The following is a 56533-nucleotide window of genomic DNA, read 5'->3' on the forward strand; positions in this document are numbered from 1 at the left end:
GACGCTTTCACACCCGAGGAATGCGCCAACTATCTCAAAAATTCAGGCTATCGAACTTAATGCCATCACGCTTTAGCTGCGTAGCCCGGATGAGCGAAGCGCAATCCGGGAAGATCTCTGCGCGAGGAGACGACCCGGACTTCGCTGCGCTCCATCCGGGCTACCGATGATCGATCAGTGCCTGAAATGCCGCGTACCGGTGAACACCATGGCGATGCCGTGCTCGTCGGCGGCCTTGATCACCTCGTCGTCGCGCATCGAGCCGCCGGGCTGCACCACGGCGGTGGCGCCGGCCTCGATGCAGGCGAGCATGCCGTCGGCGAACGGGAAGAACGCGTCCGACGCCACGACCGAGCCCCTGGTGAGCGGCTCGGCAAGCTTCAGTTCATTCGCCGCATCCTGCGCCTTGCGCGCCGCGATCCGGGCTGAATCGACCCGGCTCATCTGGCCCGCGCCGATGCCGACGGTGGCAAGATCCTTGGCGTAGATGATGGTGTTGGATTTGACGTGTTTTGCGACCCGGAAAGCAAACTTCAGATCGCGCATTTCGGCATCAGTGGGCGCGCGCTTCGTGACAACCTTGAAGGTCATGTCATCAACTACGGCGTTGTCCCGGCTCTGCACGAGCAAGCCGCCGGCCACCGTCTTGGCGGTGAGGCCCGGCGCCCGCGGATCGGGCAGGCTCCCGGCGAGCAGCAGGCGGAGGTTCTTGCGCGCGCCGATGATGGAGATTGCCTCTTCGCTGGCGTCGGGCGCGATGATCACCTCGGTGAAGATTTTGGTGATCTCGCGCGCGGTGTCGGCGTCGAGCGCGCGGTTCATCGCGATGATGCCGCCGAACGCCGAGGTGGAGTCGCAGGCCAGCGCCTTGCGATAGGCCTCGACGAGGTTCGCGCCTTCGGCGACGCCGCACGGATTGGCGTGCTTGACGATGACGCAGGCCGCGGTGCGCCTGGCATCGAACTCGCCGATGCACTCATAGGCCGCATCGGTGTCGTTGATGTTGTTGTAGGACAGCTCCTTGCCCTGCAGCTGACGCGCAGTGGAGACGCCCGGACGCTTGTCCGGCGTCGCATAGAACGCCGCGATCTGATGCGGGTTCTCGCCATAGCGCAGCGACTGGATCAGCTTGCCGCCGAAGGCGCGGAAGTCGGGCGCATCGATCTCGAGCTGGCGGCTGAACCAGTTCGAGATCGCGGCGTCATAGGTCGCAGTGCGCGCATAGGCCTTTGCGGCCAGCCGTCGGCGCAGCTTCAGCGTGGTCGCGCGGTTGTTGGCGGCGAGCTCGTCGAGCACGGCCTTGTAGTCGTCGGCCTCGACCACGACGGCGACGTCGTCGTGGTTCTTCGCAGCGGCGCGGATCATCGCGGGACCGCCGATGTCGATATTCTCGATGCAGTCCTCGAAGCCGGCGCCCTTGTCGACGGTCGCCTCGAACGGATAGAGGTTGACGACGAGCAGATCGATCGGTGCGATGCCGTGCGCCTTCATCGCGTCCGCATGGTCCTTGTTGTCGCGGATCGCCAGCAGACCGCCATGCACCTTCGGATGCAGCGTCTTGACGCGGCCGTCCATCATCTCGGGAAAACCGGTGAGATCGGAAACGTCCTTCACCTTGAGACCGGCCGCGGCGATTGTCTTGGCGGTGCCGCCGGTCGAGACCAGCTCGACGTCATGGGCGGCAAGCGCTTTCGCGAACTCGATCAGGCCGGTCTTGTCGGAAACGGAAAGCAGGGCGCGGGTGACGCGGCGGGGACGGTCAGTCATGAGCAAGATCCTCTATCGCAAGGAGTGTCTATGCCCAGGCGCGCGGCGTTTCAGTCCCGCGCTTCCCGATGGTGCTCCATCCAAGGTCGCCAGTCGCGCGAGCGAGGGCTCGATAGCAGCTTTCGGCGGCCTTCACAACGACCGGATTGGGCTGGAATACGCGCGTCTACAGCGGAAGTTCCGGCTCCCGCCGCGCATTTCTCCGGGCATTGGTCACGGCCGGCGAGGCGGTGGAGCGGATGAAGCTCCAGCGGATCGAGGGGGCCTGCCGCGCATCCTGCCGGATCACGATCTGGGCGGTGCGGCGCGGGCCGTCATTGCCGGCCAGGAACACGCTGTCTTCGAGATCGACCTTGTCGTCGAGCGCCTCGAAGGTCCAGACGTCGCGGTTCGGCAGCACCAGCATGACGCCGCGCGCATCGGACAGCCGGCTCGCCTTCACCGCCGGATGCAGGTGAAAGCGCAGCGCGAAATCGGCATCAGCGCCCTTGAAGCGCCCGCCCTGCGGCGGCGACAGCGTGTCCTCGCCGTCGATGCGCGCGCCGTCATTGGCGATCATCAGCACACGGCGATGGATCGCGCCGAATTTGCCGAGATAGCCGTCATGCGAGGTCGTCAGCAGCGTGCCGTTCTGCACGATTTCGCGATAGCTCTCGACCTCGACGGGACCGCTGGTGACGGGCGAGCCGTGCAGGAGCCGCTTCATCGCCGACATCTCGACAAACTGGCATGAGGAGGCCTCGTGATAGGTCAGCGTCGAATGTGCCGCGGTGCCGCGCGCGAACGGCCGCCAATTGTCGCGGCCAGTCGTGGGCATGCCGCAATTGGTGACGATGCGGCTGATGCCCGAGGACAGTTCGAACGACAGGCAGCCGGCATGAGCGTCGTGGCTGACGCCGGCCGCGGGCGGCGGGCCGGTGTCGATGATCAGCGTGGTCTGGCCGGCATCGAGGCGCTGGAAGCCGGTGTGCGGCATGTTCGCCATCGGCGCGCCGTGGGTGTCGTCATAGGCGAGCAGCGTCGCGAGCAGGTCCGACGGCGTCGCGCTCATGCCGTTGAACAGCGCGAAATTGCCGTCGCCATGCCGGAAGAAGCGCAGCATCGGCATCATGCGGTCGATCGCGTTGAGCAGCGCCGGCGGCGGCGCGATGTTCCTTGCGGCGAAAGTCTGCCGCAGCGGCAACAGGTCGATCAGCAGCTCGATCAGCGCGCCCGGATTGCGTGAGATGTGTCCGCCGTCCGGCAGGATCTGGCGCTGCAATTCATCCGAGAGCTTTTTCGAAGCGCTGCGGATGTGCCGCGCCTGGTTGGCAAGGCACAGTGCCGCGTAGCTCAGCGCGATCAGCACCTGCAGCTTCGGCACCCCGTCCGGGATGTTGACCATGGTGTAGCGCAGGAACCGGATCTCGCGTGCGAGGGCGCGCAAGTAGCGGCGGTAGAACTTGTTGTCGGTGTCGCCCAGCACCAGCGGCGCCTGTGACAGCAGCGAGATCACGCGCCGTGCCAGCACATCGGCGCGCCGCGCGACGGCGCGGCGCTTGTTGGCGGGATTGGCGATCCAGTCCTCGACCAGCGCCCGCGCATTCGCCCGAGTCAGCGCGGTGTCGGCGGCGCGGAGGTGCCGCAGCCAGCCGAAGCCGAGCAGCGCGACTTCCCAATCCTCCGACGGCGGCTCGAGATCGAAGATCGAGCGGCCATGGCAATTGACGATCTTGCCGGCGAAGACGAAGCGGCCTGCATAGATCTCGGCGGCGCGGGTCGCATCCGCGGTGCGCAGATCATGCGGCGCGATGATCAGCCGGTCGGTGCGGCCGGGCCAGACCCGCGACAACGCAACGGAACCGCCGCTCGCGCGCGCGAGCATGTTCCGCGCGAAGCGGTTCATCACCAGCGTCGAGATACGTCTGCGTTGAGCGACCGACACGCCTTGCCTTGATGGGGGAGAGGATTAGCGACGAATCCTTCTTAATCCCAAAATCGGACGGCCGACACCATCTTCAGCGGGCACGAATCAGCCCCGCCGCAAAAACCAGTGCAAAATCAGGATTTAACAAGCCGGGCGGCGTAGAATCCGTCGAGCCCGCCGAGCTTTGGATCGGCGTTCGGCAGATGGCTCGGCAGGGTGCGCAGGTCGCCCTCGGCGGTGACGATCTCGCTGAGCCCCGACACCTCGGACGCTTCGATCGGCACCCGGCGCAGGCCGGTTTCCGCCGCCAGCAGCGCGGCGATCGCCTGTTCGCCCTCTTCGGGTTCCAGCGAACAGGTGCAGTAGACCAGCGTGCCGCCGGGCTTGAGCAATGAGACGGATTTCTTCAGCAGACGCTGCTGGAGCGCGGTCAGGGCGGCGATGTCGGATTCCTGCCGGAGCCAGGCGACGTCGGGGTGGCGGCGGATCGTGCCGGTTGAGGTGCAGGGCGCATCGATCAGGATACCGTCGAAGCTTTCGGCCGGGCCGGCCCATTCCACTGCGTCGGCGACGACTGTCTCGGCCTGGAGCGACAGCCGCGTCAGATTCTCGCGCAGACGCGCCACCCGGGCGGGCGAGCGGTCGACCGCCGTGACATGCGCGCCTGATAGCGCCAGTTGCGCGGTCTTGCCGCCGGGCGCGGCGCAGAGATCGGCAATGGATTTACCCTCGACATCGCCGAACAGCCGGGCCGGCAGCGCGGCGGCGGCGTCCTGCACCCACCATTGTCCTTCGGCAAAGCCCGGCAGCATCGTCACCGAGCCGTGCAACAGCATCCGTACCGTCCCCGTCGGCAGCGTCTCGCCATGCAGGCGGCTCGCCCATTGCGCGGCATCGGACTTCACGGTGAGATCGAGCGAGGGCTCGTGGCCAAGCGCCAGCACCATGTCCCTCGCAGTGGCCTCGCCGTAATGCGTGCTCCAGCGCGCGAGCAGCCACGGCGGCAGGTCCAGCGATTGCGTCGCGACTTCGTCCACCAGCGCCTGGCCCTCGCGCGCGCAGCGGCGCAGCACGGCGTTGACGAGGCCGGCATAGCGCGCCGCGCGACGGTCGGATTGCACGAGACGGACGGAAAGATCGACGGCGGCGTGATCGGGCACATCCATCCAGAGGATCTGCGCGGCGCCGATCAGGAGCGCGCTCTGCGCGCGCGGCGCCTCTGAGGGAATGCCCTTGTCGAGCAGACGGGACAGCACGTGGCCCAGCGTGCCGAGCCGGCGCAGCACCGTGGCGACCAGGCGCCGCATCAGCGCGCGGTCGCGGTCGGCGAGGGTCTTCAGTCCGGGATGGGCGCCGCTGCCGTCGAGCTGATCGTCAAGCGTGCGGTGCTTGTGCAGCACGCCGTCGACGATATCGGCGGCAATCCGACGTGCCGCAAGACCTGGCACTTCGGACGGTGGAGCGAAACGTTGAGATGGCATGCGGCTTAAGGTTCTTGGCGAGCGGCAGTTCCGCCGCGAGGGGCGCATGCCTTGAGAATTCGATCTCTCGCACGCGAATATGCCAAATGTAAGAATCGCTTCCGGCTTTTTCAGCCCTTCCGGGCCTGATTTCAGGAATGCGTTATTTGACGTCGCGCCGCGGTCCGTCCTGCGCTAGAACGCCGGATCATGAGTGAGCAGTCTCCCGTTCCCGATCGCAAGCAGCTATCGCCGGCGGCCCAGCGCGCGCTGGCGGAAGCCGAGGCGCGCCGGCAGGCCGCCGCCGCCCGGGCCAGGGACGATGCCGAGGAGAGGCCGAAGGAGCTGCAGGGCCCGAAGGGACCCGAGCCCACCCGCTACGGCGATTGGGAACGCAAGGGTATTGCCTCCGACTTCTGAGCCCTCCGCCGCTCTGACATGGCGATGCGGGCAGGGCCCGCGCGGCCGCTACAGGTAATGGTGCTCCCGCAGGTAGCGGATGATGCGCTCGCAGGCTGCCTCGGTCGACAGTTCCGACGTGTCGATGGTGATTTCCGGCTCTTGCGGCATCTCGTAGGGATGGTCGATGCCGGTGAACGCCGGCAATTCGCCGGCCCGTGCCTTGCGATAAAGCCCCTTAGGATCGCGGCGCTCGCATTCGGCGAGCGGGGTCGCAACATGAATTTCGATGAACTCGCCCGCCTCGACCCGGTGGCGTGCCATCTCGCGCTCGCTGCGGAACGGTGAGATCAGTGCGACCAGTGCGATCATGCCGGCGTCGACGAACAGCGCCGCGATCTCCGCAGCACGCCGGACATTCTCCATCCTTTCCGCGCTGGAAAAGCCGAGGTCGCGATTGATGCCGTGGCGGAGATTGTCGCCGTCGAGCAACGCAGCATGACGTCCGAGTTCGGCAAGCCGCCGGTCGACGCGATCGGCAATCGTGGACTTGCCGGCGCCGCTCAGTCCCGTGAACCAGAGTACGCAGGGCCGCTGCTGCTTCAGCCGCGCCCGCACGGATTTGTCGACGGCGAGGCGTTGCCAGTGAATGTTGGTTGCGCGGCGCAGCGAAAGATCGATCATTCCCGCCGCGGCCGTGCGGTGGCTGATCGGATCGACGAGAATGAAGCTGCCCAACTCGCGGTCATCGCGATAGGGCTCGAACACCAGCGGCCGGTCGAGATTGAGATGGACGTAACCGATCTCGTTGGCATCGAGCGTGGCGGCGTTCTCCTGCGCCATGGTGTCGATGTCGATGCGGTGCCTGAGCGTCGCGATCACCGCGCCGGTCGAGACCGTGCCGCATTTGAGGACGTAGCGCCGGCCCGCGGCCATAGCCTGGTCATCGAACCAGACGAGATGCGCCGCCAGCTGATCCGAGACCAGCGGTGCAGGTCCCGTCGTTAGCACGTCGCCGCGACTGACATCGATCTCGTCGGTCAAGGTGAGCGTCACCGATTCGCCCGCCGTCGCCCGCTCGCACTCGCCGCCGGGCGCCAGAATGCGCGCGACGCGGGTGCGGCGGCCCGACGGCTGCACGGTGACGGCCTCGCCGGTTGCGATCGTTCCACTGGCGATCCGTCCGCAAAAGCCGCGAAACTCCGCATGCGGCCGGTTGACCCATTGCACCGGCAGACGGAAGGCGCGTTGCGAGACGTCGCCGGCAACGTCCACGGATTCCAGATACGCCGTGACCGTCGGCCCGGTGTACCAGGGCATCCGCCTGCTCGCGGCGACGATGTTGTCGCCGTCGGGCGCCACCACCGGGATGCACTGGACCTGCGAGATTCCGAGCTGTCCGGCCATGGTCAGATATTCGGCGGTGATGGCCGCAAAGCGGTCCCCGTCGAATCCGATCAGATCCATCTTGTTCACGGCGAGCACGACGTGGCGGATGCCGAGCAGCGACAGGATGTGGCTGTGGCGCCGGGTCTGCGTGATCACGCCCTTGCGGGCGTCGACCAGCACCACGGCGAGATCGGCGTTGGAGGCGCCGGTCGCCATGTTGCGGGTATATTGCGCATGCCCGGGCGTGTCCGCAACGATGAAGCGGCGCAGCCCGGTGGCGAAGAACCGGTAGGCGACATCGATCGTGATACCCTGCTCGCGCTCGGCCTGCAATCCGTCGACCAGCAGCGCGAAATCGAGGTCGCCGGTGGTGCCGGCCGTCTTGCTCTCCGAGGCGAGCGCGGCGAGCTGATCGTCGAGCAATGTCTTGGAATCGTAGAGCAGCCGACCGACCAGCGTGCTCTTGCCGTCGTCGACGCTGCCGCAGGTGACGAAGCGCAGCGTCGGGCGATCGTCCTGCTCCAGTTGCGGCGCATCGGCGGCGGCGATCGTAGGTGCCTCGTGATAGGACATCAGAAATAGCCTTCCGCTTTCTTGCGTTCCATCGATGTTGGACTGTCCCGATCGATCATGCGGCCCTGCCGTTCGGAGCTGCGTGAGGCCATCATCTCCCGCACGATCTCGGGCAGGGTTGCGGCCGTCGAGGTCGTTGCGCCGGTGAGGGGATAGCAGCCCAGGGTGCGAAACCTGACGGAGCGCCAGCGCGGCTCTTCGCCCGCAAGCAGCGGCATTCGCTCGTCATCCACCATGATCAGCGCGCCGTCGCGTTCGACCACCGGACGCGGAGCTGCGAGATAGAGCGGGACGATCGGGATGTCCTCGAGCAGGATGTAGTCCCAGATGTCGAGCTCGGTCCAGTTCGAGAGCGGAAACACCCGCATGCTCTCGCCGGGCGCCAGCATCGTGTTGTACAGGCTCCACAGCTCCGGCCGCTGGTTCTTCGGGTCCCAGCGATGCGCCGCGCTCCGGTGCGAGAACACGCGCTCCTTGGCACGCGACTTCTCCTCGTCGCGCCGCGCGCCTCCGATCGCGGCGTCGAAACCGTGGAGATCCAGCGCCTGCCGCAACGCCTGCGTCTTCATGACGTCGGTGTAGCGGGCCGAGCCGTGGGTGAATGGGTCGATGCCCTGGTTCTTTCCTTCATTGTTGGTATGGACGATCAGGTCGAGGCCCAGTTCGCGCGTGCGGCGGTCGCGAAACGCGATCATCTCGCGGAACTTCCATGTCGTGTCGACGTGCAGCAGAGGAAACGGCGGCTTGCCGGAGTGAAAGGCCTTCATCACCAGGTGCAGCAGCACCGAGGAATCCTTGCCGATCGAATAGAGCATGACCGGCTTGCGGAACTCCGCCGCCATCTCTCGCAGGATGTGGATGCTTTCCGCCTCCAGGCGCCGAAGGTGGCCGGCGGCGCTGTGGCCCATGGCGGCGTCGCCGGGCGCGCGGCGCGTCGGCATCGCCACCGTCATGGGAGCGATCTGGCCGGTCATGCGGCGGTGCCCAGGCGGTCGCCGAACAGGCGCGCGGCAGTGGCTGCATCCAGCGAGAGATCGCTGATACAGGCCGCGACGGAGGCGCGGTATATGTCGTCGATGCCGTAGCGTTCGATGACCTCGAGCTGCGCCTCGCTCAGCGACGCCGTCTTGCGGCTGCGGTAACGGTAGGCGGTGTCAGAGCCGTGAAGGCCGACCACGGTGTAGATCTTGGGCTCGCTGAGGAAGGTGACGCCGGACCCCTTGGATTCGATCTGTCCGCGCTCCTTCCAGTCGGTGACGGCGTCCTCGGTGAAGCGTGCGCCGAGGCCGAGCCGGTCGAACAGCTTTCGCACCGATCCTGTCGCGTCCTTGCTGGCTTCATAGACGTAGTGCGTGACCGGCACGCCGTGCCGCCTTGCATGGTCCTCAACGCGACGCGCGTTCAGCGTGGAGATCACGTAGTTCTGGATCAGGCGATCCTCGGGAACACGGTCCGACCATTTCTCGAGCCACGATGCGAGCGAGCTCGCGGGATCGCGGTCGAGCATGATCATGTGAAGCTTCTCGGCCGGCCACCCCGCCTCGATCAGCGGCTCGAGCGGCAGGAACAGGCTCTCGGCCAGCACGTAGGGCCCGCCCATTTCCTTGCTGAAGATGTGCGGTTGCTCCGATGCTTGCGGTACGGCCCACGGCTCGCCGGCATGTCCGACCAGGCGATGGCGCAGGACGGCCTTCACCGGCTGGAAGTAGGAAGGCATTCCGGCGACGCCGAACAGATTGGTCAGCGCGGTCGAGCCCACGCGGCAGCGGCCCCACGCGCAGTACAGCGTCGGGAAATCCTGGGGAGCCCAGTTCCGGAATGCTTCGCCGAGGCAGTCCCTCACCTCCCACATCAATTCGTCCAGCGCGGCCGGTCTCGTCTGATACTTGCCGTCCATCGCCAGCACCATCGTGTCGAGCGAAGGGTGGTCGCGGCGGACCAGATCGGCGAGGCGGTCGGTTTCGTCGACCGAGGTCTTGAGGCTGCTCATCTGCTGACCTTTCGGGTTGAGGATGGAATCGATCACGATCTGTGCGCGGCGCAAGTTGATGTCGACGGCGGCGGCATAGAAGTGGGTGCCCTTGGTGGGACCACCCACCGCGTAGACGTTCGGATGAGCTGTGCCATGGCGGTCGTGGACACGGCTGTCGTCGTAGCCGCAGCGAATCCCGCCGAGTGTGTCGAAGGCGATGAGCCCCTGTCGCTGCATGTCCTGATAGAGCGGGCTGGTGTCCAGCCGGTAGGACGGTCCTGTCGCATCGATGACGAAATCGACGTCGCGACGATCGCCGCCGCCAAAGGTCGCGCGAAATCTGTCGCCGATGCCGGTCACTTCTCGCAGCCGGGCGCGGGCCGAGAGCCTGCCCGATCGCATCAGGTCGCGGATACGGATCGCGTTCTCCAGCGGCATTGCCGAACGATTGCGAAGCCAGCCGGAATTGTAGACGTTCATGAAGCGCATCCTCTCGGCATCGCTCATCCGGCTCCAGCCGTCGCACATCACATCGATGACGCTGACGTGATAGGAGTAGACGTTGGGCTCGCCGGTCTCGGCTCGCCTGATATTGCGCTCGAGATCGGTCAGCGCATCGCCGTCGATGTTGTGGCAAGACAGATCGCAGCGAATCCCCGTGGTCTCCAGCAGCAGTTCGGAAAGGCGGGCGGCAAAGGCATCCGCTTCGATCCGCTCGCAGCCGGTCACATAGCGATGCAGGGCGTCGCGGAAGTCGTTCGCGATTGCGGGAATCGTCACCGGCTGCACCGTGGGAAACAAGCCGCTCCTGGAGAAGCAGGTCATTTTGACCGCTCGGTGGGTCTTGGCCAGCGCCGCCGCGGCGTCGACGGCGCTGAGCCCGCTTCCGAGGATGCCGATCTCGACGCCATCGCGATCGGCGAAGGTGAATTGGGCGTAGGGATCGCGAATGTAGTTCGGGTTTGCGGCCAGGCCGTAGGGGTCATCGGGCGCGGTATGGCCGGTACAGAGGATCAGGACGGACGAGATATGCGTGACGTTGCGGTCGGTCGTCAGCAGGATATCGCGATCCGGCGAGAATCGCATGCGGACAATCTCGGCTTGTTCGATGTGCACAGGCACGCCGGCGCTGCGGCATTGCGCGATCGCGGCCGTTCGTACGGCGTCGAGGTAATCCCTATAGATCATCCGCGGCAGATGCTTGTTGCCGTGGCAGGAGAGACCGCGGGCCCGAATCCAGCGTAGAAACTCCTCAGCGTCGCCCGGGCGGATCGACATCGTCGAAGCTTTCATGTTGAGCAGATGGCGGTTGCTCTGTGTGCGGTAGGCAATCCCGCCGTCGAAGCCCGACTTGTCGAAGAGCTGAATTCCGCCGATCGCGCCGTTGTCTCGCTGTGAAGCGGCCAGCTCCGCCAGATGGCGCAGGATCGTGATGCCGGTGGCGCCGCCACCGACAATGCTGATGATCATCGCTCAACTCCCTGTTTACCTGTTTGACCCAGGCGCGAGCGCAGGCTCGGCGTGGGGGCCTCCCAAAGCCGTTGGTAAATTCGAAGCGTCAGAAAGATTTGCGGCCGGCCTCGGGTCGGCCGCAGGACGTGCGGCGCCTCAGGCGGCCCGCACCGTGTCGAGAAATTTCGCGACCTCGTTCTTGAGGCGGCCACTCTCGGTCGAGAGTGAGCGCGCGGATGCGAGAACCTGTGTCGAAGCCGAGCCGGTGGCGCTGGCGCCATGACTGACCTGGGCGATCTTGTCTGCGACTTCGACCGTACCCTTGGCGGCTTCGCTGACGTTGCGTGCGATCTCGGCGGTCGCGGCCCCCTGCTCCTCGATGGTGGCCGCAATGGTGGTCGAGATGTCCGAGATCCTGGAGATGGTTGCGCCGATCTCCTTGATGGCGCCGACGGAATCTTCCGTGGCCGTCTGCATGCCGGCGATCTGCGTGCTGATCTCGTCAGTCGCCCGCGCGGTCTGGGCGGCCAGCGCCTTGACCTCGCTCGCCACCACGGCAAACCCGCGGCCGGATTCGCCGGCGCGCGCAGCTTCGATGGTGGCGTTGAGCGCCAGCAGATTGGTCTGCTCCGCGATCGCGGTGATCAATTTGACGACGTCGCCGATCCGGCCCGCGGCCTTGAGCAATTCATTGATCCGGGCGTCGGTGCGCTCGGCCTGCTTCACCGCGTCGCCTGCGATGCGGCTGGAATCATGGACCTGGCGGCCGATCTCGACGACCGATGCGCTCATCTCCTCGGCGGCGGATGCGATGGCTCCGACATTGGCGGAGGCTTCCTCGGATGCCGCGGCCACCATTCCGGAAAGCTGTTCGGTCTCTTCCGCTGTCCCCGACAACGTGCCGGCGGCGGATTCCAGCTGCTGCGAGGCGACCGAAACCGAGTTGATGATGCCGCCGACCGCATCCTCGAACGCGCCGGCGAGCCGGATCATCTCCTGCTTGCGTCCCGTGGCGGCGGCAGCCTCCTGATCCTTCTGCTCGACCTCCATCTGCTCGATGCGGATCAGATTGTCCCTGAAGGTGCGGGCCGCGCGGGCGTTGTCGCCGACCTCGTCGCCGCGGGCCGTGTAGGGAATCTCGACGGCCTTGTTCCCGCCGGCGAGTTGTAGCAGCACGTCGCCGATGCGACGGATCGGCCGGGCGATGCTCAGCACCGAGAACAGCGCCGAGCCGGCCAGGACCAGGATCACGAGGACGCCCACGGCCAGGCTGACCTGGGCCGCCTGCTCGAGCGCGGTCACGAGTTGGCTCTGCCGCAGAGCCATAAATTCATTGTTGGCGGAGACCAGCTTGTCGACGCGCGTGGTGATTTCCTTGGCGGCCGGAACGACCCGCTCGTCGAAAATGCGCCTCCTGGATTCCTCCGCCTTCATGACTGCGCCGGTTGCCGCCTTGTAGCGCCCGGCGAGCGCGGAGAGCGCGTCGATTCCGTCAGCGACATCCTTGTCGCCGGCGGACTGACGAATCTGCCTGAGAACGCGGATCATGGCGTCGGCCCGCCCGGCGATATGGTCCTTCTGCGCGACGTCGCCCGTCGCCGTGAAATGCCAGTCGGCCGCGCTGACCGCCTTGAACAAGGCGTCGGCTTCACGCAACGCGACCTCGATGTTGAGGCGGCTCTGCGATGCGACGAGTGCGGGCGAGGCCAGCAGTTTCTCGAGAGCCTTGTTCCAGGCCTCTTCGATCTGGTTTGCCGCGGCGAATTCGGTGACGGCGGTGCGACGAGCCTCGCCGAGATCGTTGCCGGCCTTCAGAGAGGCGTCGAGCAGGATCTTCACCTCGCGGCAGAGCTCTTTGGCTTCGGCGCGCCTGGACCGCTCCAATGCGGCGTCTATTTCGGTCGTGGCACCGGCGATGGAGCCGCGCAATGTTTCGAGATGTTTGGCGAGCCCGTCGGCTGAGGATGCGGATCCGATTTCCGCTATGGCGAGGCGTGCCCGGGTCACTGCGAGCTCGGCGCCCTGGGCATTGGCCTTGTTGGCAGTGTTGATGACCACCAGCCGGCTCAGCTCCGCGATCTGCTCGTTGCGAACCAGCTGGTTGGCGAGCATGCCGCCGACGAGAAGCACCCCCGCACTTGCGGTCAACCCCAGCTTTGTACCGATGCGAAACTTGAACGATGCCATGCCTACCGCTCCCCCACACGCAAACCGAGTACTCCGCCCTATTACTAAACGCCGCGTGAACATTAAACTCCGTACAACTACAGGAGGTATCGAATGGAGAGCGCTTGGAACAGCGTGCCGCGCATAGATGCGTTTTGCCGACGGGGAACGATCCGCGCGAGCGCCGCGATCAAGGGCCATGACCTCTCGGGCCCGGCGTCATCGTGCCTTGCCGGTTTCCCCGACTCAGTCCTAGCGTGAGTTGATGCGTTTCCAGGATCGCCCCAATGCCTTTCGGCCGCGGTTCGGCGGCTCGCCGTTCGGCCGCCGCTTCTCCGGCTTGTTGCCGTGGATGTTCGTGGTCGGGATCGCGCTGGCTGTCGTGCTCACCTTCCGCCACGGCACGAGCTGGCTTTCTCCGCACCTGGATGACGGCCGCGCGCGGGATGCCGAAATCGTTCTTCGGCAGGCCCGGCATAGCCGCGAGCCGGTCGACGTCATTCGCACCATCGACGGCGACACCTTTCTCGCACGCGTCCGTCAGCAGGGTGGCCGCGATCTCGTCGTGCGCGTGCGGCTACGCGGCATCGATGCGCCTGAACTGAAGGCGTCCTGCCAGGAGGAGCTGGACAAGGCCGAAGCCGCGGCTCGCGCGCTACGCGATCTGCTCGGCCAGGGCGGCGTGACGATCACCAATATTGGCCCCGACAAATACGGCCGCGTTCTCGCCAAGGTTGCGACCAAACGCACCGCCGACGTCTCGGCGGCGCTGCTCGCGGGCGGCTACGCGCGAAGCTACAATGGTGGCCATCGCGACGGCTGGTGCGGGCGCGGCTGGCGTTTCTGGTAACAAGAAAGCCGCGTCTGAAGACGCGGCTCCCGCCGTCCGGCCCTGATGGCGGCGATCAGCGTGTCACGACCACCGTCGTGCCCACGGAGACGCGGCCATAGAGATCGGTGATGTCGTCGTTGAGCATGCGGATGCAGCCATAGGAGACGAAGCCGCCGATCGAGCCGGGCACGTTGGTGCCGTGGATCGCGTATTCGCCGCCGGCCAGCGTCATCGCTGCAACGCCCATCGGATTGCGCGGCGAGCCGCCCGGAATGACGTCAGGGATGCTCGGCTTGTCGCGCTTCACCTCGGCGGGCGGCGACCAGGCCGGATTGCGGTACTTGCCGTCGATGCGGGTGGTGCCGGCCCACTGCTTGCCGGACTTGCCGACGCCGACCGGATAGCGCACGGCGTGGCCGTTATCGAGAATGAGATAAAGCCGCCGCTCGTTGGTTTTGACCACGATGGTGCCCGGCGAATAGTCGGCCAGGTGCGCCCCCACCATTTCCGGCCGCGCCTGCGCCGCCGTCGACATCAAGACCCCAGCCCCGATTGTGGCGGCGAGCGCCACAGCAATCCTCATCGACATCGATTTCCCCTTACCCCAAACGGACCGTCCAAAACTACGCAGAACCGGCAATCGCCGGCCTGCCGAGTCCTTGTCAGGGGACATTCTTAACCGCGCCCGTTAACCGGATGGTTTCCACGCGTGCGCGCCAAGGGCCTGCCAGCAGGGGGAACAAAGGAAATGTTCGAAATAAAGTAAATGACCAGAAAACAACACTCGGCGGGAAAGATGAGGGCGCATAAGCCGCGCGCCCTGACAAGTGCGTGAGGGTGTGAACGGCGGTTAGTTCAGGGGCGGTGCGAAACGCAGTCTCGTGTCCCGGACGCGGCGCGGCACGAGGTGACGCGACGCAGAGCCGGGACCCAGAAAGTCACGCATTCCGCCGCGAGATGGGCCCCGGCTCTGCGTCGCACCGCTGAAGAAGCGCTGCGCCGCGTCCGGGGCACGAGAGTCCTGTTACGCCGACTTCTTGTTCTGCCGGTTCTTGACGAGATCGTCGACCACGGCCGGATCGGCCAGCGTCGAGGTGTCCCCCAGGCTGCCCGGTTCGTCCTCGGCAATCTTGCGCAGGATGCGGCGCATGATCTTGCCGGAGCGGGTCTTGGGCAGGCCGGGGGCGAACTGGAGCTGGTCCGGGGATGCGATCGGGCCGATCTCCTTGCGCACCCAGGTGATGAGCTCCTTGCGCAAATCGTCGGTCGGCTCGACGCCGGCCATCAGGGTGACATAGGCGTAGATGCCCTGGCCCTTGATGTCGTGCGGGAAACCGACGACGGCGGCCTCCGACACCTTCTCATGCGCGACCAGCGCGCTCTCGACTTCCGCGGTGCCCATGCGGTGGCCGGAAACGTTGATGACATCGTCGACGCGACCGGTGATCCAGTAATAGCCGTCGGCATCGCGCCGGCAGCCGTCGCCCGTGAAATACTTGCCCTTGTAGGTCGAGAAATAGGTCTGCTCGAAGCGGGCATGGTCGCCATAGACCGTGCGCATCTGGCCCGGCCAGGACCGCGTGAGACAGAGATTGCCTGATGTCTCGCCGTCCAGCACCTTGCCGTCGGCATCGACGATCTCAGGCACCACGCCGAAGAACGGTTGCGTCGCCGATCCCGGTTTCAGCCTGGTCGCGCCCGGCAGCGGCGTGATCAAAATGCCGCCGGTCTCGGTCTGCCACCAGGTGTCGACGATCGGGCAGCGGTCGTCGCCGACGACGCGGTGATACCACTCCCAGGCCTCGGGATTGATCGGCTCGCCGACCGAGCCCAGCAGGCGAAGCGACGCGCGCGAGGTCTTCTTCACCGGTTCGTCGCCCGACTGCATCAGCGCGCGGATCGCGGTCGGCGCGGTGTAGAAGATGTTGACCTTGTGCTTGTCGATGACGTTCCAGAATCGCGAATTATCCGGGTAATTCGGCACACCCTCGAACATCAGCGTGGTCGCGCCGTTGGCGAGCGGCCCATAGAGGATGTAGCTGTGGCCGGTGACCCAGCCGACGTCGGCGGTGCACCAGTAGATGTCGCCGTCGTGATAGTCGAAGACGTATTGATGCGTCATCGCGGCGAACACGAGATAGCCGCCCGAAGTGTGCAGCACGCCCTTGGGCTGGCCCGTCGAGCCCGAGGTGTAGAGGATGAACAGCGGATCCTCGGCATGCATGTGCTCGACCGGGCATTCCGTCGTCACCATCGCCGCCGCCTCGTGGTACCAGAGGTCGCGCGTCGGGTTCATGTCGACCTTGCCGCCAGTGCGCTTGACCACGACGACCCAGTCGACGCCGTCGGCCTTGGCGAGCGCGGCGTCGACATTGGCCTTCAGCGGCACCTTCTTGCCGCCGCGCAGGCCCTCGTCGGCGGTGATGATCACCTTGGATTGGCAGTCGTTGATGCGCTGGGCGAGGCTGTCGGGCGAGAAGCCGGCGAACACCACCGAGTGGATTGCGCCGATCCGCGCGCAGGCCAGCATCGCGTAGGCCGCTTCCGGAATCATCGGCAGATAGATGGTGACGCGGTCGCCCTTCTCGACGTTCCGGGTGCGCAGGATGTTGGCCATCCGGCAGACCTCGTCGTGCAGCTCCTTGTAAGTGATGTGCCGGGATTGCGACGGATCGTCGCCTTCCCAGATGATCGCAGTCTGGTTGGCGCGCTTGTGAAGATGCCGATCGATGCAGTTATGGGCGACGTTGAGGATTCCGTCCTCGAACCATTTGATCGAGATGTTGCCGGGCGCGAAGGAGACGTTCTCGACCTTCATCGGCGCCTTCATCCAGTCGATGCGCTTGGCCTGCTCCGCCCAGAAAGCGTTGGGGTCTGCGATCGAGCGGGCGTACATGTCCTTGTACTTGGCCTGATCGACCCAGGCGCGCTTGGCCCATTCTGCGGGGACGTCGTAGATCTTCTCGGACATGCTTCCCTCCCGATACGGCAAGCCGGGCACAGGCGACTGGCGAGCCGATTTCATCGTTGAACCGATTATGCGTCGGGCTAACCGGACCCGACAAGGAGCACAAGCTGGACCTTCGGCGAGCGGCCGGCCATGCGGAGGATCAAGGCCATCCGGGGCGACTGTCGCAGCTCTGAAATAGGCCGCAGGCCAGCTTTCGGGTCTTTACCCAAATCTCCGGAATTGGCCCTCGCAGGGTGCCATGCGCCGCCCGGAGGTATTTAGGAACCGTCTCTTACTGATTCGGGACTCGCAATGCCGTTCGGAACACCCTAAATGGCCAACCCGGGTCCACAGAGACCCCAAGGAACAAAAATCAGAACAGCGGCATTGAACGGTAACAGACAGGGTCAAGGCTTAACACTATGATGGATCAGCGGAATCTCGGGACGATGCGGCCCGCTTCAGCCGATCCCGCGGCCATTGCGCTCGCCAAAGCCCTCGGACAATGGCCGGAACCGGCCGGTTCCAGCCGCCCCAGCCCGAAAAAAATCTTCGACACGGCGCCCGCGGCGACGGTCGAGGCGCTGGCCAGGGAGTTGGGCCTGCGGCTCGGCGACCAGAACGAGCTGACCATCCGCCGCATCAGGCGCGGCAAGGGCTATTCCTTCGTCCGCTCCAACGGCGCGCATATCCGCGACGCCCGCACCATCCGCCGCCTGCATTCCATGGCGGTGCCGCCGGCCTATCGCGAGGTGCGCTACTCGGCCGACCCGAGTTCGCATCTCCAGGCCGTGGGACGCGATGCCGCGGGCCGGCTGCAATACCGCTATCACGCCGATTGGGAGAAGGTCCGCGAGCACCGCAAGGCGCATCGCCTGGAGAAGCTCGTGGGCGCGCTGCCGAAGATCCGACGCAAGGTCTCGGCGTTCCTGTCGGGCGACGAGCCGACGCGCGAATTTGCGCTCTCGGCCGTGATCGAGCTGATAGCGCGCACCGCCATCCGTCCGGGCAATGAATCCTACGCCCGTCTCAACGGCACCCGCGGCGCCACCACGCTGCTCAAGTCCAACGTCACCCTGGAAGACGACTGCTTCGTGCTGACCTTCAAGGCGAAGGGCGGCAAGGCGGTACGGAAGGAGTGCGACGCGGCCAAGCTGGTGCGCGCCATTGGCATCCTGAACGGTGTTCCCGGCAAGCGTATGTTCCAATATCGCGATGCCAATGGCATCGTGCGCGCGGTCAGCACCACGCAGGTGAACGCCTTCCTGCGCGAGATCGCCGGCATCAAGATTTCGCTGAAGGATTTTCGCACGTTGATGGCCTCTGCCGTCGTCGTCGAATCGCTGTCGCGGATCACCCCGGCGACCAGCCAGCGCGGCCGCAAGAAGCAGGTGCTGGAGGCGATCCGCGCCGCGGCCGACAAGCTCTCCAACACGCCGGCGATCTGCCGCAAGAGCTACGTCCACGACACCATCGTCACCGCCTTCGAGGACGGCATCCTCGAACGCTTCGCCGCGACCTTGAAGGGCCAGCGCTCGCAGGCAAGGCGCGAACAGCTCTTGCAGCAGGTGGTGGCGACCGCGGCGGTTTGATCCTCCCGTCGCTACGTTTTGTCTGAAACACCGTTGTCCGGACCGGGATCGCCGCCAGCAGCGACGATCGTGAGCCGTTCCAGATAATGCGCCCATCCTTTCGCGTGCGCGGCGGCCTGTTCTTCGGTCGGCAGCCCACTATGCGTCATGCGCAGCAGCGTCCCGCCGTCGCGCTCGATCAGGTCGATCTCGATCAGGCTGGAGCCGGGCGGCACCTCCTGACCGCCCTCCCAGCCGAACGTGTAGGCCAGGCGATGCACCGGCACGACCTCGCGGAAGGCGCCACGGGCGACCCCGCCGCGCGGGCCGACGCCCTTGAGGAGATAGAGCCCGCCGGGATGCGGCTCCGTGGTTGCGTCCGAGCCCATCCAGCTCAGGATCTTTTCGGGGTCGGTCAAATAGGCGAAGACGGTGGCGCGCGGGGCTGCGATCTGGGTCTCGCGTCGCAGTACGAACGGTTCGGTCATCGGCGATCATCCCTGCGCTGACACTGGCACATGGCGGCGCCGAAGCGGGCCGTCAAGGATTGCCCGTGACAAAGATGGCCCATCGTCGTCATCATCGGGCCATGCAACTCTCTCCGACCCTCGCCTGGCTCGTCGATGCCGCCTCGGACAGCCCTGGAGCCGACCGCTTGCTCGCGGAACTCGGCGCCCATCTGGTCGCCGACGGCGTGCCGCTTGCGGCCGGCTGCCTGACGCTTGAGGTGCCGCATCCGCTGATCGCGAAGCGGACCTGGTTATGGCGCGCGGAGAACGGCCGGGTCATCGAAGCGCTGGGCTTTGCACCGGGCGGACTGGCCCCGGACCTGCCCAACGACGCCGGTCGGCGCTGGCTGCGCGACATCCCGGGCGGCGAGATGCACGAAGACGTCGTCGGACGGACCGATGGGCCGTTGCTCGGCTGGATCGGGCCGCGCCCGTTCACCGCAGGCGAGATCGAGCAATTGCGCCAGGCGGCGCGCTTCGTCGCGACGCCCCTTGCCGTGCTCGCCGCGCGGGCCACGTTGCGTGCGACGCTCGATGCCTATCTCGGCAAGCGCAGCGCGGAGCGTGTGCTGGCGGCACCTCTGCGGCGCGATCTTGGCGAGACGATCCAGGCCGCCCTCCTCTATGCGGACCTGCGCAACTTCACGCCCCTGTCGGAAACCAGTCCGCCCGCCGAAATTATCGGGGTGCTCGATGCCTGGTTCGATCGCATTGCCGGTGCCGTTCACGCCTTCGGCGGCGAGGTGCTGAAATTCATCGGCGACGGCGTGCTTGCGATCTTTCCGGTGGTCGAGGCGTCACCGCGCCGCGCCTGCGAGGCGGCTCTGCGCGCGGCGGGCGCAGCCGAAGCCGGGATGGCATATCTCAACGCGGAGCGCCGCGCGAAGGGGCTGCCGCCGCTCGCGTTCGGTGCCGCGCTTCATCTCGGCGAAATACTCTGGGGCAATATCGGCGCCGCCAACCGGCTCGATTTCACGGCGATCGGCCCCGCCGTCAATCTCGCCAGCCGGCTCGAGGGATTGTGCAAGCCGCTCGGACAGACCGTGCTGGTGTCGGGCGCGCTTGCCGCCGAGACGGATATGCGTCTTGTCGCGCTCGGACCGCATTCGCTGCGCGGCATTGCCGCGCCATGCGAGGTCTTTGCGTTGTCGCAGACGTGAGCGACTACAGCCCGCCCATCTTGCAGACGAGCTTCCACTCATCGGCCGTCACCGGCTGCACCGACAGGCGCGAATATTTCACCAGCGCCATGTCAGCGAGCTTCTTGTCCGCCTTGATCGCCGCCATCGTCACCGGTGTCTTCAGTGGCTTGTCGGCCTTGATGTCGACGCAGACGAATTTCTCGGTCTTGTCGGTCGGATCGGGATAGGCCTCCTTGACGACTTCCGCGATGCCGACGATCTCCTTGCCCTCGTTGGAATGATAGAAGAATGCCTTGTCGCCCTTCTTCATGGCGACGAGGTTCTGACGCGCGGTGTAATTGCGCACGCCGGTCCAGGCCTCGCCCTTGGCGCCCTTCGCCACCTGCTGGTCCCAGGACCACACCGACGGTTCGGATTTCACCAGCCAGTACGCCATGTTCATTCCTCTGCCTTGAAGGGGCGCGTCAACAGCCCCGAGATCGCGGCATCGATCGTGCTCCGGCCGCTCAGGATCGATGCGACCGCTTCCGATACCGGCATCTCGATGTTTTGCGAAGCTGCCAGCTCGATCAGTACCGGCGCGGTGAACTCGCCTTCGGCAAGCTTGCCCGCGGGCGGCTGCTCGCCGCGGCCCAGCGCAAGGCCGAGCGCGAAATTGCGTGATTGCGGGCTCGAGCAGGTCAGGATCAGATCACCGAGGCCGGAGAGGCCGGCGAGCGTCTCGCTGCGCGCACCGAGCGCGCGGCCGAGACGCGTCAGCTCGGCGAAGCCGCGCGTCGTGAGCGCAGCCTGGGCCGAGGCGCCGAGCTTGCGCCCGACCGCGACGCCGACCGCGATCGCCAGCACGTTCTTGGCCGCGCCGCCGATCTCGACGCCGCGGATATCCGTGGCGTGATAGGGCCGGAACGTTGGCGAGCCCAACGCCTGCACCAGCTCGCTGGCGAGCATCTCATCCTTTGCCGCCAGCGTCACTGCCGTCGGCAGGCCGCGCGCGACGTCGTCGGCAAAGCTCGGGCCGGACAGGATCGCCGGCTGCGCGCCCGGTGCGGCTTCGGCGATGATCTCGGTCATGAATTTATGGGTGCCGTGCTCGATGCCCTTGGCGCAGGCGACGATCGGTACGGACTTTGCCAGATGCGAGGCCAGCATGTTGACCGCGCCGCGCAGATGCTGCGCCGGCGTTGCGACCAGCACCATGTCCGCGCGCGCGGCCTCCGCAAGCTCGTGCGTCACGATGATGTCCGCAGCGATCTGGACGCCGGGAAGCCGCGGATTATCGCGGGTGGAGGCGATCCGCCTCGCATGCTCCGCATCGCGAGCCCAGAGCGTCACGTTCCGTCCGGCCCGCCTCGCCACCGTCGCCAGCGCCGTGCCCCAGGCGCCCGCGCCGATCACCGCGACGGATTGGAATGCGGGCATGGCTAAAATCCCGCCCGCGTCTTGCCGTAACCGGCAGGCGCCGTCGCGTTGACGTCGAGCAGCCAGCGCGCGCGGGGCTGGGCTTCCATCGTGTCGGTCATGCCGAGCGCGAGGCGTTCGGCGCCGGCCCAGGCGATCATCGCACCGTTGTCGGTGCAGAGCGCCGGCGGCGGCATGATCAGCGGCGTGTCCGCCTCGCGCGCGACGCCGTACAGGGCGCCGCGAATGGCATGATTGGCGGCGACGCCGCCGGCTGCCACCAGCGCATGCGGTACGCCGAACCGTTCGCGGAAAAGCTTCAGGCCGACGCTGAGACGGTCGGCCGTCGAGTCCAGCACCGCAGCCTGGAAGCTCGCGCAGAGATCGCTCACGTCCTGCGGCGTGATCTCGGTGAGCCGGCTCGCCTCGGTGCGGACCGCGGTCTTCAATCCCGATAGCGAGAAGTTGGCATCGGGGCGTCCCTGCATCGGCCGCGGGAACGCAAAGCGTGCGGCATCGCCGCTTGCGGCCGCGCGCTCGACCTGCGGTCCGCCCGGATAGGGCAGACCCAGCATCTTCGCGACCTTGTCGAAGGCCTCGCCGATCGCGTCGTCGACGGTGGTGCCGAGCCGCACATATTGGCCGACGCCGGTGACCGCGACGATCTGGGTATGGCCGCCCGAGGCAAGAAAGAGGCAGTAGGGAAATTCGACGGCGTCGGTGAGGCGCGGCGTCAGCGCATGCGCTTCGAGATGGTTCACCGCGACCAGCGGCGTGTCGTGCACCATCGCGATCGCCTTCGCGGTGGTGAGGCCGACGATGACGCCGCCGATCAGCCCCGGCCCCGCGGCGGCGGCAACCCCGTTGAGCTGGGCAAAGCCGATGCCGGCTTCAGTCATGGCGCGGTCGATGATGCCGTCGAGCAGGTCGACATGGGCACGCGCGGCGATCTCCGGCACCACGCCGCCGAACCGGGCGTGCTCCTCGACCTGCGACCGCACGATATTGGACAGGATCCTGCCGGCACCGTCAGGCGCGCGCTCGATCACGGCCGCGGCGGTCTCGTCGCAGGTGGTTTCGATGCCCAGCACCAGCATTGGCGAATCGTTGTCCAATTTGTGCCCTTCTCATCCCCCTTGCGCTCATCCGCAAAGCAGAGTTCTGGTATGCCCGGTTAGCATTCCGGGGTCGGCCTGCGCAATCGTCACGCGCGCTGTCGTCGCAATGCATCACCGCCACGTGGTTCGGGAACGCCAGCGATGTCCATTCTTGTCACACGGCCGCATCCCGACAATGAGGTGACGGCGGAAAATCTGCGTGCGCGGGGTCATGTGGTGCTGCTCGCGCCGGTGCTCAAGTTCGAGCCGGTCGCCTTTCACGACGAGGGTGAGGCGAACTACAGCGCCATCATCGTCACGTCGACCAATGCGATCCGTGCCGTCGCGCCGCAACTGCGGGACCTTGGTCTTCTGGAGCTGCCGCTGTTTGCGGTCGGCGAGTACACGGCCGCCGCGGCGCGTGCCGCCGGTTTCGCCGAGGTGATCGTCGCTGGCGGCGATGCCGCGGCGTTGCGCGACAAGGTCATGCAGAGCGCGCGTGACAAGGTGTTGAAGAAGAAGAGCACGCTGCTTTATCTTGCCGGCGCGGATCTGTCGCGCGATCTCGGCGCCGAGCTTGGCGCGGAGGGTTTTAGCGTGGTGACGCAGACCACCTATCGCATGGCTCCGGTCAAGATCCTGCCGCGCGACGTCTGCGGTGGCTTTGCCACACACGGCATCGAGGCGGTGCTGCATTACTCCAGGCGCAGTGCGCGGGCCTTCCTGGATGCGGCGCGGGACGAAGGTGTGGAAATCTCGGCGCTGGCGATTCCGCAATGCTGCCTGTCCGAGACGGTCGCCAGCGTGCTGCGCGATGCCGGCGCGTCGCAGGTTCTGGTGGCTGCGGCGCCGGACGAAAATGCCTTATTTGCTACCTTGGAGCGTGCTTTGCGCACCCGTTTGGCGTAAGAGGTCGGGCCGAATCCGACGCAATCGGGTCCATTCAAGGGCATGCAAGTGTGAGGAACCGTCACGATGGCCGACGACAAGCCTGAAGACGCAGGATTGGCTCCCGAGTCCGGCCGTGCCAAGCGCACCCCGCCCACCATTGACCTCGAGGCGACCGAAGTCTCGACCCAGCCGCAGGAGACGGCCGCCGAGGCTCAGCCGGCGCCCGAGCAGGCCGCGCATGAGCAGGCCAAGGTCGAGGAGGCCAAGGTTGAGGAAGCCAAGGTTGAGGAGGCCAAGGTTGAGCCTCAGCCTGCCGAGGAGCAGCCTTCCGCTGCGTCGCCGCCTGTGTCGCCCTGGGTTATCGCTCCGTTCTCTGGGGCTGTGGCAGCAGCGCTTGTGATCGGGATCGGCTGGATGCTGGGCTGGCCCTCGGTGCAGGCGCCGCCGGCCGCGCCGCAAGTGACGAGCGCGACCGTCGATGCGCTGGGCGGTCGTGTTGCCGCTGTCGAAGCGAGGACAGCCAGGCCCGCGGCCGATCCGGCCATGGCGGCGCGGATCGACGCGCTGGAAAAATCCGTCTCCACCTTGCGCGGCGACATCACCAATCTGCGCGCGCAGTCCGACAAGACCGCGAGCGCGGTGAACGACGCGAAATCCGCGCCGCGCGATGCCGCGTCCTCTTCCGATCTCGCCAACCGCGTCGCGCAGCTCGAGCGCGCCAGCAAGGCCGAGCGAGCCGAGCTCGCGCAGCAGGGCGAAAAGATCGCCGACGCCAAGACGATGGACGACAAGCCGCTGCGCCAGGTGGTGGTGGCGTCCCTGCTCGATGTCGCCGTTCGTCATGGCGATGCCTATCAGTCGCAGCTATCCGCGGCGCGCTCGCTCGCAACCAAGCCCGAATTGCTGAAGCCGCTCGACACCTTTGCATCGTCGGGCATCCCGACGCCGGTCGCGCTGAGCCGCGAGCTCCTCAACATCGTGCCGAAATTGTCGCCCCCGGCGGAAACCCCGGCCGCCAATGCCGGCATCGTCGAACGTCTTCAGGCGGGGGCGTCAAAGCTCGTTCGCGTCGAGCGCACCGACGGGGTTGGCAACGATCGCGGCGCCATCGTCGTACGGGTGACGGCCGCGGCGCTCCGCAACGATTTCGGCGAGGCGCGGCGCGAGTTGAAGACGCTGCCCGAGGCCGATCGTGCGCCGGCGCAAGCCTGGCTCGACAAGACCGATGCCCGCGACGCTGCGCTCGCTGCCTCACGCAAATTTGCCGACGACGCCATGGCGGATCTCGCCAAACCCGCTCAGTAAAGGTTCGCGCAATAATCAGCGCGTAATAGGGATCGTCATGCTTCGCATCGTCCTCTTTCTCGTCCTGATCGCGCTGGCGGCGGCCGGCGCGGCCTGGGTTGCCGATCAACCCGGCGATCTCGTCCTGACCGCGGGCGGATTTCGCGTCTCGACGACGCTTCCCAGGTTCGTGTTCCTGCTTGGCCTCTTTGCCGCGGTCGTCGTGCTGATCTGGAGCATCCTGACGATGATCTGGCGCGCGCCGGGACGTCTGCGCCGCCGTAGTCGTGAGAAACGCCACGCCCGCGGCCGCCACGCCATCACCCATGGCCTGCTCGCGATCGGTCATGGCGACACCGCGCTCGCGCGCCGTCACGCCGATACCGCGCGGCGGCTCGCCGCAAACGATCCGCTCGCGCTGCTCTTGCATGCGCAGTCGGCGCAGCTCGAAGGCAATCGCGACGAAGCGCAACGCGCTTTCCGCGCCATGGCCGAGCGCGAGGATACCCGGCTGCTCGGTCTTCGCGGGCTGTTCATCGAGGCGCAGCGCGCCGACGATGCGGTCGGCGCCGTGATGATCGCAGAGGAAGCGATCAAGCTGTCGCCGTCCTCGACCTGGGCCTCGCATGCGGTGCTCGGTTTCCGCTGCGCGCGCGGCGACTGGAGCGGCGCACTCGCGATCCTCGATTCGAATCTGTCCGCGGGCCTGATCGACAAGGCGGCCTATCGCCGGCAGCGCGGCGTGCTGCTCACGGCGCGCGCGCTGGAGCTGGAAACCATGGACCGCGACGTCGCGCGCGAGAGCGTGATGGAGGCGATCAGGCTCGCGCCGACATTGGTGCCGGCCGCGGTGCTCGCCGCAAAATTCGAGAGCGAGGCGCATCAGGTGCGCCGTGCCATGAAGCTGGTCGAGGCCGCATGGCTCGCCAATCCGCATCCGGATCTTGCCGACGCCTACGCGCATGTGAAGCTTGGCGATTCCGCGCGGCAGCGCTTGCAGCGGGTCGAGACGCTCGCGGCCAAGACGCCTGCCGACAAGGCCGGCCATGTCGAGGGCCAGCTCGCGATCGCGCGTGCCGCGATCGATGCCTCCGAATTCGCCCGCGCGCGCGCGGTGCTGGCGCCTTACGTCAACGATCCGACCCAGCGCGTCGCGCTGCTGATGGCCGAGCTCGAGCGCACCGAGCATGGCGACGGCGGCCGGGCTCGCGCCTGGACCTTGCGCGCGGTCCGCGCCCGTCACGATCCGGCCTGGACTGCGGACGGCTATGTCAGTGACCGCTGGCGTCCGGTCTCGCCAGTGACCGGCCGTCTCGACGCCTTCCAGTGGCAGACGCCCGTGGCGAGCCTTCCGTCCGACAGGGGGACCATGATCGAAGCTTCGGCTTTCGAGGAGGCCATGCTCGCCGCGCCGCCGCCGAAGCGGGTGACCGCGGCCTCGAGCGAGAGCTCGGTGGAACCGGTCGCGACGATACCTGCGCCGGTGCCGGCCGCCCAGGACAATTTGCCCCCTGAGGCCCAAGACACAGTCAAGGAAACAGCCAAAGAAACAGCCAAGGAAGCTGTCAAGGAAGAGCCAGCGGTCACGCCCGCCGAGCCGTCCAAACCGGCCCCCGAGCCCGCCGAATCATCGCCGTCGGCAGCAACGCCGGTGTTCCGTACCCGCGCCGACCTCGGCAAGGCCGCGGCAGCGCCCATCCCCGCCGTCATCCCGATCGTCCGGGCGCCCGACGATCCCGGGATCGATGACGAGGGCCCGAGCGATGAATTTACGGAACAAATCGGCACGCCCAGGGACCATGCAAAGGCCCAGGCCGGCGGCTGGCGCGGATTCTGGTCCCGCTGGGGCGCGTGAGAGACATTTCGAAGCCGGCGCCACCTTGCCAATTCGGGCCATGCCCGATATCAGGAGCGCGCGTATCGGGACCGGTATCGCCCGCGTCCCGGCCGGGTTCGCCGCAATAGCTCAGTTGGTAGAGCACGTCATTCGTAATGACGGGGTCGGGGGTTCGAATCCCTCTTGCGGCACCAGCGCCCAAAATTCACCCGATCGTCACAAGCCGGCGTTTGCGCACTGAAACCATCTGGCGTGCGCGTTGCGCTCGGCGACCGTGTCACTACGATGCGCCGCCGGGAAATGCGCATGGCGGGGCAAATGGTGGGTACGGAGACGACGGCCGGGACGACGGATCTGCGCGCCTGGCTGCGGATCTCCGGCCTCGTCATTCTCGCCGCATGCGTCACCGCCATCGTCGCCTCGCGGTCGATGGAAGCCTCGCAGCTGCACGGCCGGCTGTCCGTTCCTCCGCTCTATGACGACGTCTCCTATTTTCGCGACGCCGTGCGCTGGATGAACGCTGCAACAGACCAAAGCGTCTTTGCCAGCATCTGGAGCTTGCTGCATCACCACGCGCCGTTCTCGACGCTGGTGGCGGCTATCGGGCTTACGCTGTTTCCGGGAAGCTTCATCGGGCCCTATCTCGTCCACGCCGTGGTTGTCTTCGCATTCCTGCTCGGGGTCGTCGGGCTGGTCTGGCGCCGGTCCGTGCTCGAGATCGCGGCGTGCCTGATTGCCGTGCCTTGCGTGCCGGTGCTGTGGCACACGGTCACCGAAGCACGCCCTGATTTGCCTTCGGGTCTCGCCATCGGTCTTGCCGCCGGGGCCATCGTCCACCGCGACGTGCTTCTGCGCAGCGCTCGCGCGCTCGCCGGTCTCGGCGCTGTCTGCGCGCTGGCCGCCAGCATCAAGCCGACCTCATTCCCCGCCGCGCTTGCGCTGCTCGGCAGCGCATTTGCGATCCGGCTGCTGGTCGATTGCAGCGAGGCTGGCGGATTGCGGATCTCGATTCGCAAAGCGTTCAGCGCGTTCCTGTGGTTCGTGCTGCCGCTGATTGCGACCACGGCCGTACTGATCGGACCGGCTCTGATTGAGACCGTCACCTACATCTTCACTGTGTTCGTCGGCCAGCGCGATCTCTGGACCACGGGCGAGAGCTTCCGGGCGGGACTGCTGCGGTTCTCGATCGGTGGCGAAGGACAATTCGGCCTGCACTATTGGCTGGTCATTGGGCCGGCCTTGATGGGGCTGCGGCTCTTGCTCGCCGCGATCCATGGCAGAAACGCGTTGCTCGATGCCGTCGTGCTGCTGTCGGCTGTGCTGATCGCCTATGCCATTCCCTCCATCGCGGAGATCAAGACCTATTATTTCGGCGCGATGTTCTATGGCGTCTTCATCGTCGCGATGGCCCTCAATGGCTGCACCAGCCTGATGCTCGCTGAAGCGCTGCTCGCCCGATTTGGTCTCGGCAGCGATATCCGCCGCATCACGCTCACGGCCGCTCGGGTGCTGGCGCTGGCATTTGTGGTCCAGTTGTTCGTCAGGCACGTCATCACCGGCCAGATCAGCACGGCGACGCCACTGAGCGCGCAGCAGCAGGAGAGCATCCGCGGCGCGACCGAACGGCTCTGGTCGTTGTTGCGCGACATAAAGCCGGAGAAGCCCGGCCCGCTCTATGTCGCCTTCTCGAGTCCCTATCCGGTGACGTCGGCGACTATCCAGCTATACACCGAACAGGCTCGGATGAATCTCGTGATGCGCAACGAGCTCTTTCACCGGAGTGCGCAGGCAACGGGCGACGCGCTGTTGCGGTCGGACATCCTCGTGCTTTCGAGCTCGATCCCGCACACGCTGCTCGGGCCGCGCGTCGGCGACGAGCTGATCGCCCGGATGGACGCGGACAAGAGCCTTTGCCCGCTCGAGACCCAGACCTTTCCGGACGTGACGCTGCGGGTCTATCGGCGCAAGTGCTGATTGCGGTCTGGTGGGTTCGAGATTGCGCGGGAGCCTATGTGACGTCAGTCACCTCGCCGAGGAAGGGCCTCCCGTAGGGTCCCGGTCACGCAAACACGGGGAGATTTCACATGCGCAAGATCATTCTGGTTGCGGCCGTGGTCCTGACTTCCGCGTCTGCCCGGGCGGGCGACCGCAGCCTGTCGATGTCCGCGGCGACTGACCACACCTCCGCTTCCCAAATCACGACGACCGCAGCCACTCTGGTGAGCGAAGTCGCGCCGGCCGTCGAGGCTCCGAAATACCTTGATCGCCCGCCGGCAATCCCGGCTCCTCCCGCTCCCGCCGCTGCCCCCGCGCCTGCGGCAGCGACCGCTCCTGCCGGGACCGCGACAGCTTCAGCGCCGGCGGCAGCTCAGCCCGCGCCAAAGACAACGGCAAAGGCCCACAAGCCGAAGCACCAGCGCGCCTGGACCGAGCGCCGCATCATCAGCGAGCTGCATCGCCACGGCATTTATTGGTAAGCCGCCGCTTCCTTCCAAATGCAAATGGCCGGGCGAAAGCCCGGCCATTGGCGTATCGAAGCGGTGGTCGCTTACTGCGAAACCGTCTGCACTACACTCGCGATCGGACGGGCGCTCGAGGTCGGCACCTTCAAATCCTTCAGCAGCGCCTCGTCATATTCCGGCAAGGTCTGGAAGGTCGTCTTGGCCTTCATCTGCACGACCTTGTAGCCGCCCGCCTTGAGCCGCGCGAGTAGCGTCGGCATGGCTATGCCGGTGTTCTTCTGGAAATCGTGCATCAGGATGATGCCCTTGCCGAGCTTGTCGAGCCTGGTCATCACAGTCTCGATGATCTTCTCCGGCGTTGCGCCCTTCCGGAAGTCGAAGGAGTCGATTTCGGTCGAGAACATCGCGACGTTCCGCGTGCCGAAATAGGTCACCATCGCAGGATTATGCTGAAGCTGCGGGAAGCGGAAGAACGGCGCCGGGTTGGTGCCGAGCGCGAATCTCACCGCGCTGAAGCCCTTCTCGACTTCGTCCTTGACCTGCTGCTCCGTCATCTTCTTGCTGTTCAGGTTGACGTGCGACCAGGTGTGGGTGCCGACCGTGTGGCCCTGTGCCAGCACCTGTTTCAGGATTTCCGGATGGTAGGTCGCGTGCTTGCCGACCGAGAAGAACAGGCCCTTGGTGCATTCATCGGCGAGCGCCTTCAGCACCGCGGGCGTGTTGACCGGCCAGGGACCGTCGTCGAAGGTCAGCACGACCTCCTTGTCGGTGAGGAAGTCGAACTGCTTGAAATGCTCGAAGCCGAAGCCGGGTCCGCCTGTGGTGTCGATCTCGACCACGCGGGCGACGCCGAGCGCGTTCGGATTGGCGCAGGCCTGTTTCTGCTGCACCGGCAGGGGCGCAGGTGCGGGTGCCGCTGCCTGAGCAAGTGCTGCCGGCTTGCCGGCGATGGTCGCGGTGGTCGCGACGTCGTCCTTGGCGGCGAGCCTCGCCGGTGCCGGCAACGGATCGGCGGCACGGGCGGCAACTGTCTTGGGAGCGCCCTGGTCGGCGCGCGAGGAATAATAAAACCAACCGCCGGCGGCAATCACGACCGCCGCAATCACACTGGCCAGCATCAGGCCTAACGCATTACGCATCGCTACTCTTTCCAATTACGCAACCAAACCTGCGGAATTTCCCGCGCGACGAGCCATTAATGCGAAGGAACAGTTAACGTGACACCAACACGACAGCGGATGCGGAGGAATTTCAGCGAGGTGCGCCAAAGTGACCGAGGTCACAGAGAGTGGGCCTCCCGTGATCATCATCACGGTGGAAACTGTTTTGCTGGAGCATCGTAGTTCCCATCAACAACGGGCTCCGCTTGCAGCGGCGCCGATGGGAGCTTCAAATGACCAAATCTTTCTCGACCAAATCCTTGAGTATCAAAATCCGCGACAGCAGCCTGGCGCTCGGCTTTGCCGCCATCGTCTCGATCGCTTCAACGACCTCAAGCTTCGCCTTCTCGTCCGAAGCGCAGCAGCAGTGCACCGGCGATGCCTTCCGCCTGTGCTCGGCGGAAATTCCCAACATCCCGAAGATCACGGCGTGCATGAAGAAGCATCGTTTGGACCTGAGCGCCGGCTGCCGCGCGGTGATGGACAAGGACCTCGCCAAGGGCGCCTCACGCAAGGTCGCTGACGCCCAGGACAGTCAGTAAAAGACAAGCAGTGAGCGCAACATCGCGATCGTTGCGTCTTGCGTCGGTCAGCTCCCCCTCGCGATGTGCCCCGGCGTCAAGCCGGGGCCACGCGGCGGCGAAGATGCAGCCCGCCCATAAAGCCGTTGCGGCCAGGTGATCGTCGCACTAGCTTCGCCCGCACATTCGTCCGGGTAAGAGGCATTACGCGATGACTAGATTTCTTTTCGTTATTTCTTTGCTCCTGTGCGCATCGAGCGCCTCCGCGCAACAGCCCGGGCACGATGCCTGCGCGCGTGACGTCACGCGCTTCTGCCGCCCGGTGATGAACAATGGCGATCAGGCGGTGCTCGCCTGCCTCAAGCAGAACCGCACGCGGCTGAGCAAGGGCTGCGAAAAAGTGCTGACGGACCACGGCCAGTAAACACACCCCTCGTCATTCCGGGGCGCGCCGTAAGGCGCGAGCCTGGAATCCATTTCTCCACGTTTATGCTGCTCGATGGATTCCGGGTTCGCACTTCGCGCGCCCCGGAATGACGAGAGACCTACGTGCTGCTCCCCGCTGCGGTCGCCACCACCGGCAGCACCTCGGCATCTGCACGATCCGGCGTCTCCTCCTTCCAGCGCACCGAGCCGAACGGACGCTCCAGCATGCGGCGGATTCTCACCGGCTCGGGGCCGATGTGAAAGTCGATCGCCTGCTGATGCAGTGCGCGCTCGGATTGGGTCGAGCGGTTGCGCTGGCGCAGATAATCGAGCCAGGTCGGGCAATGGTAACGCTCGGTCCACAATTCCGGATCGGCGATGTCGCGCGCGATCGACCAGCCATAGGCGCCGTTGCGCTGGCGCGAGAGCTGCACGTCCTGCATCACATTGTGGAACGCGCGCGCGCTCTCCTGCGATACGCGGTACTCGATCTCGACCACCAGCGGCCCGCTGCGCGCCGTGAGCGACAGCTTGACCTCCGGATCGGCGAGCAGATCGGCATCCTCGTTGCGCGCACCGACGCGCGGCATCGCGAGCCAGATACCCAGCACCGGTGAGATCAGCATCAGGCCGGCGGCGACCAGCAGCGCGACCTCGACGCCGGCATAGTCGGTGAGGTGGCCCCAGCCCCAGGCGCCGATCGCGATACCGCCGGAAATCGAGGCCTGGAATGCCGCGAGCGAGCGGCCGGCGACCCAGCGCGGCGCCGATAGCTGCACGCCGATATTGAACAGCGCAACCGCGGCCATCCAGACCGCACCGGCGAGCACCAGCGCAGCCGCCGTCAGCACCGGCTCGGTGCTCACGGCAAGGGCGGCCATCGCGAACGCCATCGAGATGGTGCAGGCGCGGATCGCGGCCTCGCCGCTCATGCGCTTGCGCAATTCGTGGATGTTGAGCGCGCCGATCACGGCGCCCATGCCGAAGGCACCCAGCATGATGCCGTAAGTCTGTGCGCCGCCATGCAGCAGGTCGCGCGCGACGAGCGGCATCAGCGCCATGACGGCGCCGCCGATCAGGCCCATCACCAATGTGCGCAACAGCACGATCTTGATCGGCGGCGAATTGGTGATGTAGCGGAAGCCCGAGACCATGGCGCGGTTGAGCTTCTCCCGCGGCAGCCGCGAAGACTCGGTATTGCGTCGCCACAGCAGCAGCACCACCAGCAACGGCAGATAGAGGATCGCGTTGCAGGCGAAGGCGGCCACCGCACCGAGCGCCGCGACGATGACGCCGCCGACCGCGGGACCGAAGCTCCGCGCGATGTTGTAGCTGATGCCGTTCAGCGCGACGGCCGACGGCAGTGCATCGGGCGGAACCTGCTCGCTGACAGAGGACTGCCAGGCCGGGCCGAACAGCGCATTGCCGCTGCCGACGACGAAGCAGAAGGCGAGCAGCAATTCCGGGGTGATGAGGTTGAGCCAGGCCAGCACCGTCAGCGCGGTCGCACCGATCAGTGCGATCGCGAGCGAAATCAAGGTCACGATGCGGCGGTCATACATGTCGGCGATGGCGCCGGCCGGCATCGAGATCAGCATGATCGGCAGCATCAGCGCGGTCTGCACCAGCGCCACCTTGTCGGCCGAGGCCGCCATCTGCGTCATCGCCCAGGCCGCGCCCACGCCCTGGATCAGGAGGCCGAGATTGGAGAGCAGGCTGGCGAGCCAGATACGCCGAAACACGGTGTACCGCAGGGGTGCGGTGATGCCGTCGGCCGCAAATTTCTGACGGTTCGGCTGCTCGGTCATATCCCCTTCCATTTGGGCTGGCAGAAGTGGTCTTCGAGTGGTCTTTGGGTGCTCCCGGCAGATTCAGTGATGCCCGCGAAAGTCCTTCGCTGTCCAGTGGTTAGGCCGGTATAAGCGGTGCAAAGATAGTTTTGCCGGGGAGGAACAGATGAAGCTGTCGCGACGGACAATCCTGCAAGGTGCGGGCAGCTTGCCTTTCGCACTTGCGAGCTTGCGGGCGGATGCGTTGGCCCAGACCGCACCCACCGCTGCGCCGGGCGAGGTGCCTCCGATCCTGTTCGTGCACGGCAATGGCGACTACGACGCGCTCTGGATGACGACCTTGTGGCGGATGGAATCCAATGGAATCGCGCGCGACCGCATGGCGGCGATTAACTTCACCGATCCCAATGCGCGGAGCGACGACAAGGTCGAGCAGGCGAACCGCTCCTCAACCGAGGATCAGCGCCGCGAGCTCGCCGCGGCCATCGCTGAATTGAAGCGCCGTACCGGTGCGCCTCGCGTGGCGCTGGTCGGCAGCTCGCGCGGCGGCTATGCGATCCGCAACGTCATCAAAAACGGCGGCGTCGGCGATGTCAGCCATGCCGCCCTTTGCGGCACGCCCAATCACGGCGTGTTCGCGACCGACGACACGCTTGGCAGCGAGTTCAATGGCCGTGGCGCATTCTTGCGGGGCCTCAACGAAGGCGAGAGCGAGGTGACCCCGGGCACGGCCTTTCTCACCTTGCGCAGCGACGGCATGGACAAATACGCGCAAGCCGACGGCCGCTTCATCGGCAAGCCCGGCACGCCGACCGGCGTCACCGTTGACGGGCCGGAATTGAAGGGCGCCACCAATCTCGTGCTCGGCACGCTCGACCATCGCGAGGTGGCGTTTCACCCGCGCGCCTTCCGCGAGATCTACAAATTCATCGCGGGACGCGAGCCCGCGCGTATCGCGATTGTCCCTGAACAGAACGTCAGGCTGAGTGGTCTCGTCACGGGCACGCCCGGCGGTGTGTCGACCAATCGCCCGGTCGCGGGTGCCACCGTCGAAATCTTCCGCGTCGACCCCGAAACCGGGGAGCGCAAGGGCGGCGCGGTGCATAGCGCGAAGACCGGCGCCGACGGGCGCTGGGGCCCCGCGCAGGTCGAGCCTTCCTGGTCGCTCGAATTCGTCCTGGCATCGCCGGAGGCGCCGACTACCCATATCTACCGCTCGCCTTTCCCGCGTTCGTCCGGGATTGTGCACCTGCGCGCCGCCCGCCCGCTCGGACCGGCCGACAAGGACGCCGGCGCTGTCGTGATCATGTCGCGGCCGCGCGGCTATTTCGGCTTGCCGCGGGACGTGGTGCTGTTTGACGGCAGGGAGCCGGCCGACGTCAAGCCGGGCGTGCCCACGGATGCGGCAGCAACCCTGCGCCTTTCGGCCGCCGAGGTCGGACATGACGTCGTGGCCCAATTTGGCGAAGAACGGATTGTGGCACGCGCCTGGCCGGCCTCCGAGAACAGGATTGCGATTGCCGAGCTGACTTATTAGCTGTTGAGTTGCAAGCCTTGACTGCGAAGATATCTGCGGGAGAGAGCCATGAACATCGCCAGCCTGCGCCGGCCGATCGTCCCTCCGACCCCGCCGCGCGCCCCGGACGATATGTCGTTCCTCGGCCGACTTGCTGTGATCAAGCAGAACATGATCGCAACCTGGGGCCAGCGCGCCTACGAGGAAGACGTCATTGAGGGCCGCTTCTTCTTCCGCAACAGTTTCATCCTGAATCGCCCGGACGCGATCCGGCACGTCCTGCTCAGCAACTACGAGAACTATTCGCGCACGCCGGCCGGCATCCGTATGCTGCGCCCGGTTCTCGGTGACGGCCTTCTGATTGCGGAAGGTCATTCCTGGACGTTTCAGCGCCGCACCCTTGCGCCGGCCTTCACGCCGAAGGCGACTGCCAACCTCGTCCCGCACATGACCGCTGTGCTGGACGAGACCATCGCGAAGCTCGAGGAGCGCACCGGCGAGCCCGTTGATCTGCGCGAGCTCATGCAGCGCATGACGCTCGAGATCGCCGGACGCACCATGTTTTCCTTCGGCATGGACCGGCATGGCCCGACCTTGCGCAACTTCGTCATGGAATATGGGGCACGGCTGGGGCGGCCCTATTTCCTCGATATGGTGCTGCCGGTGTCATGGCCGAGCCCGGTGGACTTTGCCCGCGCGCGTTTCCGCAAGCGCTGGACCGAATTCGTCGCGATGCTGATTGCCGAGCGTCGCGCCGCGGGCAAGAAGGACGGTGCGCCGCCGCGCGATCTGTTCGATCTCATGGATGAGGCGCGCGATCCCGAGACCGGCAAGAGTTTTTCCGACGAACAGCTGGTCGACGAGGTCGCGACCATGATTCTCGCGGGGCACGAGACCACGGCGACCGCGTTGTTCTGGGCGCTCTATCTGCTCGCGCTGGATCCTGAGACGCAGGAGGAAGTGGCTTCCGAGGCCAGCGGTGAGCATCTCGACAGCATGGCCGACATCGATCGCCAGAAATTCACCCGCGCCGTGATCGAGGAAACCATGCGGCTCTATCCGTCGGCCTTCCTGATTGCACGAGCCGCCCGGGACAAGGACAATGCGGCCGGCGTTGCGATCGGCAAGGGCGACATCATCATGATCGCGCCGTGGCTGCTGCATCGGCACGAGAAGCTGTGGGATCAACCGAACGCGTTCATTCCAAAACGCTTCATGTCGACGGAGGCGCCGGATCGCTTCGCTTATCTGCCGTTCGGCGCGGGGCCGCGCGTCTGCATCGGGGCGCCGTTTGCACAAGCTGAATCCGTGCTGGCGCTGGCGCGGCTGATCGGCGCGTTTCGCGTCGAGCTTGCCGATACCAGTCCGGTCATCCCGCACGGCGTCGTGACGACCCAGCCCGGCCACTCGCCCATGTTCCGCATCACGCGTCGGTGACAGGCGGCGGCCTGGCCAATGGCGTTATCCATCCTAGACAGAGTTTCTCCATGAGCGATATCCAAGCCCAGCTTTCCGTCCTGAAGCAGACCGCCGATCCGGAGGTGGTTGACGCGATTCAGCATCTCATCGACCACGGTGAGGATCACGAGCTTAATCGTGTCAATGTTCTCGACTTCTCCAGGCAGCACAATCTCGACGAAGAGCGGGCGATCTCGGGTTTCCTGCATTCGGCTCGGCTAGGGCTGTTCGATCTGGGCTGGAACGTGCTGTGTCCGGGATGCGGCGGCGTGCTCGGCGCGCATTCGACGCTGAAGGCGCTCAAGCCCGACGACTATCACTGCGCGCTCTGCGCCTGCGGTTACAAGGCTTCCGTCGACGATCAGGTCGAGGTCTCCTTCACGGTGAACCCGCGCGTGCGGCGCATCGCGGCGCATGACCCCGACTCGCTTCCGGTGTGGGACTATTTCAAGCAGGTATTCTGGAGCTCCGGCGTCGACTTCAACAAGGACTCGTTTGTGACGCTCGCCAACGAGGTCACGCTGGATACGCTCGAGCTTCCGGCCGGCGAGAAGGCGACCATGTCGCTGCAATTGCCGAACGACTTCATCATCATCTTCGAGCCGGTGACGCACGCCGCCCAGTTCATCGACGTTCAGGGCGAGCCCACCAAAGAACGCCAGCAGCTCGCGATCATGTACAACAAGGTGCAGGCTCCGACCGGGACCGCGGTGATGCGGCCGGGTCCGTTGCGGCTGTCGCTGGAAAACCAGGCCGGCGTGCGGGTGCTGCCGTCGGTATTCATCGCGGCCGACGCGCTTCATCACCTGATCGGCAAGCGCAAGCCGTTCCTCACCGCCAAGCGGATGCTGTCGAACCAGACGTTTCGCGATGTCTTCAAGGCGGACAATCTCAGCCTCGACCAGCGGCTTCAGATCACCTCGCTGACCTTCCTGTTCACCGACCTGAAAGGTTCGACGGCACTCTATGAACGCGTCGGCGATCTTGCCGCCTTCGATCTCGTGCGCGCGCATTTCCATGCGCTGCTCGAGATCATCTCCTCTGAGAAGGGCGCCGTGGTGAAGACGATCGGCGACGCCGTAATGGCGACCTTCGTTCGTCCCGAGCACGCGATCGTCGCGGGCCTGCGGATGCGCGCAGCGATGGACGAGCTCAACAGGCAGCGCGGCACCGCCGATCTCATCGTCAAGATCGGCATCCACGAAGGTCCCTGCCTTGCGGTGATGCTCAACGAGCGTCAGGATTATTTCGGCCAGACCGTCAATATCGCCGCGCGCGTGCAGAGCCTGTCCACGGCGCAGGAAATCCACATCACCGGACCGGTGCTCGATGCGCCGGCGGTTGCCGAGGTGTTGCAGCAGCGCGAGATCAGGCCGATCCAGAAGCAGGCCGCGCTGCGCGGCATCGCCGACAAGATGGTGGTGTACGAGATCCCGTGAGGGACCGACGGCGCCTTGAGATTGCCGAAACGTAATGCCGCGCGCGGAACTGACGCACGTTGCGCCGGTTGAGTTTCCCGCACATATAAAGCTGGTAACCGCCGCGCCCCGCGGCGTCATCGATTTCGGTAGGACCTTATGCTCGACGGCCTGCGCCAATTCATCGCCGACATTGTTGCTCCCCAAGCCCCGGACCGCGCGTTTGGCGACAGCGATTACCGGCTGGCGGCGACCGCGCTGCTGGTTCACGTCGTCTCGCTGGACGGCCAGCCGACGGCGGCCGAGCAGCGCAAGCTGCACAGCCTGATCGAAAGCCATTTCGGCCTCGACCGCGGCACTGCCGATCGGTTGATCGCGGACGCGACCCAGGTCGAGGGCGAGGCGGTCGATCTCTATCACTTCACCAGCGTCATCATGCGCTCGCTCGACGAAGACGGACGCAAGCGCCTCGTCCAGATGATGTGGGAGCTGGTCTTTGCCGACGGCCAGGTCACCGAGTTCGAGGACAACGTGGTCTGGCGCGCCTCCGACCTGCTCGGGATTTCGCAGCGCGACCGGATCGACCTCAAGCATGCGGTCGCGGACCGCGCCGGTAGCCAGGTCAGGGACGGCGCCGTCGGCGGCTGATCTGTCCCGACGCTGCAACATTAGCGGTTGTGCGGACCACATGACGAAACTTTAATGTGGTCCCGGGCCGCCCCGGCTTCGGATTTCCCTGCAAATCCGGGGTTTTCCTGCTCCCCCTGTTGCCCGCTCAAGCAGCCATGCTGCCAGCGCCGCTTGCCTGCCGCGCATGGCCTATGCTCTCGTTCCGCCATTGCGGGGCCAAAAACTTCAATTCAAGAGACTTCGATCGTGACTGAGCGGGTAACGTTGATCACCGGCGCCTCGGCAGGCATCGGCACGGAGCTGGCGCGTGTGTTTGCTGCCAACGGACATCGTCTCGCGCTGACGGCGCGACGTGGGGACCGGCTGGAAGCGCTCGCGAACGAGCTTGCCGCCAGCGGCGGCAAGAGGCCGATCGTGATCGCCTGCGATCTCCAGGACATCGATGCCGGCGAGAAAATCGCCGCCGCGCTCGCAGCCGAAGGTGTCGAACTCGACAATCTCGTCAACAATGCCGGCTTTGGCGTGTTCGGTGATGCCATCGAGCGCGATCGCTGTGAGCAAGTCGGCATCGTCGATGTCAACGTCCGGGCGCTGACGGACCTGTCGCTGCGTTTTGCCGATCAGCTCGTCAGGAACAAGGGCGGGCTTCTCAACGTCGGTTCGGTCGCGGGGTATCTGCCCGGCCCCGGCATGGCCGTGTACTACGCGTCCAAGGCCTACGTGATTTCCCTCACCGAGGCCTTGCGGGCGGAGCTCGCACCGCGCGGTGTTCGCGTCACCGTGCTCTGCCCGGGTCCGGTGCCGACCGAATTCCAGGCGCGCGCCGGCGTCGGGTCCGGACATGACACGGCCCTTCTCAATGTCTCTGCCGCCGTGGTTGCGCAGCAGGCCTACCGTGGCCTGATGGCCAACAAACGGGCAGTTCTGCCCGGGCTCGGCATCAAGATCGTGCCGTTCGCCCTGCGTTTCTTTCCGCGCGGCTTCATCCTGGCCGCCACCAGCCGATTCCAGAGGCAGCGACGCTAGATTCTCGTTTTGACGCGTGTTCTTGACGCGAGCCGGTATCGACTTCGCTCGAATGTCCTGACGAAAGCCAAAGCCTCCGTAGTGGCCCGGAGCTTGCTTCAATATCGGCGCGTGTGTGCGCAAACTCACACGAAATTAACGATCGCTTAGCTACGCTGGCGGTCTGAACCGATAGCACTCGCAAAGGCCATGTCGTTCCGGACGGACAGGTTTGGTAGCGCAGAAGTGGTGCCCTTCCGAAACAGGGCGCTGAGCGGCGGCGCCTCCGAAACGAGGTTGCCGGTTCTGATCATCCTGCATCAGGAATCCTCGACGCCGGGCCGCGTCGGAAATGCGTTGCGTGCGCTCGGTCATCATCTCGACATCCGCCGCCCGCGCTTCGGCGATCCCCTGCCTGAGACACTCGATCAACACGCCGGCGCCGTCGTCTTCGGCGGTCCGATGAGCGCCAACGATTCCGATGAGTACATCCGCCGCGAGATCGACTGGATCGAAATTCCGCTCCGCGAGCAGCGGCCGTTCCTCGGCATCTGCTTAGGGGCGCAGATGCTCGCGATGCAGCTGGGGGCCCGCGTCGCGCCGCATGCGGAAGCGCTGACCCAGATCGGCTATTACCCGATCCGTCCAACGGCGGCGGGACATGCACTCTGCCCGAATTGGCCGGCGCAGGTCTATCACTGGCATCGCGAAGGCTTTGAGCTGCCGGTTGGCACCGAGCTGCTTGCGGAAGGTGATGATTTTCCGGTGCAGGCGTTCCGCACCGACAATGCCTTCGGCGTGCAGTTTCACCCTGACGTGACCTACGCGATGATGCATCGCTGGACCACGCGCGGCTATGACGGTTTCAGCGCGCCCGGCGCACGGCAGCGTCATCATCATTTTGCCGACCGGGCCGTCTACGACGTCGCGGAACGGGCATGGCTCGATCATTTCATCGATGGCTGGCTGGCGCGCCGGCCGATGCTGGCGCAAGCCGCCGAGTGATCGCGGCTTCGCGCAGGTCGTTCGCGCAGGTCCTTCACATAGGTCCCTGGCGCAGATCCTTGGCGCAAGTCCTTGCCTAATCCCTGGATATGCTAGGCTCCTTCCTAACGAGCGCGCGGGAACGCGTGCCGGCAGGCAATGGGAGAGCGCCATGGGTTACGAGCACATTCTCTATGACGTCAGCGACAAGATCGCGACCATCACGCTCAACCGTCCCGATCGCATGAATGCGTGGACGCCGATCATGGAACGCGACGTGCGCCATGCAATGGAGGCGTCAAGCGCGGACGACAATGTCCGCGTCATCGTGCTCACCGGCGCCGGCCGCGCCTTTTGCGCCGGCGCCGACATGGACGTGCTGAAAGGGCTCGATCCCAGCGACGTCAGGCGCGCATCGAACCTGCCGCCCTTCGACATGAACCGCCGCCCCGACTGGCAGACGCGCTACGGCTTCTATCCGTCGATCGGAAAGCCCGTCATCGCCATGCTCAACGGTGCAACCGCCGGCATCGGGCTCGTCCACGCGCTCTATTGCGACCTGCGCTTTGCCGCCGACAACACCGTGTTCACGACGGCTTTCGCGCGGCGCGGGCTGATCGCCGAGCACGGCATCAGCTGGATGCTGCCGCGCATTGTCGGCCATGCCAACGCGATGGATCTTCTGCTTTCGGCCCGTCGTGTTTCAAGCGACGAGGCGCTGCGGATCGGACTGGTCAACCGGCTCTGCCCGCCCGAAAAACTCCGCGAGGAGACCTATGCCTATGCGCGTGACCTCGCCGATTTCGTTTCGCCGAGCGCGATGGCCGTGATCAAGCGGCAGCTCTACGAAGTGCCTTTCCAGACACTGGCGGAGGCGACGATCGAGGCCAACCGGGAGATGATGGTGGTGTTGAACGGCAGCGATTTCCGGGAGGGGGTGGCGAGCTTCATGGAGAAGCGGCCGCCAAGGTTTACGGGGAGGTAGGGATTCTGGGATGGAGCCCGCCGTCGCCCTGCGGGCTATGGCGCGGCAGCCTTCGCTCACTTCGCTACGAAGCAGCCGGGCTGGCTTGCCTAGCCGAAGCTCGCGAAGCGAGCGAAGGCTGGTGGAGCCAGGCGGGATCGAACCGCCGACCTCGTCATTGCGAACGACGCGCTCTCCCAGCTGAGCTATGGCCCCTTTGCAGGCCGCTCTGGTAAACGCGGCCGACAACCGGGCGCCATTTAAGTCCCCGGAAAGGTCAAGTCAAGGACGGGTGTAACCCGGTTTTAGCCATCCCGGCATTGACTTCACTTGTTTGGGCCGGGGGGAACCGATATCTAGCAAAAGGCGTCAATCCCGACCGCAGCCAGAGTTTTCAAAAGCCAGAGTCTTCAAAAGCCATGCGTGCCGTTCTCGACATCGTCATCATCGTGCTCGACCTCTACGTCTGGCTGCTGATCGCCTCCGCGATCCTGTCCTGGCTGATCGCCTTCAACGTCGTGAACACCCGCAACCAGTTCGTTTCGGCGGTGGCGGAGTTCCTGTACCGGATCACCGAGCCGGTTCTGGCGCCGATTCGCAATTTCCTGCCCAGCCTCGGCGGCCTCGACATCTCGCCGATCATCCTGATCCTGCTCATCATGTTCATCGAGCGGGTGATCCTGTATTACGTCTACCCGAACGTGATCTAGGCAGGCGGGAGCGCCTTGGTTGCGAAAGAACCCTGGCGTTACTCCACCGCGGGCATCAGCATCGCGCTGCGGGTGACGCCGCGCGGGGGCCGCGACGGTATCGACGGGATCGAGCAACTGGCCGATGGCCGCAGCGTGCTCAAGGTGAGGGTGCAGGCGATCGCCGATGGCGGCGAGGCCAACAAGGCCGTCCTGGTGCTGCTGGCGAAATCGCTTGGTGTGCCCAAGGCCGCGGTAAGGCTGCTATCCGGAGCGACCTCGCGGCTGAAGCAGATCGCGGTCGATGGCGATCCGGCTCGGCTCGGCGAGGCCCTGCGCAAGCTTGCCCAAACGAAATCGGCAGACGCCAAATCGACAGACCAAGGGAACTGACATGACGGCCAGGATCATCGATGGAAAAGTCATTGCCGCGGAACTCCGCGGCCGTGTCGCCGGCGAGGTCGCCCGCGTCAAGCGCGAGCACGATCTGGTGCCGGGCCTCGCAGTGGTCCTGGTCGGCAATGACCCCGCCAGCGAGGTCTATGTCCGCTCCAAGCACACCCAGACTCAGGCCGCCGGCATGGCCTCGTTCGAGCACAAGCTGCCCGCCGACGTCTCACAGGCAGATCTCCTGGCGCTCGTCACAACGCTCAACCGCGATCCCGCCGTGCACGGCATTCTGGTGCAACTGCCGCTGCCGAAGGGGCTGAACACCGAGGCCGTGATCAACGCCATCGATCCGGCCAAGGACGTCGACGGCCTGCATCCGAACAATGCCGGTCGTCTCGCCGGCGGTTTCGAGGCGCTGTCGCCCTGCACGCCGCTCGGCTCGATCATCCTGACCAAGAGCGTGCACGCCTCGCTCGAAGGCATGAACGCCATCGTCATCGGCCGCTCCAATCTGGTCGGCCGTCCGCTGGTGCAATTGCTGCTGAACGAGAACGCCACGGTGACCATCGCGCATTCGCGCTCGCGCGACCTGCCCGGGCTCGTGAAGCGCGCCGACCTCGTCTATGCCGCGGTGGGCAAGCTGGAGATGGTACGCGGCGATTGGCTCAAGCCGGGCGCGACCGTGATTGATATCGGCATCAACCGCATCCCCAAAGAGGATGGCAAGACCCGCCTCGTCGGCGACGTCGCCTATCAGGAAGCGCTTGGCGTGGCCGGCGCGATCACGCCGGTGCCGGGCGGCGTCGGCCAGATGACGGTGGCCTGCCTGCTGGTGAATACGCTACGTGCGGCCTGTGCGATCGCAGGGCTGCCGAAGCCGGCGGTGTGAGTTGTCATTCCGGGGCGGCTCGAAGAGCCGAACCCGGAATCTCGCGCAATGAGTTCTGGATTCCGGGTTCGATGCTGACGCATCGCCCCGGAATGACCATCACGCCTTCTTCTTTTTCTCGCGCTCGATGCCTTCGAGGATCAGCTTCTGCGCGTCTTCCGGGCCGCCCCAGCGCAGGATCTTCACCCACTTGCCTGGCTCGAGATCCTTGTAGTGCTCGAAGAAGTGCTGGATCTGCTGCAGCGTGATATCCGGCAGGTCGCTGTAGGACTTCACCTTGTCGTAGCGTTGCGTCAGCTTCGACGACGGCACCGCCAGGATCTTCTCGTCGCCGCCGGCTTCGTCTTCCATGAACAGCACGCCGACCGGGCGCACGCTCATGACGGCGCCGGGGATGATGGCGCGGGTGTTGATGATCAACACGTCGCAGGGATCGCCGTCATCCGACAGCGTGTGCGGAATGAAGCCGTAGTTTCCGGGGTAACGCATCGGCGTATAGAGGAAGCGGTCGACGACAAGCGTGCCGGCCTCCTTGTCCATTTCGTATTTGATCGGTTCGCCGCCCACGGGGACTTCGATGATGACGTTGACGTCGTGGGGGACGTTTTTCCCGATCGAGACCGCATCGATACGCATTCAAGGCTCCGTTGTTGCCGAGGTTAAATCGCGCCCGGCAGCGATTTTGGCGCTGTCATACGCGGGCTTGGCCCGCCAATCCATCGTGTTTTTGTGAAAGAATGAATCCAGCGATCACCGACGCAAAAGGCGGGCGGTATCGACGGATGGAAAACGCTGCCGGCTGGACTTCAGCAGCTCAATTGGTCCAGGCGAAGGCAACCTTGTCGAGCGACTTCGGCCCGAAGCGCTCCGAGGAGCGCGCCACCATGCGGCCGCCCAGGGCACGGTAGAACTCAGTTGCGGGATCGTTGTCCGAGAGCGCCCACACCACCATGCTCTTCAGGCCGCTCTGCATCAGGTCGCGGCGGGCGGCTGTGAACAGGCGGCGACCGAAGCCGAGCCCCTGAAATTCAGGGCGCAGATAAAGCTCGTAGATCTCGCCGTCGAAATGCAGGCTGCGGGCGCGGTTGCGACCGTAATTGGCGTAGCCGGCGATCTTGTCGCCGAACACGAGCACGCTGACGCGGCTGCCCTTGCGGATCGCGCTGTCCCACCATTGCGGACCGCGGCGGTTGATCAGCTTCTCCAGCTCGCCACCGGGAATGATGCCCTGATAGGCGGAGCGCCAGGCTTCGTCATGGGTGGACGCAACTGCAGTCGCATCTGCAGCTTTGGCCGGCCGGACCTCGATCAGGGTTGTGCTCATGGACGCAATCAAACCAAGTCGCCGCCCCGGCGGCAAGAGCTATCGTTAATTATCGGTTAACGTGTGGATTTTGTGCATCAGTATTTTAGCCATGGTGTGCCGAAAAAAGACAAGACGCCGTTTCGGATGGCATCAGCGTGCTGTCCGCCGGTGCAAAACTCCGTTTGCGGCAACGAATGAACCGCGATGGCAACGCAAAAAGTCCGCCGATTTTGATTCGTTCCTATTAGTCTGGGCGTCGCTGTCCGTCCGCCCTCGGCAATTCATGTGGCTCTTCAACATCCTCGCCCTCCTGCCTCTGCTGGCTTTGCTGACTGCGGCGCCTCTGTGCGCACAAGTCACGCTCGGGCCATCGGGAGAGGAAGGCGAGCCGTTTCGCCGGCAGCAATGGCGCGTGCCGTCATCGGATTCCAACATCGCCGCGCATGCCCTGCTGTTTCGCCCCCCGGGCGCCGGTCCGTTTCGGCTTGCGGTAATCGCGCATGCCTCGACGCAGAACGCGTTGCGTCGCGCGCAAATGCCGCAGCCGGAATACCGCGCGCTCGCGACATTCCTCGTCGCGCACGGATTCGCCGTGCTGGTGCCGGAGCGGCTTGGCCATGGTACGACCGGCGGCCGCTATGTCGAGGACCAGGGCGGCTGCGACGAAGCGGACCATGCGCGCTCGGGCCGTGTGACCGCGGAGGAAATTTCGCTCGCCTTGGACTATCTCCGCAAGCAGGACTTCGTGCGAAAAGCTGCCGCCGTCGTGATCGGCCATTCCGCCGGCGGCTGGGGCGCGCTGGGACTCGCGCGTGCCGATCCGAAGGCGATCGCCGCGATCATTGCGTTCGCCCCGGGGCGCGGCGGCCACGCCAATGATGAGCCGAACCGGATCTGCGCGCCGCAGACGCTTGTTGCGGCAGTGACCGGGTTCGGCACGGCCGCGCGGATTCCCGTCACATGGTTCGTGACGACCAATGACAGCTATTTCGCGCCGGCGTTCTCCAAGTCATTGGCCGATGCATTTCGGGGCGGTGGCGGCAAGGTCGACTTCCGCACATTGCCGGCCGTCGGCAGCGAGGGGCACTGGATGATCGAGAGCGAAGCCGGCGTCAATGCCGCGCGCCGCGAGCTCGAGCTTGCGCTGAACCGGTCCAAGGCTGCGGCGGCCGAGAAGCCATGACGCTGTATTTTCTGGTCAAATACCTGCACGTGCTCGGTGCCATCGTCATTCTCGGCACCGGAACCGGCATCGCCTTCTTCATGCTGATGGCGCATCGGACGAACGACGCGGCGTTCATTGCGCGCACCGCCTCGGTGGTGGTGATCGCGGATGCGATCTTCACGCTGTCGGCCGTGATCCTCCAGCCGGTCACCGGCGGCCTGCTGATGATGCTCTCGGCGATGCCGATCACCGAACGCTGGCTGCTGGCTTCGCTCGGGCTTTACGTGATCGCAGGCCTGTTCTGGATTCCCGTCATCTTCATGCAGATCGAGATGCGCGATCTCGCGCGCAAGGCGGCCGGGCAGCGTACCGCGCTTCCGGAGCGCTACTTCGTCCTGTTCCGCCGCTGGTTCGCATTCGGCTTCCCCGGCTTCGGTGCGACGATGCTGATCCTCTGGCTGATGGTCGCGAAACCGTTTTAGGAGCAACGATGAACCAGCGAACCATCTTGGTGCTCGGCGCCTCGGGCCTGATCGGCCGCTTCGTCACCGACGATCTTCGCGTGCGGGGATTTCGCGTCCTCGGCGTGGCGCGCAGTCTGTCGTCGGCGCAGAAGATCAGCGCGCTGGATATCGAGCTGCCGATCCTGTCGCTTGGTGCCGCGGCTCTGACGCGCCTGCTCGGCGACCACGCCGTCGACGTCGTCGTGAACTGCCTTGGCGTGCTGCAGGATGGCCCGGGCAGCGATACCAATGCCGTGCATCGCGATTTTGTCGCGCGCCTGTTGCAGGCGATCGGCGATAGCGGTCGTGCGATCCGGCTCGTGCATGTCTCGATTCCCGGAAGCGCGGAAGCCGATCGCACCGCCTTCGCCACGACCAAGCGCGAGGCGGAGCGCCTGATCGCGGCCTCCGGCATCCCTCACGCCATCCTGCGGCCCGGCTTCGTGATTGCGCCCTCAGCCTATGGCGGCAGCGCCATGCTCCGCGCACTTGCCGCCTTCCCGATCGACCTGCCGGACAAGGAGATGGCGACGCCGTTCCAGCCCGTCGCGGTCGAGGATATTTCGGCGACCATCGCCTGGCTCGCCGCGCGTGATATCGACGACGCCTCCGTCAAAACCGTGAGCTGGGATCTAATGCAGGCCGAGCCGGTCACGATGGCCGGCGTCATCAAGCGGTTTCGCGTTGCGTTCGGCACAGTCGCCTGGCCGCGTGTTGCGATGCCGTCCTTCATGCTCGATCTCGGCGCCAAGGTCGGCGATCTCACCAATCATCTCGGCTGGGCCCCGCCCATGCGTTCCACCGCTATCGCCGAGCTGCGCCGCGGCGTGACCGGCGATCCCTCGGCATGGATCGCCGCCACGGCCATCGCGCCGAAGACGCTGACGGACACGATCGGCCGCCATCCCGCCACCATCCAGGACAAATGGTTCGCGCGCTTCTTCCCGGTTAAGCCGTTGATCTTCGCCAGCCTCGTCGCGTTCTGGCTCATCTCCGGCTTCATCGCGCTGTTCGTGTCCTATCGCGCCGCCGCCGGCATCCTGAGCGCGCACGGCTTCCCGCCCGCGCTGGTCGATCCCATCACCATCGGCACCAGCCTGATGGACATGAGCATCGGCGTGCTGATCGCCTTCCGCCGCACCGCGGCGATTGGGCTTGTCGCGGGCATCGTCGCCTCGCTCGGCTATATGTTCGGCGCAGCGATCCTGACGCCCGATCTCTGGATCGAGCCGCTCGGTGCCCTGGTGAAGACGGGACCCGCGATTGTGTTGATGTGCGTGGCATTGCTCATGCTGGATAATCGATAGCGTTTTCGAGCGAAGTGGATTCGGTTCGCGTGAAGAAAATGCGCCAAAAAGAGAATCTGATGCCCAAATGGCCCGACGATGACGTGATCCTGTTCGACGGCGTCTGCATCTTCTGCTCGCGCTGGGTGCGGTTCGTCGCCAGGCGCGACACCGCGAAGCGGTTTCGCTTCACGCCCATCCAGTCGGAGTATGGGGCGAGGCTCGCGCGCACATTCGGCATCGACCCCGATGATCCCGACACCAACGCGGTGATCCACGGCGGCGAGGTGTTCATGAAATCGGACGCCGCGCTGACGGTGCTGTCGCATCTGCCGGGATGGAGCTGGACGCGCGCATTATACACCGTGCCGAAGCCGCTGCGTGATGCGGTGTACAGCCTCGTCGCGCGCAACCGCTATCGCATCTTCGGCAAGTATGATGCTTGCTTTGTGCCTGATGCCGACTTACGCGCGCGGGTGATCGAATAGCGCGTCATTGCGAGCTTCGCGGCGCACGCAATGACGGAATTGCAGCTACGGTTTTCTCAGGCGCGCCAGCACCTCCTTCACCGCCCGCTCTCCACTGTCCCGCGCTCCATGTGCGGTCGTGAAGAAAGTTGGCGACGTCGCCTCGCCGGCAAAAAACAATCGCCCGTCCACCGGCGCGGCCAACACCGCGCGGTCGCCGGCGTGGCCCGGCAGCGCGTGCGAGTATGATCCCCGCGCAAACGGATCGTGCGCCCAGCGCGACTCGTACAGCGGCTTCAGCTTGCGGCGGATGTCGTTGCCGAGAAAGCCCGCGATTTCGTCGATGCTCTGGGCCGCGAACGCGCCGTTGCCGGCGTCTTCGAGCTCCCTTGCAAAGCGGCCGCCGAAGAAGCCCTCGATGCAGGGCTGGCCGAACGGACGGATGTGGTAGGTGCCCATGTCGGTGCGCATGGTGGCGCCGCGCAGGTTTCCTTCCCTGGGGAAGGCTTCGGCATCGGTGAGCGCGAGCGTCACCTTGTCGTCGACGCCGAGCGGCAGGCCGGCAGCGGCGCTCACCTTGGAAGGGAGTGGCGGCGAGAAGCGGATCGCTTCGTCGGCGATCAGATTGGTCGGCACGGTGACGATCACCTTGTCGGCGGCCAGCGTGCCCTGTGATGTCTCGAGGCGGATACGCTGGCCGGAATGATCGACCAGCGTGACGTTGCAGTTCAGCGCCACCGGGCAGGGTGTACCATAGGCTGCGATCAACGCACCATAGCCGCGACGAACGCGCCAGTTGAGCTCGCTGTCTTCATAGGCATCCCAGTCCAGCGTGGACATGTCCTTGAGTTCGCAGCCGTTGATGTAGGTCGAGATCGCGTCGATCATGGGATTCCAGCGATTGCCGGGCTCCAGGCTCAGGCTCGCCGGCTCGTCCTTGCCCTTTTGCGCGGCCTGCCAGAGGCGTTCATAGAACGCGTCCATCGCGCGCATGAACTCGTCGCGCTCGCTTTGCGGAAACGCATTGCCGAAGGCGCGCTCGCGCCAGGGCGGCAGGTCCTTGTTGAGCTCGAAACCGAGTTTTCGCGCGATCGCGACGAAGGAGTTCTGGTCCGCCGAGTGCAGCCAACCGCAGCCGACATCGAAGGTCACTTCCGGCGAGGCCTGGACGGTCCAGGCGCGGCCGCCGAGCCGGTCGCGCGCCTCCAGCACGATCACCGAGAGGCCGGAGCCAGCCAGCGCGTGCGCCGCGCCGAGCCCGGCTGCACCGGCGCCGATGATCGCGATATCGACGGAGGAGGGGAGAAAGCTCATGAGCGGGCTCTAGCACGTTCGCTGAGCGCGCTGAAGTCGCCGCACGCACAGTTGTCATCACCCGCGAAAGCGGGTGATCCAGTATTCCAGAGACAGTCGTGAGGTACGGAGAAGCCGCGGCGTACTGGATGCCCCGCCTTCGCGGGGCATGACAGCGGCGAGAGCGCTGGCTTACGCCACCGCTTCCTTGGACTTTTCCGCGCGCTTGCGCTCGTTCGGGTCGAGGTGCTTCTTGCGCAGGCGGATCGACTTCGGGGTGACCTCGACGAGCTCGTCGTCCTCGATATAGGCGAGCGCCTTTTCAAGGGTCATGCGGATCGGCGGGGTCAGGCGCACGGCTTCGTCCTTCGAGGTCGTGCGGATGTTGGTGAGCTGCTTGCCCTTGAGCACGTTGATCTCGAGATCGTTGTCGCGGGTGTGCTCGCCGACGATCATGCCCTTGTAGACCTTCCAGCCCGGCTCGATCATCATCGGACCACGGTCCTCCAGCTTGAACATGGCGTAGGCCACAGCCTCGCCCTGGTCGTTGGAGATCAGCACGCCGTTGCGGCGGCCCTGGATCTCGCCCTTGTACGGGGCGTAGCCGTGGAACAGGCGGTTCATGATCGCGGTGCCGCGGGTGTCGGTCAGCAGTTCGCCCTGGTAGCCGATCAGGCCGCGGGTCGGCGCGTAGAACACCAGCCGCAGGCGGTTGCCGCCGGACGGCTTCATCTCGACCAGCTCGGACTTGCGCTCGCTCATCTTCTGCACGACGACGCCGGAATGCTCCTCGTCGACGTCGATCACGACTTCCTCGATCGGCTCCAGGGCGCCGCCGGTGGCCTCGTCCTTCTTGAACACGACGCGCGGCCGCGACACCGAGAGCTCAAAGCCCTCGCGGCGCATGGTCTCGATCAGGATCGCGAGCTGCAATTCGCCGCGGCCCGAGACTTCCATCGCGTCCTTGTCCGACGCTTCGACCACGCGCAGCGCGACATTGCCTTCGGCTTCGCGCAGCAGACGGTCGCGGATCATGCGGCTCGTCACCTTGTCACCTTCGGTGCCGGCGAGCGGCGAGTTGTTGACGATAAACGACATCGACACGGTCGGCGGATCGATCGGCTGCGCCGGCAGCGGCACCTCTACCGTCGGATCGCAGAAGGTGTCGGCGACGGTGCCTTTGGTGAGGCCGGCGATGGCGACAATGTCGCCGGCTTCGGCTTCATCGAGCGGCGTGCGCTCGAGACCGCGGAACGCCAGGATCTTGGTGATGCGCCCGGACTCGACCAGCTTGCCCTCGGCGTTCAGCACCTTGACCTGCTGGTTCGGCTTGACGATGCCGGACGAGATGCGGCCGGTGATGATGCGGCCGAGATAGGGGTTGGCCTCGAGAATGGTGCCGATCATCCTGAACGGACCTTCCTCGACGGTCGGCGGCGCGACGTGGCGCAGGATCAGGTCGAACAGCGGCTCCATGCCCTTGTCCTGCGGACCTTCGGGGCTTTCGGCCATCCAGCCCTGCTTGGCCGACCCATACAGGATCGGGAAATCGAGCTGCTCCTCGCTGGCATCGAGCGCCGCGAACAGGTCGAACACCTCGTTGATGACTTCGGTCGGGCGCGCGTCGGGGCGGTCGACCTTGTTGATCACCACGATCGGCTTGAGGCCGACCTTGAGCGCCTTGGACACCACGAATTTGGTCTGCGGCAGCGGGCCTTCGGCGGCGTCGACCAGCACCAGTGCGCCGTCCACCATGTTCAGGATGCGCTCGACCTCACCGCCGAAATCGGCGTGGCCGGGGGTGTCGACGATGTTGACGCGGGTGTCCTTCCACTGCACCGAGGCCGCCTTGGCCAGAATGGTGATGCCGCGCTCACGCTCCAGATCGTTGGAGTCCATGGCGCGATCGGTCACCTTCTGGTTCTCGCGGAACGTGCCGGATTGCTGGAGGAGCTTGTCGACCAGGGTCGTCTTGCCGTGGTCGACGTGGGCGATGATGGCGACGTTACGAAGATTCATGAGTGGGCTTCTTTGCGGTCGGACAAATGGGTTAAGCGCGATCTCGCCGGTCAGACCGGGACCTCTTCTCGAAACAACGCTGGAAGACTGGAAACGGGGCGCTCGCCGCCCAAAAAGGAAACCCGGCCATATCGACCGGGCACCCTATGCGTTGCGCCGCAATATAGGCAAAAAACGCCAAAAAACAATGTGTTCTTTGGCCGTTGGTTGATTGAATTTTGTCCGGGGATTCCCGGGGGTTAGGCGAAAAGCCGGGTTCAGCCGCGCCGGCCCTTGATCGCCGCCCAGACCAGGGCGACCCCGCCTATTCCGACGACCAGGCCCAAAAAGACCAGCGGTGCCATGTCGGAGTCGATCCGGCCGACCTCGAACACCGACATTCCCCCGAACAGGATCGCGCAGAGCCCCGGCAGCAGCATGATGATCCCGAACATCGCCATGAGCGCGGTCAGGCAGCCGCTGCGCGGCTGCGCTGGCGGAGGGGGTGGAAGCGTGTCGCTCATCGCGGCATATCCTCGCTCTGCCTGGCTTCCCGATAGGTTTCCCCGGCCAGCTCGGCCCGGATGCCGTCGATTTTTCCGTTGCGATAGAACAGATTGTAGGTGTCGAACGGAATGATCGCGCCGCTCTCCGTGACGAAATGGATGCAGGAGCGCTTGACGTTGCCGACGCAGAAATTGAAGCGGTCGAGAAACTGCACGATGGTGACGCGGAACACGTTCTCGTAAGTGATGCCCTGCGGCACCTCGAAGCTCGGCAGGCAGCACAGCAATTCGCAGACGCGCTCGCTCGTGTTCAGTGGGCCCGAGGATAGCGAAAACAGATCGATGAATTTCTCTCTCAGCGCCGGATGCTTCTCCGGGCTGATCGTATTGGGCAACAATGCGACCAGCTGCTCCTGCGGGATCAGCGAGGTCAGCGGCAGCACCCTCTCGCCGTTGCGCAGGCCGTAGCCGATCGAGATGCTCTCGGGATTGCAGGGCAGCGGGATCATGTCCTTGTCGCCGAAGATGCCGGTTTCGACCACGTGCTTGCGGATCTCCGACAGCATGATGCGGTCGGTATTCTTGTCGAAATTCTCGTTGCGGCCGGCGTCCTGCACCGGCTGCAGCGTGACGCCGCGAACGCATTTCCAGGTCAGCGCGTGGCGGACGATGTCGCCGATCTCGGCGTCGTTGACGCCGCGCTTGATGGTCGCCACCAGCGTGGTCGACACGCCGTAATGCTCGAGATTTTCCAGCGCCTGCTGGCGGATTTTTCGCAGGTCCGCGCCGCGCAGGTTGATCAGCGCCTCGCGCTCGAGCGAGTCGAACTGGAGATAGACCTCGAGCCCGCGCTTGGTCTCGGCGAGCCGTGCCACGAAATCCTTGTCGCGGGCGATGCGCAGGCCGTTGGTATTGATCATGACGTGGCGGATCGGGCGGGCACGGACGGCATCGAGGATATCGAAGAAATCCGGGTGCAGCGTCGGCTCGCCGCCGGAAATCTGCACCAGATCGGGCTCGCCTTCGCTGGCGACCAGCGCATCCAGCATTCTCTCGATCTTGGCCAGCGGCGTGAAGCTGGTCCGGGCCGGCGACGAATCGGCAAAGCACACCGGGCAGGTGAGATTGCAGTGTTCGGTGATTTCGATCAGCGCCAGGCAAGAATGCTGCTCGTGGTCGGCACACAGGCCGCAATCATAGGGGCAGCCGAATTCCGTGCGCTGCTGGAATTGCAGCGGACGGTCGCCGGGCTTGATGAAATCCTTGCACAGCCGCCAATAGGCGGCATCCGTCGACACCAGCGTCGACTGGACGCCATGGTCCCGGCAACGCTTTTCGTACCAGACCTCGTTGTCGAGGATCTGGATCTTGGTCGGCACCAGCTTCAGGCAGGTCTCGCAGAGAGACTGGGTCTGGCCCCAGAAGACATAGGGACGCGACTTACGCAACGGCGCGTTCATGCACGGGTCTCGCTTTTGGCGCCGTCGCCAGCATGATTGCGGCGTAGAGCAGGATGGACAGCGACAGCAGGTGAAACAGGGTGAAGGGGCCGATCAGCGTGCCGTATGGCTTGAGGAATTCCCACAGGAAGCGTTGTGCTCCATAATAGACCAGAACCAGGTAGAAACCATTGGTGATCACAAAGGCGTTCCGGTTCACGACGGCCAATACATAGAGCAGCGCGAACAGGGCCATCGCCGCGCTCTCGTAGAGCTGCACGGGATGGCGCAGAACGCCGTCGCCGAAATCATGGCCGAAGGGCAGCGCCGTCGGCGTGCCGTAAGTGAAATCGTCGAGGCCCGCGAAGTAACAGCCGAGCCGGCCGATCGCGATGCCGAGCGCCAGCGGCAGCGCGAAACGGGCGCCGGTTCGCACCGCGATCCCCGCGGACCATTTGTAGAGCTCGATCGCCACGATGCCGCCCGCGAGCCCGCCCTCGACCGAGCGTGCGATGCCGCTCTGGCCCGACAGCCACAGATTGGCGGAGCCGAACAGATAGGCGCCGAGGCCCGCACCGAAAATCAGCGCGGCGATATAGGGCATCTCGAAGGATTGCGCCGGAAACCGCAAGCGTTGTCGCGACAGCCCGTAGATGGCGGCCGCCCCCGCCAGCCACGCTGCGATATCGAAGAGAGTATGAAGAAGAGCCCCGCCCATGTGGGGACATTAGCGCAGGTCGAGGCCGCGCGGGATAGGGCTTCCGTTCCGTCCACGACGGCGGAGCGAAGCGGGCCCTATCCGGCCTGCTGCTCCTCGGTCGGATAGACCCCCCGGAGCACCTCCTCGAAGTGCATCTTCACCGCGTCGTTGCACAGGCAGGCGCGCAGGCGCAGGCCGTCGAGGTTGCGGACCAGGATCGAGCCGCGCCGGGTGTCGAGCACGCCTTCGGCCTTGAACGACTGGAGCACGCGGCTGGCATAGCTGCGGCCGACCCCGAGCAGCGTCGCGAGCTGCTCGTGCGTCAGCGGCACGCTGCTCTCGTCGCCGGTCCGCTCCATTGCCGCGATGATCCACTTCGCCGTGCGCTGCTCGATCGAGTGGATGGCGTTGCAGGCGGTGGACTGGAAGATTTGCGCCAGCATGCAATCGGCATAGCGGGCGAAGATATTGCGCAACGTCGGCGACCGCAATTTGGCCGCCTCCAATTTGCTGACGTGAATGCGCACAAATGGTCCGCCGAACTTCACGCAGATGCGGGTATAGGCCGGCAGAAATCCCTCGCTGACGATGCCGCCCACCGCGCCTTCGCGGCCGACCAGGATGGTCTCGACGTCGCGGCCGTCCTCATTTGGGACGAGAAATGTCGCGAGAGAGGGACCGCAGGGAAAGTGCACGAGCTGGACATCGTCGCCGGGATTGTAGAGCAGCTCGTTGGCTGCTGCATTTTCGCTCATGACGTGTGGTGCCAGCAGCGCGTAGTCCGCCTGGCTCAGGCGCCGCAGGAGGTTGTTGGTCGGCCGGCTTTCGACCTCGGTCGCGGTGCTGGTACGCACATCCATCGTAAATCCCCTGCTCTGCTTGCAATACTAGCGAGGTCCGTTCGCCGGCTGTGTGCACAAGTGCACTGACGTGAAAACTGTTCTGTGATGAGTTTCGTTCCGGGAACCCTCCGATGTGCTGGGCGCAGGCGTCGGGATGAGGCTGTCCTTAACGGATATCAACATGCAGCCCTCGATAGCCAGGATCATGATACCTGTTTCCCCGGACGGCTCCGCCGATCTTCCTGCCGACGTGCTCATCGTCGAGGACGATCCGATCATCGCGATCGACTTCGAGGATCGCGTGCTCGGCTTTGGCATCAAGCGCGTGCGCACCGTGGGCTCGGTGGCACAGGCGCTGGCCGAGATCGCGGCGCGGGCCCCGGATTTCGCGCTGCTCGATGTCGAACTCGGCCGCGAGAAGAGCTTCGCCGTCGCCGAGCGGCTGGCGGCCCTCGAGATTCCCTTCGTCTTCGTCACCGGCTACGGCGACGAGACACGGATCGCCTCCGATTTCGTCAACCGGCCGCGACTGCAAAAGCCGTGCTCGAGCGATGCGCTCGAGGCCGCGCTACGGTCGCGCGGCTCCTGACGGCCCGCTCCGGCTGAAGCGGCTCAGGCAAATTTCGGATCGAGCGTGGTCGACCACAGCGCGACGTCGGCGCGGTCGCGCAAGGTCACCGTCATCTGGCCGGAGGCGCCGTCGATCTTGACGTGACCGAAGAACTGCATGCCGGCCGACGGCGGCAGGTTCTGGCTGTCTTTGCCCGGCGCCTTGACGAAGCGCACCTCCGGCCCAAATGTATTGTCGAGCGTGTTCGGACCGAAGGTGCCGGCATGCAGCGGGCCCGAAACGAATTCCCAGAACGGCTCGAATTCCTGGAATTGCGCCTGGTTCGGATCGTAATAATGCGCGGCGGCGTAATGCACGTCCGCGGTCAGCCACACCGTGTTGCGGATCGGCGCCAGCTTGACGAAGCGCAGGATGTCGGCGATCTCGAACTCGCGGCCGCGCACTGGACCATCGCCCTGCGCGAATGCTTCCGAGCCACCCTTCGGCGTGTCCGACACGACGAGGCTGAGCGGCATGTCTGAGGCGATCACTTTCCAGGTCGCGCGCGAGTTCAGCAGGCCGCGCTTGAGCCAGGCGACCTGATCCGGACCGAGGAAGTAGCTGGCCGGGTCGTATTCCGTTTCGAGATTGGGTCCGTTCGGGCCGCGATAGCTGCGCTCGTCGAGCATGAACACGTCCAGATGCGGGCCGTAGGAGATCTGGCGGTAGACGCGGCCCGGCTCGCTGATGTTTTCACGCATCGGATACATTTCGTGGAACGCGCGCGCGCCACGCGCTGCGAGCAGCGCAACGTCGCGCTCCTTGTAGGCGGCCGGCAACTCCTTCGACAGCGACCAGTTGTTGGTCACCTCGTGGTCGTCCCACTGCACGAAGATCGGCACCTCGGCATTGAAGGCGCGGACATTGTCGTCGGTGAGATTGTATTTGTGCGCGGCGCGGTACTCGTCGAGCGTCTCCGCGACCTTGGTCTTCTCCGGGATGGTGAGGTTCTTCCAGACCTTGCCGTCCGCGAGTTCGACTTCGGATTGGATCGGACCGTCGGCATAGATGGTGTCGCCGGAGTGCAGGAAGAAATCCGGACGGTGCCGGCGCATCGCGGAGAAGGTGAGCATGCCGCCGTCATCGGGATTGATGCCCCAGCCCTGTCCTGCGACGTCGCCGCCCCAGACGAAGCTGACATCGCGACGATCGGCCGGCGCGGTGCGGAAGCGGCCGACCACGGGCTCGCCTTCGATCGCACTATGCGAGAGATCGCGGAAGCGGACGCGATAAAAGATGTCCTGGCCGCCCGGAAGGTTCTCGATCAGCATTTTCGCGGTGAAGTCGCTCTCGGGCAGCGCCGCGATCGGCGGAAGAGCGCGGGCGTTCCTGAACGATTCCGTCGTCGCGACCTCGATCAGCATCTGTGCGGGACGATCGGTGCGCGCCCACACCACTCCGCCATCGACGGTAACGTCGCCGGACTGCACGCCATGGGTAACCGCTGGCCGGTCGGCCGCGCGGGAGAGGTAGGGCATTGCGACCGCGCCAAGCGCGCCGGCGCTGGTCGTCAGGAAACGG

At 65.4% G+C, this 56533-nt stretch carries 50 protein-coding genes, 2 tRNA genes and 1 riboswitch (1 of these 53 cut by a window edge); of the genes, 27 read left to right on the forward strand and 25 right to left on the reverse strand.

Annotated features, from left to right (window positions below; genetic code table 11):
* Positions 1-174 precede the first annotated feature (174 nt).
* The 3 genes from purH to QSV46_RS27065 form a co-directional block, all read right to left on the reverse strand.
* Complete coding sequence (gene purH, locus QSV46_RS27055; RefSeq protein ID WP_314958649.1) at positions 175-1767, reverse strand: bifunctional phosphoribosylaminoimidazolecarboxamide formyltransferase/IMP cyclohydrolase; 1593 nt, start codon at positions 1765-1767, stop codon at positions 175-177.
* Positions 1768-1792: 25 nt separating this feature from the next.
* Positions 1793-1874: riboswitch (ZMP/ZTP riboswitch) on the reverse strand.
* A gap of 59 nt (positions 1875-1933) precedes the next feature.
* Positions 1934-3652, reverse strand: a complete 1719-nt coding sequence (locus QSV46_RS27060; RefSeq protein WP_314959044.1) for a heparinase II/III family protein — start codon at positions 3650-3652, stop codon at positions 1934-1936.
* 155 nt (positions 3653-3807) lie between these two features.
* Entirely contained in the window at positions 3808-5154 is a 1347-nt protein-coding gene (locus tag QSV46_RS27065; protein ID WP_314958651.1) for an RsmB/NOP family class I SAM-dependent RNA methyltransferase, read from the reverse strand.
* Between the two features lie 189 nt (positions 5155-5343).
* On the opposite strand from QSV46_RS27065, the gene QSV46_RS27070 reads away from it, so the two are divergent.
* Positions 5344-5553: a DUF1674 domain-containing protein gene (locus QSV46_RS27070; protein ID WP_314958653.1), complete on the forward strand. Its 210-nt coding sequence runs from the start codon at positions 5344-5346 to the stop codon at positions 5551-5553.
* A gap of 48 nt (positions 5554-5601) precedes the next feature.
* On the opposite strand, the gene cysC is transcribed toward QSV46_RS27070, so the two are convergent.
* The 4 genes from cysC to QSV46_RS27090 all read right to left on the reverse strand — a co-directional run bounded on the left by cysC (position 5602) and on the right by QSV46_RS27090 (position 13105).
* Complete coding sequence (gene cysC, locus QSV46_RS27075; protein WP_314958654.1) at positions 5602-7494, reverse strand: adenylyl-sulfate kinase; 1893 nt, start codon at positions 7492-7494, stop codon at positions 5602-5604.
* On the reverse strand, positions 7494-8435 hold the full coding sequence (gene cysD, locus QSV46_RS27080; RefSeq protein ID WP_314959046.1) for a sulfate adenylyltransferase subunit CysD: 942 nt from the start codon (positions 8433-8435) through the stop codon (positions 7494-7496). The genes cysC and cysD overlap by 1 nt, the downstream gene beginning before the upstream one ends.
* 29 nt (positions 8436-8464) lie before the next feature.
* Complete coding sequence (locus QSV46_RS27085) at positions 8465-10936, reverse strand: FAD/NAD(P)-binding protein (protein ID WP_314958656.1); 2472 nt, start codon at positions 10934-10936, stop codon at positions 8465-8467.
* Positions 10937-11074: 138 nt separating this feature from the next.
* Positions 11075-13105, reverse strand: coding sequence for a methyl-accepting chemotaxis protein (locus tag QSV46_RS27090; RefSeq protein ID WP_314959048.1), 2031 nt, complete (start codon positions 13103-13105; stop codon positions 11075-11077).
* A gap of 244 nt (positions 13106-13349) precedes the next feature.
* Here QSV46_RS27090 and QSV46_RS27095 point away from each other — a divergent pair, with 244 nt between their 5' ends.
* On the forward strand, positions 13350-13934 hold the full coding sequence (locus tag QSV46_RS27095; protein WP_314958659.1) for a thermonuclease family protein: 585 nt from the start codon (positions 13350-13352) through the stop codon (positions 13932-13934).
* 55 nt (positions 13935-13989) lie between these two features.
* On the opposite strand, the gene QSV46_RS27100 is transcribed toward QSV46_RS27095, so the two are convergent.
* Both QSV46_RS27100 and acs read right to left on the reverse strand, forming a co-directional pair.
* Complete coding sequence (locus QSV46_RS27100) at positions 13990-14505, reverse strand: L,D-transpeptidase (RefSeq protein ID WP_314958661.1); 516 nt, start codon at positions 14503-14505, stop codon at positions 13990-13992.
* Between the two features lie 435 nt (positions 14506-14940).
* A complete protein-coding gene (gene acs, locus QSV46_RS27105) occupies positions 14941-16887 on the reverse strand; it encodes an acetate--CoA ligase (RefSeq protein WP_314958662.1) in 1947 nt (648 codons plus the stop codon).
* Between the two features lie 401 nt (positions 16888-17288).
* On the opposite strand from acs, the gene QSV46_RS27110 reads away from it, so the two are divergent.
* Complete coding sequence (locus tag QSV46_RS27110) at positions 17289-18458, forward strand: DNA topoisomerase IB (RefSeq protein ID WP_314958664.1); 1170 nt, start codon at positions 17289-17291, stop codon at positions 18456-18458.
* Positions 18459-18469: 11 nt separating this feature from the next.
* On the opposite strand, the gene QSV46_RS27115 is transcribed toward QSV46_RS27110, so the two are convergent.
* The gene (locus QSV46_RS27115) at positions 18470-18925 is read right to left on the reverse strand and encodes an SRPBCC family protein (RefSeq protein WP_314958666.1); all 456 of its coding nucleotides are present in this window, start codon (positions 18923-18925) and stop codon (positions 18470-18472) included.
* A gap of 101 nt (positions 18926-19026) precedes the next feature.
* Between QSV46_RS27115 and QSV46_RS27120 the strand changes: the two genes are divergently transcribed.
* Complete coding sequence (locus QSV46_RS27120; protein WP_314959050.1) at positions 19027-20106, forward strand: adenylate/guanylate cyclase domain-containing protein; 1080 nt, start codon at positions 19027-19029, stop codon at positions 20104-20106.
* Between the two features lie 4 nt (positions 20107-20110).
* On the opposite strand, the gene QSV46_RS27125 is transcribed toward QSV46_RS27120, so the two are convergent.
* The 3 genes from QSV46_RS27125 to tsaD are packed head-to-tail and all read right to left on the reverse strand — an operon-like array spanning position 20111 to position 22583.
* Positions 20111-20524 (reverse strand): EVE domain-containing protein, encoded by a 414-nt coding sequence (locus QSV46_RS27125; protein ID WP_314958668.1) that lies wholly within the window; start codon positions 20522-20524, stop codon positions 20111-20113.
* A 2-nt stretch (positions 20525-20526) separates the two neighbouring features.
* A complete protein-coding gene (locus QSV46_RS27130; RefSeq protein ID WP_314958670.1) occupies positions 20527-21507 on the reverse strand; it encodes an NAD(P)H-dependent glycerol-3-phosphate dehydrogenase in 981 nt (326 codons plus the stop codon).
* Positions 21508-21509: 2 nt separating this feature from the next.
* Complete coding sequence (gene tsaD / locus QSV46_RS27135; RefSeq protein WP_314959051.1) at positions 21510-22583, reverse strand: tRNA (adenosine(37)-N6)-threonylcarbamoyltransferase complex transferase subunit TsaD; 1074 nt, start codon at positions 22581-22583, stop codon at positions 21510-21512.
* A 162-nt stretch (positions 22584-22745) separates the two neighbouring features.
* On the opposite strand from tsaD, the gene QSV46_RS27140 reads away from it, so the two are divergent.
* The 6 genes from QSV46_RS27140 (at position 22746) to QSV46_RS27165 (ending at position 29072) form a co-directional block, all read left to right on the forward strand.
* The gene (locus QSV46_RS27140; RefSeq protein ID WP_314958672.1) at positions 22746-23492 is read left to right on the forward strand and encodes a uroporphyrinogen-III synthase; all 747 of its coding nucleotides are present in this window, start codon (positions 22746-22748) and stop codon (positions 23490-23492) included.
* A gap of 66 nt (positions 23493-23558) precedes the next feature.
* A complete protein-coding gene (locus QSV46_RS27145; protein ID WP_314958674.1) occupies positions 23559-24779 on the forward strand; it encodes a hypothetical protein in 1221 nt (406 codons plus the stop codon).
* A gap of 37 nt (positions 24780-24816) precedes the next feature.
* Positions 24817-26613 (forward strand): heme biosynthesis HemY N-terminal domain-containing protein, encoded by a 1797-nt coding sequence (locus tag QSV46_RS27150; RefSeq protein WP_314958675.1) that lies wholly within the window; start codon positions 24817-24819, stop codon positions 26611-26613.
* 100 nt (positions 26614-26713) lie between these two features.
* Positions 26714-26789 (forward strand) — tRNA-Thr (locus tag QSV46_RS27155).
* Between the two features lie 112 nt (positions 26790-26901).
* Positions 26902-28569 (forward strand): hypothetical protein, encoded by a 1668-nt coding sequence (locus QSV46_RS27160; RefSeq protein WP_314958676.1) that lies wholly within the window; start codon positions 26902-26904, stop codon positions 28567-28569.
* Positions 28570-28679: 110 nt separating this feature from the next.
* Complete coding sequence (locus QSV46_RS27165) at positions 28680-29072, forward strand: hypothetical protein (RefSeq protein WP_314958678.1); 393 nt, start codon at positions 28680-28682, stop codon at positions 29070-29072.
* A gap of 71 nt (positions 29073-29143) precedes the next feature.
* Here the strand turns inward: QSV46_RS27165 and QSV46_RS27170 are convergent, their stop codons facing one another.
* A complete protein-coding gene (locus QSV46_RS27170; RefSeq protein ID WP_314958681.1) occupies positions 29144-30196 on the reverse strand; it encodes a polysaccharide deacetylase family protein in 1053 nt (350 codons plus the stop codon).
* 254 nt (positions 30197-30450) lie between these two features.
* Here QSV46_RS27170 and QSV46_RS27175 point away from each other — a divergent pair, with 254 nt between their 5' ends.
* Positions 30451-30759 carry a hypothetical protein gene (locus QSV46_RS27175; RefSeq protein WP_314958684.1) on the forward strand — a complete coding sequence of 103 codons (309 nt, stop codon included), beginning with the start codon at positions 30451-30453 and terminating at the stop codon, positions 30757-30759.
* A 190-nt stretch (positions 30760-30949) separates the two neighbouring features.
* On the forward strand, positions 30950-31162 hold the full coding sequence (locus QSV46_RS27180) for a hypothetical protein (RefSeq protein ID WP_314958687.1): 213 nt from the start codon (positions 30950-30952) through the stop codon (positions 31160-31162).
* A 121-nt stretch (positions 31163-31283) separates the two neighbouring features.
* Here QSV46_RS27180 and QSV46_RS27185 read toward each other — a convergent pair whose 3' ends face one another.
* A complete protein-coding gene (locus QSV46_RS27185) occupies positions 31284-32972 on the reverse strand; it encodes an MFS transporter (RefSeq protein WP_314958689.1) in 1689 nt (562 codons plus the stop codon).
* Between the two features lie 148 nt (positions 32973-33120).
* On the opposite strand from QSV46_RS27185, the gene QSV46_RS27190 reads away from it, so the two are divergent.
* The 7 genes from QSV46_RS27190 (at position 33121) to QSV46_RS27220 (ending at position 40950) form a co-directional block, all read left to right on the forward strand.
* Complete coding sequence (locus tag QSV46_RS27190) at positions 33121-34491, forward strand: hydrolase (RefSeq protein WP_314958692.1); 1371 nt, start codon at positions 33121-33123, stop codon at positions 34489-34491.
* Positions 34492-34539: 48 nt separating this feature from the next.
* Positions 34540-35907, forward strand: a complete 1368-nt coding sequence (locus QSV46_RS27195; RefSeq protein ID WP_314958694.1) for a cytochrome P450 — start codon at positions 34540-34542, stop codon at positions 35905-35907.
* A 50-nt stretch (positions 35908-35957) separates the two neighbouring features.
* The gene (locus tag QSV46_RS27200) at positions 35958-37367 is read left to right on the forward strand and encodes an adenylate/guanylate cyclase domain-containing protein (RefSeq protein ID WP_314958695.1); all 1410 of its coding nucleotides are present in this window, start codon (positions 35958-35960) and stop codon (positions 37365-37367) included.
* A 138-nt stretch (positions 37368-37505) separates the two neighbouring features.
* The gene (locus tag QSV46_RS27205; protein ID WP_314958699.1) at positions 37506-37994 is read left to right on the forward strand and encodes a TerB family tellurite resistance protein; all 489 of its coding nucleotides are present in this window, start codon (positions 37506-37508) and stop codon (positions 37992-37994) included.
* 228 nt (positions 37995-38222) lie between these two features.
* Positions 38223-39002: an SDR family oxidoreductase gene (locus tag QSV46_RS27210; RefSeq protein ID WP_314958702.1), complete on the forward strand. Its 780-nt coding sequence runs from the start codon at positions 38223-38225 to the stop codon at positions 39000-39002.
* Positions 39003-39191: 189 nt separating this feature from the next.
* Positions 39192-39986 carry a glutamine amidotransferase gene (locus QSV46_RS27215; RefSeq protein WP_314958704.1) on the forward strand — a complete coding sequence of 265 codons (795 nt, stop codon included), beginning with the start codon at positions 39192-39194 and terminating at the stop codon, positions 39984-39986.
* A 151-nt stretch (positions 39987-40137) separates the two neighbouring features.
* Positions 40138-40950: an enoyl-CoA hydratase gene (locus tag QSV46_RS27220; RefSeq protein ID WP_314958707.1), complete on the forward strand. Its 813-nt coding sequence runs from the start codon at positions 40138-40140 to the stop codon at positions 40948-40950.
* A gap of 119 nt (positions 40951-41069) precedes the next feature.
* Here QSV46_RS27220 and QSV46_RS27225 read toward each other — a convergent pair.
* Positions 41070-41145 (reverse strand) — tRNA-Ala (locus QSV46_RS27225).
* A gap of 203 nt (positions 41146-41348) precedes the next feature.
* Here QSV46_RS27225 and QSV46_RS27230 point away from each other — a divergent pair.
* From QSV46_RS27230 to QSV46_RS27240, 3 genes are read left to right on the forward strand one after another with little or no spacing between them, the layout of a single operon-like run.
* Positions 41349-41639 (forward strand): YggT family protein, encoded by a 291-nt coding sequence (locus QSV46_RS27230; protein ID WP_247382492.1) that lies wholly within the window; start codon positions 41349-41351, stop codon positions 41637-41639.
* A 15-nt stretch (positions 41640-41654) separates the two neighbouring features.
* Positions 41655-42011 (forward strand): DUF167 domain-containing protein, encoded by a 357-nt coding sequence (locus tag QSV46_RS27235; protein WP_314958714.1) that lies wholly within the window; start codon positions 41655-41657, stop codon positions 42009-42011.
* A 1-nt stretch (position 42012) separates the two neighbouring features.
* Complete coding sequence (locus QSV46_RS27240; protein WP_314958715.1) at positions 42013-42897, forward strand: bifunctional methylenetetrahydrofolate dehydrogenase/methenyltetrahydrofolate cyclohydrolase; 885 nt, start codon at positions 42013-42015, stop codon at positions 42895-42897.
* A gap of 99 nt (positions 42898-42996) precedes the next feature.
* Here QSV46_RS27240 and ppa read toward each other — a convergent pair whose 3' ends face one another.
* Together ppa and QSV46_RS27250 are read right to left on the reverse strand one after the other, a co-directional pair.
* Complete coding sequence (ppa, locus tag QSV46_RS27245) at positions 42997-43533, reverse strand: inorganic diphosphatase (RefSeq protein ID WP_314958718.1); 537 nt, start codon at positions 43531-43533, stop codon at positions 42997-42999.
* Positions 43534-43711: 178 nt separating this feature from the next.
* Complete coding sequence (locus QSV46_RS27250) at positions 43712-44221, reverse strand: GNAT family N-acetyltransferase (protein ID WP_014490714.1); 510 nt, start codon at positions 44219-44221, stop codon at positions 43712-43714.
* Positions 44222-44486: 265 nt separating this feature from the next.
* Here QSV46_RS27250 and QSV46_RS27255 point away from each other — a divergent pair, with 265 nt between their 5' ends.
* The 4 genes from QSV46_RS27255 to QSV46_RS27270 are packed head-to-tail and all read left to right on the forward strand — an operon-like array spanning position 44487 to position 47645.
* Positions 44487-45386 (forward strand): alpha/beta hydrolase family protein, encoded by a 900-nt coding sequence (locus tag QSV46_RS27255; protein ID WP_314958731.1) that lies wholly within the window; start codon positions 44487-44489, stop codon positions 45384-45386.
* Positions 45383-45850, forward strand: a complete 468-nt coding sequence (locus QSV46_RS27260; protein ID WP_314958734.1) for a DUF2269 domain-containing protein — start codon at positions 45383-45385, stop codon at positions 45848-45850. The genes QSV46_RS27255 and QSV46_RS27260 overlap by 4 nt, the downstream gene beginning before the upstream one ends.
* An 8-nt stretch (positions 45851-45858) precedes the next feature.
* Complete coding sequence (locus tag QSV46_RS27265) at positions 45859-47178, forward strand: SDR family oxidoreductase (protein ID WP_314958736.1); 1320 nt, start codon at positions 45859-45861, stop codon at positions 47176-47178.
* A 59-nt stretch (positions 47179-47237) separates the two neighbouring features.
* On the forward strand, positions 47238-47645 hold the full coding sequence (locus QSV46_RS27270) for a thiol-disulfide oxidoreductase DCC family protein (RefSeq protein WP_314958739.1): 408 nt from the start codon (positions 47238-47240) through the stop codon (positions 47643-47645).
* Positions 47646-47690: 45 nt separating this feature from the next.
* Here QSV46_RS27270 and QSV46_RS27275 read toward each other — a convergent pair whose 3' ends face one another.
* The 6 genes from QSV46_RS27275 to QSV46_RS27300 all read right to left on the reverse strand — a co-directional run bounded on the left by QSV46_RS27275 (position 47691) and on the right by QSV46_RS27300 (position 54420).
* The gene (locus tag QSV46_RS27275; protein ID WP_314958742.1) at positions 47691-48938 is read right to left on the reverse strand and encodes an NAD(P)/FAD-dependent oxidoreductase; all 1248 of its coding nucleotides are present in this window, start codon (positions 48936-48938) and stop codon (positions 47691-47693) included.
* A 171-nt stretch (positions 48939-49109) separates the two neighbouring features.
* Positions 49110-50936: a translational GTPase TypA gene (gene typA, locus QSV46_RS27280; protein ID WP_314958746.1), complete on the reverse strand. Its 1827-nt coding sequence runs from the start codon at positions 50934-50936 to the stop codon at positions 49110-49112.
* A 257-nt stretch (positions 50937-51193) separates the two neighbouring features.
* On the reverse strand, positions 51194-51439 hold the full coding sequence (locus QSV46_RS27285) for a hypothetical protein (protein WP_314958749.1): 246 nt from the start codon (positions 51437-51439) through the stop codon (positions 51194-51196).
* Positions 51436-52881, reverse strand: a complete 1446-nt coding sequence (locus QSV46_RS27290) for a radical SAM protein (protein ID WP_314958752.1) — start codon at positions 52879-52881, stop codon at positions 51436-51438. The genes QSV46_RS27285 and QSV46_RS27290 overlap by 4 nt, the downstream gene beginning before the upstream one ends.
* Positions 52862-53578, reverse strand: a complete 717-nt coding sequence (locus QSV46_RS27295) for a prolipoprotein diacylglyceryl transferase (RefSeq protein WP_314958754.1) — start codon at positions 53576-53578, stop codon at positions 52862-52864. Before QSV46_RS27295 ends, QSV46_RS27290 begins: the two co-directional genes overlap by 20 nt.
* A gap of 77 nt (positions 53579-53655) precedes the next feature.
* Entirely contained in the window at positions 53656-54420 is a 765-nt protein-coding gene (locus QSV46_RS27300) for a Crp/Fnr family transcriptional regulator (RefSeq protein WP_314958756.1), read from the reverse strand.
* 163 nt (positions 54421-54583) lie between these two features.
* Here QSV46_RS27300 and QSV46_RS27305 point away from each other — a divergent pair, with 163 nt between their 5' ends.
* Positions 54584-54991 carry a response regulator gene (locus QSV46_RS27305; protein ID WP_314958758.1) on the forward strand — a complete coding sequence of 136 codons (408 nt, stop codon included), beginning with the start codon at positions 54584-54586 and terminating at the stop codon, positions 54989-54991.
* A gap of 23 nt (positions 54992-55014) precedes the next feature.
* Here QSV46_RS27305 and QSV46_RS27310 read toward each other — a convergent pair whose 3' ends face one another.
* Positions 55015-56533, reverse strand: the 3' portion of a protein-coding gene (locus QSV46_RS27310; RefSeq protein ID WP_314958760.1) for an alkaline phosphatase D family protein. Its footprint extends 23 nt past the window's final position; only the last 1519 of its 1542 coding nucleotides appear in the window; the start codon falls outside the window, past its right edge; it ends in the stop codon at positions 55015-55017.

The organism is Bradyrhizobium cosmicum (assembly GCF_032290525.1).
In the GTDB taxonomy this organism is placed as follows: Bacteria; Pseudomonadota; Alphaproteobacteria; order Rhizobiales; family Xanthobacteraceae; genus Bradyrhizobium; species Bradyrhizobium cosmicum_A.

Coding starts and splice junctions, on each gene's coding strand:
- purH (WP_314958649.1), bottom strand. CDS start 1,767: ATGACTGACCGTCCCCGCCGCGTCACCCGCGCCCTGCTTTCCGTTTCC.
- QSV46_RS27060 (WP_314959044.1), bottom strand. CDS start 3,652: ATGAACCGCTTCGCGCGGAACATGCTCGCGCGCGCGAGCGGCGGTTCC.
- QSV46_RS27065 (WP_314958651.1), bottom strand. CDS start 5,154: ATGCCATCTCAACGTTTCGCTCCACCGTCCGAAGTGCCAGGTCTTGCG.
- QSV46_RS27070 (WP_314958653.1), top strand. CDS start 5,344: ATGAGTGAGCAGTCTCCCGTTCCCGATCGCAAGCAGCTATCGCCGGCG.
- cysC (WP_314958654.1), bottom strand. CDS start 7,494: ATGTCCTATCACGAGGCACCTACGATCGCCGCCGCCGATGCGCCGCAA.
- cysD (WP_314959046.1), bottom strand. CDS start 8,435: ATGCCGACGCGCCGCGCGCCCGGCGACGCCGCCATGGGCCACAGCGCC.
- QSV46_RS27085 (WP_314958656.1), bottom strand. CDS start 10,936: ATGATCATCAGCATTGTCGGTGGCGGCGCCACCGGCATCACGATCCTG.
- QSV46_RS27090 (WP_314959048.1), bottom strand. CDS start 13,105: ATGGCATCGTTCAAGTTTCGCATCGGTACAAAGCTGGGGTTGACCGCA.
- QSV46_RS27095 (WP_314958659.1), top strand. CDS start 13,350: ATGCGTTTCCAGGATCGCCCCAATGCCTTTCGGCCGCGGTTCGGCGGC.
- QSV46_RS27100 (WP_314958661.1), bottom strand. CDS start 14,505: ATGTCGATGAGGATTGCTGTGGCGCTCGCCGCCACAATCGGGGCTGGG.
- acs (WP_314958662.1), bottom strand. CDS start 16,887: ATGTCCGAGAAGATCTACGACGTCCCCGCAGAATGGGCCAAGCGCGCC.
- QSV46_RS27110 (WP_314958664.1), top strand. CDS start 17,289: ATGATGGATCAGCGGAATCTCGGGACGATGCGGCCCGCTTCAGCCGAT.
- QSV46_RS27115 (WP_314958666.1), bottom strand. CDS start 18,925: ATGACCGAACCGTTCGTACTGCGACGCGAGACCCAGATCGCAGCCCCG.
- QSV46_RS27120 (WP_314959050.1), top strand. CDS start 19,027: ATGCAACTCTCTCCGACCCTCGCCTGGCTCGTCGATGCCGCCTCGGAC.
- QSV46_RS27125 (WP_314958668.1), bottom strand. CDS start 20,524: ATGGCGTACTGGCTGGTGAAATCCGAACCGTCGGTGTGGTCCTGGGAC.
- QSV46_RS27130 (WP_314958670.1), bottom strand. CDS start 21,507: ATGCCCGCATTCCAATCCGTCGCGGTGATCGGCGCGGGCGCCTGGGGC.
- tsaD (WP_314959051.1), bottom strand. CDS start 22,583: ATGCTGGTGCTGGGCATCGAAACCACCTGCGACGAGACCGCCGCGGCC.
- QSV46_RS27140 (WP_314958672.1), top strand. CDS start 22,746: ATGTCCATTCTTGTCACACGGCCGCATCCCGACAATGAGGTGACGGCG.
- QSV46_RS27145 (WP_314958674.1), top strand. CDS start 23,559: ATGGCCGACGACAAGCCTGAAGACGCAGGATTGGCTCCCGAGTCCGGC.
- QSV46_RS27150 (WP_314958675.1), top strand. CDS start 24,817: ATGCTTCGCATCGTCCTCTTTCTCGTCCTGATCGCGCTGGCGGCGGCC.
- QSV46_RS27160 (WP_314958676.1), top strand. CDS start 26,902: ATGGCGGGGCAAATGGTGGGTACGGAGACGACGGCCGGGACGACGGAT.
- QSV46_RS27165 (WP_314958678.1), top strand. CDS start 28,680: ATGCGCAAGATCATTCTGGTTGCGGCCGTGGTCCTGACTTCCGCGTCT.
- QSV46_RS27170 (WP_314958681.1), bottom strand. CDS start 30,196: ATGCGTAATGCGTTAGGCCTGATGCTGGCCAGTGTGATTGCGGCGGTC.
- QSV46_RS27175 (WP_314958684.1), top strand. CDS start 30,451: ATGACCAAATCTTTCTCGACCAAATCCTTGAGTATCAAAATCCGCGAC.
- QSV46_RS27180 (WP_314958687.1), top strand. CDS start 30,950: ATGACTAGATTTCTTTTCGTTATTTCTTTGCTCCTGTGCGCATCGAGC.
- QSV46_RS27185 (WP_314958689.1), bottom strand. CDS start 32,972: ATGACCGAGCAGCCGAACCGTCAGAAATTTGCGGCCGACGGCATCACC.
- QSV46_RS27190 (WP_314958692.1), top strand. CDS start 33,121: ATGAAGCTGTCGCGACGGACAATCCTGCAAGGTGCGGGCAGCTTGCCT.
- QSV46_RS27195 (WP_314958694.1), top strand. CDS start 34,540: ATGAACATCGCCAGCCTGCGCCGGCCGATCGTCCCTCCGACCCCGCCG.
- QSV46_RS27200 (WP_314958695.1), top strand. CDS start 35,958: ATGAGCGATATCCAAGCCCAGCTTTCCGTCCTGAAGCAGACCGCCGAT.
- QSV46_RS27205 (WP_314958699.1), top strand. CDS start 37,506: ATGCTCGACGGCCTGCGCCAATTCATCGCCGACATTGTTGCTCCCCAA.
- QSV46_RS27215 (WP_314958704.1), top strand. CDS start 39,192: ATGTCGTTCCGGACGGACAGGTTTGGTAGCGCAGAAGTGGTGCCCTTC.
- QSV46_RS27220 (WP_314958707.1), top strand. CDS start 40,138: ATGGGTTACGAGCACATTCTCTATGACGTCAGCGACAAGATCGCGACC.
- QSV46_RS27230 (WP_247382492.1), top strand. CDS start 41,349: ATGCGTGCCGTTCTCGACATCGTCATCATCGTGCTCGACCTCTACGTC.
- QSV46_RS27240 (WP_314958715.1), top strand. CDS start 42,013: ATGACGGCCAGGATCATCGATGGAAAAGTCATTGCCGCGGAACTCCGC.
- ppa (WP_314958718.1), bottom strand. CDS start 43,533: ATGCGTATCGATGCGGTCTCGATCGGGAAAAACGTCCCCCACGACGTC.
- QSV46_RS27250 (WP_014490714.1), bottom strand. CDS start 44,221: ATGAGCACAACCCTGATCGAGGTCCGGCCGGCCAAAGCTGCAGATGCG.
- QSV46_RS27255 (WP_314958731.1), top strand. CDS start 44,487: ATGTGGCTCTTCAACATCCTCGCCCTCCTGCCTCTGCTGGCTTTGCTG.
- QSV46_RS27260 (WP_314958734.1), top strand. CDS start 45,383: ATGACGCTGTATTTTCTGGTCAAATACCTGCACGTGCTCGGTGCCATC.
- QSV46_RS27265 (WP_314958736.1), top strand. CDS start 45,859: ATGAACCAGCGAACCATCTTGGTGCTCGGCGCCTCGGGCCTGATCGGC.
- QSV46_RS27270 (WP_314958739.1), top strand. CDS start 47,238: ATGCCCAAATGGCCCGACGATGACGTGATCCTGTTCGACGGCGTCTGC.
- QSV46_RS27275 (WP_314958742.1), bottom strand. CDS start 48,938: ATGAGCTTTCTCCCCTCCTCCGTCGATATCGCGATCATCGGCGCCGGT.
- typA (WP_314958746.1), bottom strand. CDS start 50,936: ATGAATCTTCGTAACGTCGCCATCATCGCCCACGTCGACCACGGCAAG.
- QSV46_RS27285 (WP_314958749.1), bottom strand. CDS start 51,439: ATGAGCGACACGCTTCCACCCCCTCCGCCAGCGCAGCCGCGCAGCGGC.
- QSV46_RS27290 (WP_314958752.1), bottom strand. CDS start 52,881: ATGAACGCGCCGTTGCGTAAGTCGCGTCCCTATGTCTTCTGGGGCCAG.
- QSV46_RS27295 (WP_314958754.1), bottom strand. CDS start 53,578: ATGGGCGGGGCTCTTCTTCATACTCTCTTCGATATCGCAGCGTGGCTG.
- QSV46_RS27300 (WP_314958756.1), bottom strand. CDS start 54,420: ATGGATGTGCGTACCAGCACCGCGACCGAGGTCGAAAGCCGGCCGACC.
- QSV46_RS27305 (WP_314958758.1), top strand. CDS start 54,584: ATGCAGCCCTCGATAGCCAGGATCATGATACCTGTTTCCCCGGACGGC.